General features: G+C 66.3%; 45 protein-coding genes. 31 read left to right on the forward strand and 14 right to left on the reverse strand.

Going from position 1 to position 51,343, the window contains the following annotated elements:
* The 5 genes from FJQ54_RS00120 to glmM form a co-directional block, all read right to left on the reverse strand.
* Positions 1-615, reverse strand: a 615-nt coding sequence (locus FJQ54_RS00120) for a TonB-dependent receptor plug domain-containing protein (RefSeq protein ID WP_181159920.1), incomplete at its 3' end; no start/stop codon positions are given.
* A gap of 582 nt (positions 616-1,197) precedes the next feature.
* Positions 1,198-2,238, reverse strand: coding sequence for a site-specific DNA-methyltransferase (locus FJQ54_RS00125; RefSeq protein WP_140926224.1), 1,041 nt, complete (start codon positions 2,236-2,238; stop codon positions 1,198-1,200).
* Between the two features lie 219 nt (positions 2,239-2,457).
* Positions 2,458-3,060 (reverse strand): ribonuclease HII, encoded by a 603-nt coding sequence (locus FJQ54_RS00130; RefSeq protein WP_140926155.1) that lies wholly within the window; start codon positions 3,058-3,060, stop codon positions 2,458-2,460.
* The gene (gene thiD / locus FJQ54_RS00135) at positions 3,042-4,199 is read right to left on the reverse strand and encodes a bifunctional hydroxymethylpyrimidine kinase/phosphomethylpyrimidine kinase (protein WP_140926158.1); all 1,158 of its coding nucleotides are present in this window, start codon (positions 4,197-4,199) and stop codon (positions 3,042-3,044) included. The genes FJQ54_RS00130 and thiD overlap by 19 nt, the downstream gene beginning before the upstream one ends.
* On the reverse strand, positions 4,196-5,530 hold the full coding sequence (gene glmM, locus FJQ54_RS00140) for a phosphoglucosamine mutase (protein ID WP_140926160.1): 1,335 nt from the start codon (positions 5,528-5,530) through the stop codon (positions 4,196-4,198). The genes thiD and glmM overlap by 4 nt, the downstream gene beginning before the upstream one ends.
* Positions 5,531-5,588: 58 nt before the next feature.
* Here glmM and FJQ54_RS00145 point away from each other — a divergent pair, with 58 nt between their 5' ends.
* Both FJQ54_RS00145 and ilvD read left to right on the forward strand, forming a co-directional pair.
* The gene (locus FJQ54_RS00145) at positions 5,589-6,587 is read left to right on the forward strand and encodes an aldo/keto reductase (RefSeq protein ID WP_140926162.1); all 999 of its coding nucleotides are present in this window, start codon (positions 5,589-5,591) and stop codon (positions 6,585-6,587) included.
* Positions 6,588-6,721: 134 nt separating this feature from the next.
* Complete coding sequence (gene ilvD / locus FJQ54_RS00150; RefSeq protein ID WP_140926165.1) at positions 6,722-8,437, forward strand: dihydroxy-acid dehydratase; 1,716 nt, start codon at positions 6,722-6,724, stop codon at positions 8,435-8,437.
* 209 nt (positions 8,438-8,646) lie between these two features.
* Here ilvD and FJQ54_RS00155 read toward each other — a convergent pair whose 3' ends face one another.
* Both FJQ54_RS00155 and FJQ54_RS00160 read right to left on the reverse strand, forming a co-directional pair.
* Positions 8,647-9,591: an alpha/beta hydrolase family protein gene (locus FJQ54_RS00155; protein WP_140926166.1), complete on the reverse strand. Its 945-nt coding sequence runs from the start codon at positions 9,589-9,591 to the stop codon at positions 8,647-8,649.
* A gap of 38 nt (positions 9,592-9,629) precedes the next feature.
* Positions 9,630-10,088 carry a (2Fe-2S)-binding protein gene (locus FJQ54_RS00160; RefSeq protein ID WP_140926168.1) on the reverse strand — a complete coding sequence of 153 codons (459 nt, stop codon included), beginning with the start codon at positions 10,086-10,088 and terminating at the stop codon, positions 9,630-9,632.
* Positions 10,089-10,279: 191 nt separating this feature from the next.
* Between FJQ54_RS00160 and coxB the strand changes: the two genes are divergently transcribed.
* The 12 genes from coxB (at position 10,280) to FJQ54_RS00215 (ending at position 22,246) form a co-directional block, all read left to right on the forward strand.
* Positions 10,280-11,344: a cytochrome c oxidase subunit II gene (gene coxB, locus FJQ54_RS00165; RefSeq protein ID WP_140926170.1), complete on the forward strand. Its 1,065-nt coding sequence runs from the start codon at positions 10,280-10,282 to the stop codon at positions 11,342-11,344.
* 17 nt (positions 11,345-11,361) lie between these two features.
* Positions 11,362-13,041 (forward strand): cytochrome c oxidase subunit I, encoded by a 1,680-nt coding sequence (ctaD, locus tag FJQ54_RS00170; RefSeq protein WP_140926172.1) that lies wholly within the window; start codon positions 11,362-11,364, stop codon positions 13,039-13,041.
* Positions 13,042-13,049: 8 nt separating this feature from the next.
* Complete coding sequence (locus tag FJQ54_RS00175) at positions 13,050-13,979, forward strand: heme o synthase (RefSeq protein ID WP_140926174.1); 930 nt, start codon at positions 13,050-13,052, stop codon at positions 13,977-13,979.
* On the forward strand, positions 13,976-14,107 hold the full coding sequence (locus tag FJQ54_RS17905) for a hypothetical protein (RefSeq protein WP_268920550.1): 132 nt from the start codon (positions 13,976-13,978) through the stop codon (positions 14,105-14,107). The genes FJQ54_RS00175 and FJQ54_RS17905 overlap by 4 nt, the downstream gene beginning before the upstream one ends.
* The gene (locus FJQ54_RS00180; protein ID WP_140926175.1) at positions 14,104-14,715 is read left to right on the forward strand and encodes a cytochrome c oxidase assembly protein; all 612 of its coding nucleotides are present in this window, start codon (positions 14,104-14,106) and stop codon (positions 14,713-14,715) included. The genes FJQ54_RS17905 and FJQ54_RS00180 overlap by 4 nt, the downstream gene beginning before the upstream one ends.
* Positions 14,716-14,772: 57 nt before the next feature.
* Positions 14,773-15,600 (forward strand): cytochrome c oxidase subunit 3, encoded by an 828-nt coding sequence (locus FJQ54_RS00185; RefSeq protein ID WP_140926177.1) that lies wholly within the window; start codon positions 14,773-14,775, stop codon positions 15,598-15,600.
* A complete protein-coding gene (locus tag FJQ54_RS00190; RefSeq protein ID WP_140926179.1) occupies positions 15,584-16,240 on the forward strand; it encodes an SURF1 family cytochrome oxidase biogenesis protein in 657 nt (218 codons plus the stop codon). The genes FJQ54_RS00185 and FJQ54_RS00190 overlap by 17 nt, the downstream gene beginning before the upstream one ends.
* Positions 16,241-16,252: 12 nt before the next feature.
* Positions 16,253-17,638 (forward strand): threonine synthase, encoded by a 1,386-nt coding sequence (gene thrC / locus FJQ54_RS00195; protein ID WP_140926181.1) that lies wholly within the window; start codon positions 16,253-16,255, stop codon positions 17,636-17,638.
* Entirely contained in the window at positions 17,635-18,867 is a 1,233-nt protein-coding gene (locus FJQ54_RS00200; RefSeq protein WP_140926183.1) for a M16 family metallopeptidase, read from the forward strand. The genes thrC and FJQ54_RS00200 overlap by 4 nt, the downstream gene beginning before the upstream one ends.
* Positions 18,867-19,727: a class I SAM-dependent methyltransferase gene (locus tag FJQ54_RS00205; RefSeq protein ID WP_140926185.1), complete on the forward strand. Its 861-nt coding sequence runs from the start codon at positions 18,867-18,869 to the stop codon at positions 19,725-19,727. Before FJQ54_RS00200 ends, FJQ54_RS00205 begins: the two co-directional genes overlap by 1 nt.
* 243 nt (positions 19,728-19,970) lie before the next feature.
* On the forward strand, positions 19,971-20,906 hold the full coding sequence (locus tag FJQ54_RS00210) for a class I SAM-dependent methyltransferase (protein WP_207790326.1): 936 nt from the start codon (positions 19,971-19,973) through the stop codon (positions 20,904-20,906).
* A 2-nt stretch (positions 20,907-20,908) separates the two neighbouring features.
* Complete coding sequence (locus FJQ54_RS00215) at positions 20,909-22,246, forward strand: APC family permease (protein ID WP_140926187.1); 1,338 nt, start codon at positions 20,909-20,911, stop codon at positions 22,244-22,246.
* 398 nt (positions 22,247-22,644) lie between these two features.
* Here FJQ54_RS00215 and FJQ54_RS00220 read toward each other — a convergent pair whose 3' ends face one another.
* Positions 22,645-24,117, reverse strand: coding sequence for a M23 family metallopeptidase (locus FJQ54_RS00220; RefSeq protein WP_140926188.1), 1,473 nt, complete (start codon positions 24,115-24,117; stop codon positions 22,645-22,647).
* 511 nt (positions 24,118-24,628) lie between these two features.
* Between FJQ54_RS00220 and FJQ54_RS00225 the strand changes: the two genes are divergently transcribed.
* The 3 genes from FJQ54_RS00225 to fdxA all read left to right on the forward strand — a co-directional run bounded on the left by FJQ54_RS00225 (position 24,629) and on the right by fdxA (position 27,965).
* Positions 24,629-27,181 carry a helicase-related protein gene (locus FJQ54_RS00225; RefSeq protein ID WP_140926190.1) on the forward strand — a complete coding sequence of 851 codons (2,553 nt, stop codon included), beginning with the start codon at positions 24,629-24,631 and terminating at the stop codon, positions 27,179-27,181.
* Positions 27,182-27,202: 21 nt separating this feature from the next.
* Positions 27,203-27,523: an RNA-binding S4 domain-containing protein gene (locus FJQ54_RS00230; RefSeq protein ID WP_328592155.1), complete on the forward strand. Its 321-nt coding sequence runs from the start codon at positions 27,203-27,205 to the stop codon at positions 27,521-27,523.
* Between the two features lie 103 nt (positions 27,524-27,626).
* Positions 27,627-27,965, forward strand: coding sequence for a ferredoxin FdxA (fdxA, locus tag FJQ54_RS00235; RefSeq protein ID WP_140926192.1), 339 nt, complete (start codon positions 27,627-27,629; stop codon positions 27,963-27,965).
* 266 nt (positions 27,966-28,231) lie between these two features.
* On the opposite strand, the gene FJQ54_RS00240 is transcribed toward fdxA, so the two are convergent.
* The gene (locus tag FJQ54_RS00240; RefSeq protein WP_140926194.1) at positions 28,232-29,953 is read right to left on the reverse strand and encodes an N-acyl-D-amino-acid deacylase family protein; all 1,722 of its coding nucleotides are present in this window, start codon (positions 29,951-29,953) and stop codon (positions 28,232-28,234) included.
* A 60-nt stretch (positions 29,954-30,013) separates the two neighbouring features.
* Here FJQ54_RS00240 and FJQ54_RS00245 point away from each other — a divergent pair, with 60 nt between their 5' ends.
* Together FJQ54_RS00245 and FJQ54_RS00250 are read left to right on the forward strand one after the other, a co-directional pair.
* A complete protein-coding gene (locus FJQ54_RS00245) occupies positions 30,014-30,688 on the forward strand; it encodes a DsbA family protein (protein ID WP_140926196.1) in 675 nt (224 codons plus the stop codon).
* Positions 30,689-30,745: 57 nt separating this feature from the next.
* Positions 30,746-31,039 (forward strand): putative quinol monooxygenase, encoded by a 294-nt coding sequence (locus FJQ54_RS00250; protein ID WP_140926197.1) that lies wholly within the window; start codon positions 30,746-30,748, stop codon positions 31,037-31,039.
* 30 nt (positions 31,040-31,069) lie between these two features.
* On the opposite strand, the gene FJQ54_RS00255 is transcribed toward FJQ54_RS00250, so the two are convergent.
* Positions 31,070-32,392: an MFS transporter gene (locus FJQ54_RS00255; protein ID WP_140926199.1), complete on the reverse strand. Its 1,323-nt coding sequence runs from the start codon at positions 32,390-32,392 to the stop codon at positions 31,070-31,072.
* Between the two features lie 126 nt (positions 32,393-32,518).
* On the opposite strand from FJQ54_RS00255, the gene cyoA reads away from it, so the two are divergent.
* From cyoA to FJQ54_RS00290, 7 genes are read left to right on the forward strand one after another with little or no spacing between them, the layout of a single operon-like run.
* Positions 32,519-33,679 (forward strand): ubiquinol oxidase subunit II, encoded by a 1,161-nt coding sequence (gene cyoA, locus FJQ54_RS00260; protein WP_140926201.1) that lies wholly within the window; start codon positions 32,519-32,521, stop codon positions 33,677-33,679.
* Between the two features lie 16 nt (positions 33,680-33,695).
* Positions 33,696-35,705 carry a cytochrome o ubiquinol oxidase subunit I gene (gene cyoB / locus FJQ54_RS00265; protein ID WP_140926203.1) on the forward strand — a complete coding sequence of 670 codons (2,010 nt, stop codon included), beginning with the start codon at positions 33,696-33,698 and terminating at the stop codon, positions 35,703-35,705.
* Between the two features lie 3 nt (positions 35,706-35,708).
* Positions 35,709-36,335 carry a cytochrome o ubiquinol oxidase subunit III gene (gene cyoC / locus FJQ54_RS00270; RefSeq protein WP_140926205.1) on the forward strand — a complete coding sequence of 209 codons (627 nt, stop codon included), beginning with the start codon at positions 35,709-35,711 and terminating at the stop codon, positions 36,333-36,335.
* Complete coding sequence (cyoD, locus tag FJQ54_RS00275) at positions 36,332-36,706, forward strand: cytochrome o ubiquinol oxidase subunit IV (protein WP_140926206.1); 375 nt, start codon at positions 36,332-36,334, stop codon at positions 36,704-36,706. The genes cyoC and cyoD overlap by 4 nt, the downstream gene beginning before the upstream one ends.
* Complete coding sequence (locus tag FJQ54_RS00280; RefSeq protein WP_140926207.1) at positions 36,703-37,401, forward strand: SURF1 family protein; 699 nt, start codon at positions 36,703-36,705, stop codon at positions 37,399-37,401. The genes cyoD and FJQ54_RS00280 overlap by 4 nt, the downstream gene beginning before the upstream one ends.
* Complete coding sequence (locus FJQ54_RS00285; protein ID WP_140926208.1) at positions 37,398-38,702, forward strand: ATP-binding protein; 1,305 nt, start codon at positions 37,398-37,400, stop codon at positions 38,700-38,702. The genes FJQ54_RS00280 and FJQ54_RS00285 overlap by 4 nt, the downstream gene beginning before the upstream one ends.
* On the forward strand, positions 38,699-39,229 hold the full coding sequence (locus FJQ54_RS00290; RefSeq protein WP_140926210.1) for a response regulator transcription factor: 531 nt from the start codon (positions 38,699-38,701) through the stop codon (positions 39,227-39,229). The genes FJQ54_RS00285 and FJQ54_RS00290 overlap by 4 nt, the downstream gene beginning before the upstream one ends.
* A 603-nt stretch (positions 39,230-39,832) precedes the next feature.
* Here FJQ54_RS00290 and FJQ54_RS00295 read toward each other — a convergent pair.
* Positions 39,833-42,316, reverse strand: a complete 2,484-nt coding sequence (locus FJQ54_RS00295) for a heavy metal translocating P-type ATPase (RefSeq protein ID WP_140926212.1) — start codon at positions 42,314-42,316, stop codon at positions 39,833-39,835.
* 81 nt (positions 42,317-42,397) lie between these two features.
* Here FJQ54_RS00295 and FJQ54_RS00300 point away from each other — a divergent pair, with 81 nt between their 5' ends.
* From FJQ54_RS00300 to trhO, 4 genes are all read left to right on the forward strand, one after another.
* Positions 42,398-42,808, forward strand: a complete 411-nt coding sequence (locus FJQ54_RS00300) for a MerR family transcriptional regulator (protein WP_140926214.1) — start codon at positions 42,398-42,400, stop codon at positions 42,806-42,808.
* Between the two features lie 97 nt (positions 42,809-42,905).
* A complete protein-coding gene (locus tag FJQ54_RS00305; protein ID WP_140926216.1) occupies positions 42,906-43,784 on the forward strand; it encodes a pirin family protein in 879 nt (292 codons plus the stop codon).
* Positions 43,785-44,004: 220 nt separating this feature from the next.
* Positions 44,005-44,343, forward strand: coding sequence for a hypothetical protein (locus tag FJQ54_RS00310; RefSeq protein WP_140926230.1), 339 nt, complete (start codon positions 44,005-44,007; stop codon positions 44,341-44,343).
* Positions 44,344-44,356: 13 nt separating this feature from the next.
* Positions 44,357-45,343, forward strand: coding sequence for an oxygen-dependent tRNA uridine(34) hydroxylase TrhO (trhO, locus tag FJQ54_RS00315; RefSeq protein WP_235890244.1), 987 nt, complete (start codon positions 44,357-44,359; stop codon positions 45,341-45,343).
* A 264-nt stretch (positions 45,344-45,607) separates the two neighbouring features.
* Here the strand turns inward: trhO and FJQ54_RS17660 are convergent, their stop codons facing one another.
* From FJQ54_RS17660 to FJQ54_RS00330, 3 genes are all read right to left on the reverse strand, one after another.
* Positions 45,608-46,921, reverse strand: coding sequence for a PEPxxWA-CTERM sorting domain-containing protein (locus FJQ54_RS17660; protein WP_140926232.1), 1,314 nt, complete (start codon positions 46,919-46,921; stop codon positions 45,608-45,610).
* A gap of 135 nt (positions 46,922-47,056) precedes the next feature.
* The gene (locus FJQ54_RS00325) at positions 47,057-48,739 is read right to left on the reverse strand and encodes a winged helix-turn-helix domain-containing protein (RefSeq protein WP_140926220.1); all 1,683 of its coding nucleotides are present in this window, start codon (positions 48,737-48,739) and stop codon (positions 47,057-47,059) included.
* Positions 48,740-49,301: 562 nt separating this feature from the next.
* Positions 49,302-50,447 carry an autotransporter outer membrane beta-barrel domain-containing protein gene (locus FJQ54_RS00330; RefSeq protein ID WP_140926222.1) on the reverse strand — a complete coding sequence of 382 codons (1,146 nt, stop codon included), beginning with the start codon at positions 50,445-50,447 and terminating at the stop codon, positions 49,302-49,304.
* Between the two features lie 338 nt (positions 50,448-50,785).
* Here FJQ54_RS00330 and FJQ54_RS00335 point away from each other — a divergent pair.
* Positions 50,786-51,343 (forward strand): IS4/Tn5 family transposase DNA-binding protein (locus FJQ54_RS00335; protein WP_181159922.1); only part of this gene is annotated, 558 nt, incomplete at its 3' end.

The raw sequence follows: 51,343 nt of genomic DNA on the forward strand, positions 1-51,343 counted from the left end.
ATGGGCAACAAGCCCCGTCTTGCCCAGCGGCACGTCGATGGCACCCGCCAGGCTGCGCTCTTTCGCGCCGCTGGCCAGTGTGCCCATGGCATCGATGTGCGCCCATTCGTCCGGGATGTCGCGGGCGATGCGCCGGTCTGTCACGTTCACCACGCCGCCGATCGCGCCCGATCCATAGAGCAGCGCGGCAGGCCCGCGCACCACTTCCACCCGGTCCGCCAGCAGCGGGTTGATGGCGACTGCATGGTCGGCCGAGGTGTTGGAGACGTCGAAGCTGCCGATGCCGTCCGTCAGGATGCGCACCCGCTCGCCATCGAAGCCGCGCAGGATCGGGCGGGAGGCGTTGGGGCCGAAGAAGGTGGCGGACACGCCCGGCTGCTTCGCCAGTGTCTCGCCGATGGAGCCGCGGATGTTGCGGGTGAGCGCCTCGCCTTCCAGCACGCTGACGGCGGTGGGCACGGCAAAGCGATCCCGCGCGAAGGCGGCCGTCACGATGATGTCCGCCCCCACATCGTCATGCACGCCCTGCGGCACCTGCTGCGCCAGCGCCGCGCTGGAAAAGGCAATGGGAACAAGGGCGGACGCAAGCAGAAGGGAGGCAGGGAAAGGGCGCATGGCGACTCCGGCGTTTTGATGACCGGCGAAGTCCTATATGTTACAACATATCAACGCAAGTGCGGCGCGACGAGGCGTTTCAAAGCCGCCGTCGCGGTTATGACATGCGCAAAAAGGGCGATCCGCTTCTTTGCAAACCCCGGGGCCTGTCGGCTTTCACCGGCACATCCCTCCCCCCGCTCAGGCTGAGCTTGTCGAAGCCCATGGAGCATGCCCCCCGGCTCAGCCGTTGCGCTTTCACGGACGGGGCTTCGACAAGCTCAGCCTGAGCGGGTGGAGAGGGGGCGCGAGAGAGGGGTGCGGGAAGGCAGCGGGAGAGAGGGAAGACAGGCGATGCCGGTTTGCAAAAAAAATCGCCGAAAAGACAGCGCCGTTCACCGCCCGGCCACCCTTCGGGTGTGAGGCCCCGGCGGCGAGGCCGGGCGGTGAAACGGCAGGTCGGGCAGCCCGGTGTCGGAAGTCACCGGTGCCGGGGGTTTGGCCCCCGAACGATCGTCGCGGTTGGGGGAGAAGCCCCGCCCGCGCGCCCCTTCAATATGCGACCCTTCCGGTGCGAGACCGGAAAAGTCATAGCGCCCGGGTTCAGCCCGCGGCGCGAATCCTGTAATCCTCCCGCATCTGATCCAGCGGAACCAGCCGGGCGGGCGTTTCGAGATGCCAGAAGGTCCAGCCGTTGCAGCTGGGCAGGCCCTGCACGGCGGCACCCAATTGATGGATGGAGCCGGAGCGGCCCTTCTGTTGCCCGCCTTCCAGCGCCAGCGAGCCATCCGGCCGCACCCGCGCCTTGTGGCGGCGCTGCCGGTCCGTCAGCGTCGCGCCGGGGCTGAGCATGCCGGTTTCCACCAGCGCGCCGAACGGCACGCGCGGCGCGGCGCGGGTTTCGCCGGTGATGATGCGGTCTTCGGCCGCCAGCGGCTCCACAGCCTTGATGCGGGCTTCAGCCACCTTCGCATATTTCTGCTCGCGCTCGATGCCGATCCAGTGCCGCCCCAGCCGCTTCGCCACCGCACCCGTGGTGCCGGAGCCGAAGAACGGGTCCAGCACGACATCGCCTTCATTGCTGGACGCCAACAGGATGCGGTGCAGCAGCGCCTCGGGCTTCTGCGTGGGGTGCGCCTTCACGCCATCCACCTTCACTCGCTCAGACCCGGAACAGATCGGCAGCACCCAGTCGGATCGCATCTGCAAATCTTCGTTCAGCGCCTTCATCGCCTTGTAATTGAAGGTGGGGCGGGCGCGCGGGCTCTTGCTGGCCCAGATCAGCGTTTCATGCGCGTTGGTAAAGCGGGTGCCCTTGAAATTGGGCATCGGGTTCGCCTTGCGCCAGACGATATCGTTCAGCACCCAGAAACCCAGATCCTGCAGGATCGTGCCGACGCGGAAGATGTTGTGATAGGTGCCGATCACCCACAGGCTGCCGTCCGGCTTCATCACCCGGTGCGCGGCAGCGAGCCAGTCGCGGGTGAACCGGTCATAATCCGCGAAGCTGCCGAACTTGTCCCAGCTGTCTGTCACGGCGTCGACATGGCTGCCGTCGGGGCGGGTCAGATCGCCGCCCAGTTGCAGATTATAGGGCGGATCGGCGAAAATCAGATCGACCGAGGCGGCCTCCATCTGCTGCATCTCGGCGATGCTGTCCCCCAGTATGATGCGGTCGAGATCCACCTGTTGCCCCTTTTGATCCTTGAACGCCCCAAGGTTGAATCATCAGAGAATCTCTCGTCAAGTCATGGATTTATGGCAGAGTCCTGAGAAAGGGACTCGCAATCGAGTCGGGCCACTAAGGATTGAGTCTGGTGAACCCCGGCAACCACCAGATGCTGGGGCTGTTGCTGAAAAGACTCAATTTTCGCTTTTTAAATTTTTCAGCGCTTTTGCATTTTTAACAGGCGCGAAGCTCTGGCGGTGGTGTGGCGTGACGCCCAGCGCGCGAAGTCCGGCCAGATGCTGCGCCGTGCCATAGCCCATATTCCGCTCCCAGCCGTAGCCGGGATGCGCGGCCGCCAGATCGCGCATCAGGGCATCGCGCACCTCCTTGGCGATGATGGAGGCCGCCGAAATCGCCGGTTCGCTGGCATCCCCGCCGATCACCGCGCGCGACGGCCAGCCCCAGTCCGGGCAGCGATTGCCATCCACCAGCACCAGTTGCGGTGACAGGCCGGAACTGGCCACCAGCGCCTCCACCGCGCGCCGCATCGCCAGCATGCTGGCCCACAGGATGTTCAGCCGGTCGATTTCCTCGACACTCGCCTGCCCCACCCCCACGGCGCAGCGCGCGCGGATATCGGCGGCCAGCAGCGCCCGCCGCTTCGCAGAAAGCGCCTTGCTGTCGGCCACGCCGGCGATGCCGTCGTCACACAGGATCACAGCAGCCGCCACCACCGGCCCCGCCAGTGGCCCGCGCCCGGCCTCGTCCACGCCGGCGATCAGGATTTGAGCCGCCATTCAGGGAATCGCCGGTTGGTGCCGCCATCGAACAAAATCAGCTTGTTGCCCGCCGGATCGGTCAGCTCCGCCTCACGCCAGCCCCAGCTTTGCGCCACCACCGGCACGCCCAGCGCTGCCGCCCGCGCGTCCAGATCGGCGGCTTCGAAATAGACGGTCGCGCCCGGTGCCTCGCCCGCATGGATGGAGAGCGTCGCGCCGCCGCAGCCCTCGAACCGGGCATAGCGCGGCGGCGCATCGACGATCTGCGTCAGCCCTAGCGCGCGGTAAAACGCCACCGAAGCCGCGTAATCGCGCGTCGTGACGGTGATCTGGTTCAGCCGCCCGGACGTGCCCGCCTGTTCCAGCCCGACATCCAGCCGCACCGCCTGATGCCCCATCGGCCCATGGCCCCGCCCCAGCCCCGGCGCTTCGTGCAGCGCCGTCACCACAAAGCGCCGCGCCCGCTCCACCGCATCCGCCAGCGGCAGGCCCGCCGCCAGTCCACAGGCAATCGCGCTGGCCAGCGTGCAGCCGGTGCCATGGGTGTGCCGCGTTGCTATCCGGGCGCCTTCAAAGCGTTCCTGCCCGTCGCGCGTGACCAGCCAGTCGGTAACGGTGTCGCCGTCCAGATGCCCGCCCTTGGCCAGCACCGAAACCGCGCCGTCTCCGGCCAGTTCCTGCGCCGCCAGCAGCATGTCGGCCTCGTCGGCAATCTCGGTGCCGGTCAGCACCGTCAGCTCGGGCACATTGGGCGTGATCACCGCCGCCTTGGGCAGCAGCCGCGCCAGCAGCGCCCCCACGGCATCTTCCGCCAGCAAGGCCGAACCGCCTTTCGCCACCATCACCGGGTCCAGCACGATGGGCACCGTCACCCCTGCCAGCGCATCCGCCACCGCCTCGATGGTGGCCGCGTCGCCCAGCATGCCGATCTTGATCGCGTCCGCGCCGATATCGTCCAGCACGGCGCGAATCTGCGCCGCCACGATCTCCGGCGGCACCGGATGCACGGCGGAAACCCCCAGCGTGTTCTGCACGGTGATCGCGGTGATCGCCGTGGCGGCATAACCACCCAGCATCGTCACCGTCTTGATATCGGCCTGAATCCCCGCCCCGCCGCCGGAGTCCGATCCAGCAATTATCAGCACTCGAGCAATCATGCGGCCTTCGCCACCGCCTCGCACACGGCCTCCACCGTTTCCGTCACCAGCGCTTCGTCCTGCCCCTCGGCCATGACCCGGATCAGCGGCTCGGTGCCGGATTTGCGCACCAGCAGCCTGCCCCGCCCCTCCAGCGCCTTTTCCGCAGCCGCAATCGCCGCCTTCACCGCATCTGTTTCCAGCACGCGCGGTTCCTGCCGCACATTCTTCAGCAGTTGCGGCCATGGCGTGAAGCAATTCAGCACCTCGCTCGCCCGCCGCCCATCCGCCACCAGAACGGAGAGCAGTTGCAGCCCCGCCAGCAGGCCGTCGCCCGTCGTCGCATGATCGGCAAGGATGATATGGCCGGATTGCTCGCCGCCCAGATTGCAGCCCTTCGCCCGCATCGCCTCCAGCACATGCCGGTCGCCCACCGCCGTGCGGATCATGCCGATGCCCAGCCCTTCCAGAAACTTCTCCAGCCCAATGTTGGACATCACCGTCGTCACCAGCGCGCCGCCTTTCAGCTGGCCCGCCTGATGCAGGTTCCGCGCGATCACCCCCATGATCTGGTCGCCATCGACGATGCGGCCGGTTTCATCCACCACGATCAGCCGGTCGGCGTCGCCATCCAGCGCCAGCCCAATGTGCGCGCCGGTTTCCACCACCTTCGCCGCCAGCATCTGCGGATGGGTGGAACCCACGCCCGCGTTGATGTTCAGCCCGTTCGGCTCCACGCCGATGGAGATCAGCTCCGCCCCCAGTTCCCACAGCGCTTCGGGCGCCACGCGATATGCCGCGCCATGCGCGCAATCCACCACCACCTTCAGCCCGTCCAGCCGCACACCATCCGGCACGGAGGATTTCACCGCATGGATATAGCGCCCGCGCGCATCGTCGATGCGCCTTGCGCGGCCGATGCGATCCCCGCTCACCCGCTCCACCGGGCTGTCGATCAGCGCTTCGATCGCCAGTTCCTGCTCGTCCGTCAGCTTGTAGCCGTCCGGGCCGAACAGCTTGATTCCATTGTCGTCGAACGGGTTGTGGCTGGCCGACAGCATCACCCCCAGATCGGCGCGCATTTCCCGCGTCAGCATGGCAACGGCTGGCGTGGGCATCGGCCCCACCTGCACCACGTCCATCCCCACGCTGGTGAAGCCCGCCGTCAGCGCCTGCTCCAGCATATAGCCGGACAGCCTTGTGTCCTTGCCAATCAGCACGCGGTGCTTGGTCGGCCCGTCAAGGAACAGCGTGCCTGCCGCCTGCCCCACTTTCATCGCCAGCTCCGGGGTCATTTTCGGCCCGTTCGCGGCCCCGCGAATACCGTCCGTCCCGAAATAGCGCTTTGCCATCGGCGTCCTCACTTCCTACTTGGGGGGCATTAGGCGCTCATTTTCCCCGGAGGCAAGCATGGAACGCAGGAAGCTCGGATCGCTCGAAGTCTCAGCCCTCGGGCTTGGCTGCATGGGCATGGCCGGCGTGAACGGCATGGCCGCCATGTATGGCACGGTGGATCGCGCGGAAGCCATCGCCACCCTGCACCGGGCGCTGGAAATCGGCATGGATTTTCTGGACACCGCCGAAGTCTATGGCCCCTACATCAACGAGGAACTGCTGGGCGAAGCGCTGGCAGACCGGCGGGACAAGGCGATCATCGCCACCAAGTTCGGCTTCAACATCGTCGACGGCAAAACGCTGGGCGTGAACAGCCGCCCCGAACATATCCGCGCCGTGTGCGAAGCCAGCCTGAAACGGCTGCGCACGGACTATATCGACCTGTTCTACCAGCACCGGGTCGATCCGAACGTGCCCATCGAGGATGTGGTGGGCACCATGGCAGACCTGAAGCGCGAGGGGAAAATCCGCGCCATCGGCCTGTCTGAAGCGGGCATCGAAACGCTGCGCCGCGCGCATGCCACCCACCCCATCGACGCTCTGCAATCGGAATGGTCGCTGTGGGAACGCACCATCGAACAGGATATCCTGCCCGTGGTGCGCGAACTGGGGATCGGCTTCGTGCCCTACTCCCCGCTGGGCCGGGGCTTCCTTGCGGGCACGGCCGTCCGCGCCGAGGAATTGCCGGATAGCGACTATCGCAAGAATGACCCGCGCTATCAGGGCGGCAATTTCGATGCAAACATGAAGGCGGTGGAAGCGGTGGGCCAAGTCGCCGCCCGCCATGGGGTGACGAAGGCGCAAGTCGCCATCGGCTGGCTGCTGGCGCAGGGGCCAGACGTGGTGCCGATCCCCGGCTGCAAGCGCCGCGCCACGCTGGAAGACACCGCTGCCGCCGCCGCGCTGAAACTCAGCGCCGCCGATCTCACCGAACTGGACGCCGCCGCCCCCATCGGTGCCACCGCCGGCGAGCGGTACGGCAGTGCGGCGATGATGAGAATGGTTCGCCTCTAGCCGCAACATTCAACCGATTTGCAATTTTATTGCGCATGTTTTGTATAGCGCGCAATTTTTTGCCGTTGACGTGTCCGCCCATGGGGGCCTAACCCGCCCGCCAACCAAGCGCGCACCCCCATTCGGAGTCTGAAATGCCGTTCGACAAGTCCAAGCTGCCCAGCCGTCATGTTTCGGTCGGGCCGTCCAAGGCCCCGCACCGCAGCTATTATTATGCGATGGGCCTCACCGAAGAGGATATCGCCAAGCCCTTCGTCGGCATCGCTTCCGCCGGGAATGACAGTGCGCCCTGCAACACCACGCTGGACTTGCAGGCCGATATCGCCCGCGAAGGCGTGGAAGAAGCAGGCGGCATGCCCCGCCGCTTCAACACCATCACCGTGACGGACGGCATCGCCATGGGCCATCAGGGGATGAAGGCCAGCCTCGTCTCCCGCGAGGTGATCGCCGATTCCGTCGAACTCTCCGTGCGCGGCCATTGCTATGACGCGCTGATCGGCTTCGCGGGCTGCGACAAGTCCCTGCCGGGCATGATGATGGCGATGCTGCGGCTGAACGTGCCTTCCGTGTTCGTCTATGGCGGCTCCATCCTGCCCGGCCGCTTCCACGACAAGGACGTGACCGTGGTCGATGTGTTCGAAGCCGTCGGCCAATATGCGGCAGGCGGCTGCCCCTTGCAGGAACTGATCGAGCTGGAAAAGGTCGCCTGCCCCGGCCATGGCGCCTGCGGCGGCCAGTTCACCGCCAACACCATGGCCTGCGTGGCGGAAGCCATCGGCCTGTCGCTGCCGAACAGCAACATGGCCCCCGCCCCTTATGAAAGCCGCGAGGATGTCGCCCGCGACGCCGGGCGCGCGGTGATGGCGCTGCTGGAAAAGAACATCCGCCCGCGCGACATCTGCACCCGCAAAGCGTTCGAAAACGCCGCCCGCGTGGTGGCAGCCACCGGCGGCTCCACCAACGCCGCGCTGCACCTGCCCGCCATGGCGAACGAGGCCGGAATCGAATTCAGCCTGTTCGACGTGGCCGAAATCTTCCGCACCACCCCCTACATCGCCGATCTGAAGCCCGGCGGCCGCTATGTCGCGAAAGACATGCACGCGGCCGGCGGCATCTACATGGTGATGAAAACCCTGCTGGAGGGCGGCTATCTGCACGGCGACTGCCTGACCGTCACCGGCAAGACGCTAGCCGAAAATCTGAACGATATCAAATGGAACCCGGATCAGGATGTGATCCGCCCCATCTCCAACCCCATCACCCCCACCGGCGGCGTGGTCGGCCTGAAAGGCAGCCTCGCGCCCGACGGAGCCATCGTGAAGGTCGCGGGCCTCAAAACCCTCATCTTCGAAGGCCCGGCCCGCGTGTTCGATTGCGAAGAGGATTGCTTCGCCGCCGTCGAGCGCCGCGCGTATGAAAAGGGCGAAGTCCTCGTCATCCGCTACGAAGGCCCCAAGGGCGGCCCCGGCATGCGCGAAATGCTCTCCACCACCGCCGCCCTCTATGGGCAGGGCATGGGCGAGCATGTCGCCCTTATCACCGATGGCCGCTTCTCCGGCGGCACGCGCGGCTTCTGCATCGGCCATGTCGGCCCCGAAGCCGCAGACGGCGGCCCCATCGCCCTCATCGAAAACGGTGACTTGATCCGCATCGACGCCACCACCGGCCAGATCGACCTGCTGCTGGACGAATCCACCCTCAACACCCGCCGCGCCAACTGGACACCCCGCACCAACGATTACCAGTCCGGCGCACTCTACCGCTACAGCCAAACCGTCGGCCCCGCCTCCCAAGGCGCCGTCACCCACCCGGGTGCCAAGGCCGAACGCTTCGTCTTCGCGGATATCTGAGGGCGTGGAGGCAAGGGGCTTTGCCCCCTGCACCCCCAGCAGGAGGGTGACCCTCCTGCACCTCCGAAGTTTTTGAAAAGGCCCCCGCGGCAACCGTTGGCTACGAACCAACGGTTGCCGCGGGGGCCTTTTCAAAAACTTATGGGGTCAAGGGGTTACAAACCCCTTGCGGGGTGCAGGGGCAGAGCCCCTGCCTCCACGCCTCCCGATCACCGCAAAGACAAGCGGTCGCCCGGGGCCAGCAGGGCGCGGGTGGTTGTGAGGTCGGGTTTGCCGGTGCCGCCCAAGTTGGCCTGAAAGAAGGCGGTGGTGGCGGCGCTGAGGACGGCGGTGGCGTGGCGGTTGGGGGTGGCGCCGGCGCGGCCGCCGCCGCCGGAGAGGGCGGCGTGGTCTGCGCCGTCGATCCACAGGCCGATGCTGGCTTGGCCGGTGCGGCTGGGCGGCAGGGCCTCGAACACGGATGCGCGGGCGGCGGTGATCTCGCTCAGGCTTTTGCCCTTGGCGAAGGGGGTGTTGTCTTCGCTGCCGGTGGCGGCGAGGACGGGGATGCGGATGCCGCCGAAGGCCGCCTTGGCGTTGGCGGCGTCGTTGCGCGGGGGCATGGGGGAGAGTGCGGCGATGGCCTTGAAGCGGGGATCGGCAGCACGGGTGCCCAGCGGGCCGAAGCTCTGCCCGGCGATGGCGAGCACGGTGTGCGCGCCGAAGCTGTGCCCGGCCGCGCCCATGCGGGCCGGATCGCCGCGCTTGAGGTCGCAGGCACCGATCTGAAGCCCGGATTCGACAGCGTCTGCCACGCGCTTCATGTCGCCTGCGCGATCCATCAGCTGGCGGCCATTGGCGGCGGTTGTCAGCGCGGCCTTGGGGTTGCCCTTGCCTTTCCATACCTCGGAGTCGGAGCCGGGGTGCTGCACATGGATCACGAGGAACCCGGCCCTGGCCCAGCCTTCCGCCAGCGCTGTGCCGCCGTCCACCGAACCGCCCAACCCGTGCGAGAACAGGATGACCGGCGCGCGTGCGGCGCCGCCTTCGGGCATCCGCACCCGCACCGGGATGCTGCGGTCACGCGCCGGATCGGCGACAACGCCGTCGCACACGGCGGCGGCATGGGCGGGGATTGCGGCCAGCAGGGCCAGTGCGAGAAGGGCTGTTTTCATGAGCGGAGATACGCAGGCGGCGCGCTGCATCCCCCGTTTCAGCCGCCGCGCATCAACTCCGCCGCGCGCAGGATGGCGGTTTCCACGCGCGGATAGGTGCCGCAGCGGCAAATATTGCTGATGGCAGCGCGGATATCGGCGCGGCTGGGGTTGGGGTTGGTTTTCAACAGCGCGGCGGCCGCCATGATCATGCCGGATTGGCAGAATCCACATTGCGGCACCTGTTTTTCCAGCCATGCCACCTGCACCGGATGGTCTCGGTCGTCGGCAAGGCCTTCGATCGTGGTCACATAGGTGCCCTCGATGCTGCCGATGGAAATCTGGCAACTGCGCTGCGCCACGCCGTCCACATGCACGGTGCAGGCCCCGCACAGCCCCGCGCCGCAGCCGAATTTGGTGCCCGTCAGGTTGGAAGCCTCGCGCAACGCCCACAGCAGCGGCGTATCGGCGGCCAGCTGATATTGGGTGGGGTTGCCGTTCACGGTGAAGCGCGTCATGGCATCCAGAATAGCGCGCGGGCCATCGGAAGGGAAGCGCGGCGACGCCGAGGAGCAAGTTGGGGAGCAGTGGCAGACCAAGCGGATTTAACAGCCGCCTGCACGCAATGGCTGCTGCTTCTTGTCGCGCCCCTTCCCCTCCGGTATGGCCCGAAGCTGATAGAAGAATCCCTGAACCAGAGGATGAGGGAATGACAAAGGGGTGGCCGCAGGGCCTGAAGGGTATCGCCGTTGCAACGGCAGTGTTGATCGCCGGCACGGCCGGGGCGCAAGTCGCTGATTCGGCGGCTGTTACCGCGCCGGTTGCACAGGCCGCCACCGCCCATGCGGCGGTGCAGTCGGATGCGCTGGCGGGCTACACAAGGTCCAAGCCGACAGACGGGCTCGGCCAGCCGGTTCCGGGCGGAATCGCACTGCAGGAACAGTTCACGCCCATCGGGCAAGAAGCGAAGTTCATGGTGGAGAAGGTGCTGAACCCGATCATCGCCTTCATCTCGCTGTTCGTGCTGGGTCTGCTGTTGTGGGTGATCGTGCGCTATCGCTCGGCTGCGGTGGAAACCCCCAGCACCACCACACACAACTTCACCATCGAAGTGATCTGGACTCTGGTGCCCGCGATCATCCTGCTCGGCATCGCCTTCCCCAGCTTCCGGCTGCTGGCGAACCAGTATAGCCCGCCCAAGGCGGACATCACCGTGAAGGTGACGGGTTATCAATGGTATTGGGGTTATGAATATCCCGATTATGGCGGAATCAGCTTCGATTCCACGCCGCTTTCCAAGGAAGACGCCGCCAAGGCGGGCGAGCCTTACCTGCTGGACGTGGACAACCGCCTTGTCGTGCCCGCCGGGAAAACGGTGAAGGTGCTGGTGACGGCGGCCGACGTGCTGCACAGCTTCGCCCTCCCCAGCTTCTGGGTGAAGATGGACGCCGTGCCCGGCCGCATCAACGAAACATGGTTCAAGGTGGACCGCCCCGGCGTGTATTACGGCCAGTGCTCCGAACTGTGCGGCACCAAGCATGGCTTCATGCCGATCGCCATCGAAGTGCTCTCCGAGGAGGATTTCAAGCGCTGGGTGCGCATGAAGCAGGCGGCTGACGGCATTGAGCCGACCGGCCCCGGAATCGCGGTGGAAAAGGTCGCCCTTACCCCGGCGCAGGTCGCCGGTGCCGTGCGCGAGGCGATCACCCCGTCCACCGCGCCCCAGATCGTCACCGAAGCTCCGGCAGCAGCGCCCGCTGCGCCCGCCGCCTGAGAGAAGGACCAGCCAAGATGGCCACGCACGCAGACAGTCTCCACCTTCAGGCGCATGGCGATCATGACCATGCGCATGATCATGATCACAAGCCGGGCTTCTTCGCCCGCTGGTTCCTCTCCACCAACCACAAGGATATCGGCACGCTGTACCTGATCTTCGCGATCTTCGCGGGGATCATCGGCGGGGCGCTGTCCGGCTTCATGCGGTGGGAGCTGGCGAACCCCGGCATGCAGGTGCTGCCCTGGTTCACCAAGGGCAACATCGATGCCGCCTATCATCTGTGGAACGTGTTCATCACCGGCCACGGCCTCATCATGGTGTTCTTCATGGTGATGCCCGCCATGATCGGCGGCTTCGGCAACTGGTTCGTCCCCATCATGATCGGCGCGCCCGACATGGCGTTCCCGCGGATGAACAACGTCTCTTACTGGCTGACGACATCCGCCTTCGTGCTGCTGCTGATCTCCATGTTCGTGCCCGGCCCGGCCGGGTTCGACGGCGCGGGCACCGGCTGGACGGTCTATCCCCCGCTTTCCACCTCGGGCCACCCCGGGCCGGCGGTCGATCTCGCGATCTTCTCGCTGCACCTCGCGGGCGCGGGCTCCATTCTGGGGGCGATCAACTTCATCACCACCATCTTCAACATGCGCGCGCCGGGGATGACGCTGCACAAGATGCCGCTGTTCGTCTGGTCGGTGCTGGTCACCGCCTTCCTGCTGCTGTTGTCGCTGCCGGTGCTGGCGGGTGCCATCACCATGCTGCTGACAGACCGCAACTTCGGCACCACCTTCTTCGCGCCTGACGGCGGCGGCGATCCGATCCTTTACCAGCACCTGTTCTGGTTCTTCGGCCACCCCGAAGTCTATATCATGATCCTGCCCGCCTTCGGGATCGTCAGCCAGGTGCTCTCCACCTTCAGCCGCAAGCCCGTGTTCGGCTATCTGGCGATGGCCTATGCCATGGTCGCCATCGGCTTCGTCGGCTTTGTTGTGTGGGCGCACCACATGTTCACCGTGGGCCTTTCGGTGAACACCAAGATGTACTTCACCGCCGCCACGATGATCATCGCGGTGCCCACCGGCATCAAGATCTTCTCGTGGATCGCCACCATGTGGGGCGGCAAGCTCAGCTTCGAAACGCCCATGCTGTGGGCGATCGGCTTCATCTTCATGTTCACCGTGGGCGGGGTGACGGGCGTCGTCCTGTCGAACGGCGGCGTGGATACCTACATGCACGACACTTATTATGTCGTCGCGCACTTCCACTATGTGCTCTCGCTGGGCGCGGTGTTCGGCCTGTTCGCAGGCTTCTATTACTGGTTCGGCAAGATGTCCGGCCGGAACTACAATGAGTTCCTCGGCAAGCTGCACTTCTGGATCTTCTTCATCGGCGTGAACGTGCTGTTCTTCCCGATGCACTTCCTGGGGCAAGACGGCATGCCGCGCCGGATCCCGGATTATCCGGAAGCCTTCCATTACTGGAACCACATCGCCTCGCTCGGCTATGCGATCATGCTGGTGGGCATGGTGGTGTTCTTCGTGAACATCATCTGGTCGCTGCTGGCGGGCAAGAAGGCCGCTGCCAACCCGTGGGGCGAAGGTGCAACGACGCTGGAGTGGACTTTGTCCTCCCCGCCGCCGTTCCACCAGTTCGAAACCCTGCCGGACCTGCGCAACATGAAGGGCGCGCACTGAGGTCCGCCATGGCAGGCAACGGCATCCACATCGCTGAGGGGGGAGCGCCCACGGGCGCTCTCTCCGCGGCTGACTGGCGCGATTACTGGTCGCTGCTGAAGCCGCGCGTGATGACGCTGGTGGTGTTCACCGGCGCCTGCGGCCTGTTCGCGGCACCCGGCCACCTGCCCCCCTTCCTCGCCTTCGTCGCCATCCTGTGCATTGCGGTCGGCGCAGGCGCTGCCGCCGCCTTCAACCAATGGTGGGAAGCCGATATCGACGCGGTGATGAAGCGCACGCAGGCCCGCCCGCTGCCGTCGGGCCGCCTGCATGCGGACAATGCGCTGGCCTTCGCCGTCATCCTCTCGGCGGCCTCGGTGATGACTTTGGGCTTCGCCACCAACTGGGTCGCGGCGGGCTGGCTCGCCTTTTCCATCTTCTTCTACGCGGTGATCTACACCATCTGGCTGAAGCCCCGCACGCCGCAGAATATCGTGATCGGCGGCGCGGCCGGGGCCTTCCCGCCGATCATCGGCTGGGCCGCTGTCACGGGGGATGTCACCACGCTGCCGCTGCTGCTGTTCGCGATCATCTTCGCCTGGACGCCGCCGCACTTCTGGGCGCTGGCGCTGTTCGTCCGCATCGATTACGCCAATGCGGGCATCCCGATGCTGCCCGTCACCCATGGCGTGCGCGAAACCCGCAAGCAGATTCTCATCTATTCCCTCGTGCTGGCTGCCGTCGCCGTGGCCCCATGGGCGCTCGGCCTGCTGGGCGCGATCTATGGCATCGCCGCCGCGCTGCTCAGCCTGATCTTCGTGGCGCTCGCGGTTCGTGTCGCCGCCAGCCGCACCGAAAACGCCGCAGAGATGGCCGCCGAAAAGGCGCTGTTCCGCTATTCGCTGCTCTATCTCGCCGCCATCTTCGCGGCCCTCGTCGTCGATCGGGGTCTCGCATGAGCTGGACTCCGCAAGAGGAACAGGAATTCCTCGCCCGCCGCCGTCGCCGCAACATCATGATCGGGCTGGTGCTGGGCGCGTTCGCGCTGCTGTTCTACGGCATCACCGTGTCGCGGATGGTGCAATGACGGCCGTCGCCGATCCCCGCAACCGCCGCACCGCGCTGATCGCGGGCGCTGTCGCGCTGGCGATGGTGGGCCTCGCCTATGCCTCGGTGCCGCTCTACCGCGTCTTCTGTCAGGTCACCGGCTTCGGCGGCACCACACAAAAGGCAGAGGCCGCACCGGCAGCCGAAAGCCTGAAGGCGCTGCATGGCCGCACCATCAAGGTCCGCTTCGACGGCAATGTGCGCGGTGGTCTCCCTTGGGAGTTCGCCCCGGCGCAAGGCCCGGTGGACGTGAAGATCGGCGAGCAAAATATGATCTTCTATAAGGCCGCCTCGCAATCGGCGGCCAGCACCACCGGCAGCGCCACCTTCAACGTCACGCCGGAAGCCGCCGGGCGCTATTTCGCCAAGATCCAGTGCTTCTGCTTCAACGAGCAGACCCTGAACCCTGGTCAACAAGTTGAAATGCCCGTCGTCTTCTATGTCGATCCGGCCATCCTCGATGATCCGGACGCAAAGGATATCGACGAAATCACCCTTTCCTACAGCTTCTACCCCGTGGCGCAGCCGTCTAAGGCACCCGGCGTCTATGCCACGGGCTCTTCGGAACTGGCCCAAAAGGCCCGCTAACAATCCCGCCCGCGCCAACAGGCACGGGCCAACGAAACGAAAGTTCAGGTGAGAGACATGGCTTCCGCGAAGAACCACGATTTCCACATCCTGCCCCCCAGCCCATGGCCGCTGCTCGGCGCGACGTCGGCGATGGTGATGCTGGGCGGCAGCGTCTTCTGGTGGCACAAGGCCCCGTGGGGCGTGTGGGTCGCGGCGCTGGGCCTCTTGGGCGTGCTCGCCACCTTCTTCTTCTGGTTCTCGGATATCCGCGACGAAGCGAATGCGGGCGATCACACCCCCGTGGTGCAGTTGCACCACCGCTATGGGATGATCCTGTTCATCGCCTCTGAAGTGATGTTCTTCGTCGCATGGTTCTGGGCCTTTTTCGCCGCCGCGCTGTTCCCCTCCCACGCCGAAGCCGTCGGCGGGGTTTGGCCGCCCAAGGGCATCGAGGTGCTGGATCCGTTTGTCTATCCGCTGCTGAACACACTGATCCTGCTGCTGTCGGGCACCACTATCACATGGGCGCACCATGCGCTGATCCATGGGGATCGTCAGGGGTTCAAGCAGGGGCTGTGGCTCACCATCATCCTCGGCGTGCTGTTCTCCTGCCTGCAGGCTTATGAATATAGCCATGCCACCTTCCCGTTCGCGGGCAACATCTATGGCTCCACCTTCTACATGGCGACCGGGTTCCACGGCTTCCACGTGATCGTCGGCACCATCTTCCTCGCCGTCTGCCTTTGGCGCGCCTACCTCGGCGATTTCACGCCGAAGCAGCATTTCGGCTTCGAAGCGGCTGCATGGTATTGGCACTTCGTGGACGTGGTGTGGCTGTTCCTGTTCCTGACGATCTACATCTGGGGCTCGAACTTCGGGGCGGCCGTTGGCGCGGGCCACTGATCCCACGCCAGACCTGAACTCGAAGGCCCCGGCGGGACACCGCCGGGGCTTTCCCGTTCTGCCAACGATGATGGTGGCGCTGGCGCTGCCGATCCTGATCGGGCTGGGGCTGTGGCAGGTTTCCCGGCTGCACTGGAAGCAGCAGGTGATCGCAGAGATGCAGGCGGCGGCCACACTGCCGGTGCTGGCTGTCAGCGGGCCGATCCCACCGAAATCCGCCTTCCGCATGGCCGACATCCGGCTCGATTGCCCGGAACAGCTTCCGCTCGCCGAATCCGCCCGCAATCGGAAGGGCGACAGCGGCTGGTCCACCATCCTCGCCTGCACCGCGCCGGGCGGGGAAAGCGCGCAACTGATGCTGGGCTGGTCACCCGTCAGCGCCGGGCCGTCCACACAGAGCGTCCCCGCTGAACGGCGGCAGGTGCAGGGCGTGCTGGTGCCCGGCGCGCATGTGCAATGGCGCATCTACCCGCCCGTCACCCCGCCGCCGTTGCAGCCGATCCAGCCGCCCACGCCGGATACCATCCCCAACAACCACCGGCTTTACGCCATCCAGTGGTTCGCCTTCGCGGGCATCTTGCTGGTCATCTATGGCCTGTGGCTGCGCCGCTGGGTTGCACAAAGGCCGCCCGCGGCTTAACCGCCAGCGGTCATGCAGTATATCAGCACACGTGGAAGCGCCCCCGTCCTCGATTTCCGGGGGGCCACTCTCGCCGGTCTTGCCACCGATGGCGGCCTCTATCTGCCCGCCGAATGGCCGCAGCTGTCGCCCGAATTGCTCGAATCGCTGGCCACCGCCAGCTATGCGGAAACCGCCTTCACGGTGATGAAACCCTATGTGCAGGGTTCGCTGACAGACGCCGAACTGAAGTCCCTGATCGCAGACGCCTATGGTGATTTCGGCCATGCCGCCGTCACGCCGCTGGTGCAGCTGGATCATCGCCAATGGCTGCTGGAGCTGTTCCACGGCCCCACGCTCGCCTTCAAGGATGTGGCCCTGCAATTCCTCGGCGGGCTGTTCGGCCACTTTCTGGGCGCGAAGGATCGGCTGACCATCGTCGGCGCGACCAGCGGCGATACCGGCTCCGCCGCGATCGAGGCGGTGGCGGGCCGCCCCGGAATCACCATCTTCATGCTCCACCCGGCGGGCCGCGTCTCGGATGTGCAGCGCCGTCAGATGACGACGGTGAATGCCCCCAATGTCCACAATATCGCCGTGGACGGCAGCTTCGACGATTGCCAGAAGCTGGTGAAAACCCTGTTCAACGATGCCGCCTTCCGCACCGAATACCAGCTCTCGGCGGTGAACAGCATCAACTGGGCGCGGCTGCTGGCGCAGATCGTCTATTATGTGCATGCGGGCGTCCGTTTGGGCGCGCCCGGCCGGGCCGCCAGCTGGTCTGTGCCCACCGGCAATTTCGGCGACGTGTTCGCCGGATATTGCGCCCACCGTATGGGGCTGCCCATCCACAAGCTGCTGGTGGCCACCAACGTCAATGATATCCTCGCCCGCGCGCTGTCGGCGGGGGATTATTCGGTCGGCAAGGTCACGCCCACCGCCACGCCGTCGATGGATATCCAGATCAGCTCCAACTTCGAACGGCTGCTGTTCGATCTCTACGGCCGCGACGGCGCAGCGCTGGCCGCCGCGATGCAGGGCTTCGAACAGACCGGCACGCTGAAACTGTCAGACGCGCAACGCGCCGAAGCCGCGAAAATCTTCCTCGCCTCGCGCGTGAACGAAGCGGGCATGATGCAGGCGCTGGCATGGGCCAACAGCGAATGCGGCCAGCTGATCGATCCGCACACCGGCGTCGGCCTCGCCGCCGCCCGCGCCCGTGCAGAGGATTGCGAAGGCCCCATCGTCACCCTCGCCACCGCGCACCCGGCGAAATTCCCGGATGCGGTGGAGCGCGCCACCGGCATCCGCCCCGGCCTGCCGCGCCGCGTCGGCCATCTGTTCGACCGGGAGGAGCGGTACGAGCATCTCCCGGCCAGCGAAGCCGCGCTGAAGGCGCACATCCGCGCCCGCGCATGAACGCCGAAACCACCATCCTCGAAAACGGCCTCACCGTTGCCACGCTCCACATGCCGGGGCTGGAAACGGCAGCGGTCGCGCTGAACGCCGATGTGGGTGCCCGCAACGAAACGGCGGGCGAAAACGGCCTCGCGCATTTGTTCGAGCATATGGTGTTCAAGGGCACCGCCAGCCGCCCGGCCCGCACCATCGCCGAACAGATTGAGGATGTGGGCGGCGCGCTGAACGCATGGACTTCGCGTGACACCACCTGCTTCCACGCCCGCGTGCTGGCCGCCGACGTGCCGCTGGCGGTGGAGCTGATTTCCGACCTCGTCACCAGCCCACTGTTCGCCGATGCCGATCTGGCGCTGGAACGCGAAGTTGTGCTGTCTGAAATCGGCGAGGCGCTGGATACGCCGGATGATCTGGTTTTCGATCATCTGCAGGCCACCGCCTTCACCGCGCAGAGCCTCGGCCGCCCCATCCTCGGCACGGCGGACAGCCTTGCCGCGCTAAGCAGCGCCACGCTGCGGCACTGGCAGCAGGCGCATTATCGCGGCCATGGCCTTGTGCTGGCAGCCGCCGGCAAGGTGGATCATGCGCAACTGGTCGATCTCGCCCGGCGGCATCTGGGCGGCATCCCCGCCGGCCGCCCCGGCCCCATCGAACCCGCCCGCTGGACGGGCGGCGCGCGGACAGACGCCCAGCGCAACGAGCAACTGCATCTGGCGCTGGGCTTTCGGGGCTTCGCCCCGCGCGCGCCGGAAATCGACGCCGCGCGACTGTTCGCCATGGCGCTGGGCGGCGGCATGTCCTCCCGCCTGTTCCAGCAACTGCGCGAGGAACGCGGGCTGGCCTATTCCGTCAGCGCCTCGCACGGCGTGCATGCGGATGCCGGGATGCTGAACATCTACACCGCCTCGCGCCCCGGCGATGCCGCGAAGGCCCGCGATCTGGCGCTGGAAATCGCCCACGCCACCGCGCGCGATCTCTCGCCCGCCGAACTGGATCGCGCCCGCGCGCAGAGCAAGGCCGGGATGCTGATGGCGCTGGAAACACCGGGCGGCATCGCCGACTGGCTGGGCGGCAGCATCCTCACATGGGGCCGGGTGCTGACGGCCGCCGAACTGATCGCCCAGCTGGACGCCGTCACGCTGGAGCAGGCGCGCGCCGCCGGGGCCGCGATGCTGGCCAGCCCGGTCGCGCTCGCCGCCGTCGGCCCGAAGGCCGACAAGCTGGCCGCCTGATGGCCGCACTCGAAACCCTGATCGCCGAACCCTCGCCCGATTTCGCGCTGATCGATTCGGGCTATGGCCGCAAGCTGGAACGCTGCGGCCCGTTCCGCTTCATCCGCCCTGAACCGCAGGCGATGTGGGCACCCGCCCAAACAGACTGGCAGGCGGACGGCGAATTCGTCGGCGGCTCCGATGAAGAGGGCGGCGGCCGCTGGCGGCTCGACGCGAACGTGCCGCCCGCATGGCCCATCGAACAGGCGGGCGTGAAGCTGCACGCGCAATGCACCCCCTTCCGCCACCTCGGCTTCTTCCCGGATATGGCCCCGCACTGGGCGCGGCTGTCTGAACTGCCGCCCGGCGCATCGGTGCTGAACCTGTTCGGCTATACCGGAGTCGCCAGCATGGTCGCGGCGAAGGCGGGCGCAGAGGTGGTGCATGTCGATGCCTCGAAAAAGGCAATCGAACAGGCGCGCGCCAACGCCCGGCTTTCGGGCCTGTCCGACAAGCCCATCCGCTGGATCACCGAGGATGCGCGCAAATTCGTCGCCCGCGAAGTACGGCGCGGCCGCCGCTATGACGCGATCCTGCTGGATCCGCCCAAGTTCGGGCGTGGGCCGGATGGCGAAGTGTGGGATCTCACCACCGATTTGCCCGGGCTGCTGGCGGATTGCGTGAAGCTGCTGGACGCGAACAGCCGCTTCCTCATCCTCACCACCTATGCCGTCCGCCTTTCCGCACTGGCGCTTGAAGGGCTGCTTGCGCCGCTGGCCGCGCATCTGCCCGGCCATGTGCAGCCCGGCGAAATGGCCATCCGCGAAGAAACGCGCGGCACCCTGCTGCCCACCGCCATCTTCGCCCGCTGGAGCCGCTGACCCATTTTCTTGGGTATCCTGTTGCTTACAAACCCGTCGGCCTTCGGGCCTTTTCCTCTCTCCTCCCCCGCTCAGGCTGAGCCTGTTTGCAAAGATTCGATCGCCTTTCATTGTGGCCTGCGGGACACGCTCCGGCCATGTTATGGCCCAAGTGCCACGGCCCGTCGCACTTCACAGGTTACAGGCTCGCAACATCAAAACCGCCATGGCAGAACAGGGCTCATGCAGTGCCGGAGCCTCTCGATGCGCAGCCTTTCGCCGTTTTCTGCCGCCGCAGCCCTTGTGCTTCTTGCCGGAACGGCCGCCCTGCTTTCTGCTGCCCCTGCCGCAGCGCAGGTGAAGATGCTGGGCACCACGCCAGACGTGCATGATCCGCTGGCCCCGCCGCCCGCGCTGGAGCCGATCTTCGAATCCGCCCCGCTGCAATTGTCGCTGATGCAGTCCTCCACCGCGAAAGAGGGCGACGACGCCTATCAACCCGAAGTCGGGCAGGCCGGGAAAGACGTGATCTGGGTGCCCACGCCAGACAGTCTGGTGAAGGCGATGCTCACCACGGCCGACGTAAAGCCCACTGATTATGTTGTCGATCTCGGCTCGGGCGACGGCAAGATCGCTATCGCCGCCGCGCGCGATTTCGGCGCGCGTTCGCTGGGGGTGGAATATAATCCGGAGATGGTGGCGCTCGCCCGCCGCAACGCCCAGCGCGCGGGCGTCGCGGGCAAGGCGAACTTCATCCATGGCGACATTTTCGAAACCGATTTCTCCAGCGCCACCGTCGTCACCATGTATTTGCTGCCCAGCCTGAACCTGAAGCTGCGCGACACGCTGCTGAAGATGAAGCCGGGCACGCGCATCGTCTCCCACGCCTTCACCATGGGCGAATGGGAACCCGAACGCACCATCAGCACGGATGACGCGACCGGCTATTTCTGGATCGTCCCAGCACAAGTCGCGGGCCGCTGGGCCTTCGAAGTCGGCGCGGACCGTTTCGCCGCCGAACTGGGGCAGGAATTCCAGAAACTCTCCGCCGCGCGCGGCGGCCCCATCCGCGACGGCGCGGTGAAAGGCACAACCGTGCATCTCACCCGCGCCAACGGGCAGGAACTGGTGGGCGAAGTCAACGGCAACCAGATCGTCGGACGCGGCTGGGTCGCCACCCGGATCAAGCCCGCCGGCTGATCTTGGCATCCGAGCTTCAGCCAAGGCGACGCCTCTCCGCCACAGACGTCGCGCTGATGATCGTCGGCATCGTCATCGGCGCGGGCATCTTCCGCGTGCCCGCCGATGTCGCTGCCGCCGTTTCGGCAGACTGGCAGGCGCTGGCCTTGTGGGCGCTTGGCGGTCTTGCGGCCCTTACGGGCGCGCTCACCTACGCCGAACTCGCCACCCGCCACCCGTCGGTCGGCGGCGAATTCCACTTCCTCCGCCTCGCATGGGGACCACGCCTCGCCGCCCTGTTCGTCTGGGCGCGAATCTCCGTGATGCAGACGGGCGCGATCGCCACCGTCGCCTTCGTCGCGGGCGATTATGCCGCCGGGCTGTGGCCGGGCGGGCCGCACCCCGCGCTCTGGGCAGGGGCCTCCGTCGCCGCCGTCACGATTGCCAATATGATCAGTCTGGAAGCCGGGCGGCGCGGCCAGCAGCTGTTTGTCGCGGTAGAGGTCGGCGCACTCGCCGCCGTGCTGCTTGCCGCGCTGTGGCTGGCAGGCACCGGCACCCCCGCGCCGCAACCGCCCGCCGGAAGCACCCCCGCAGGCACCGGGCTGGGCCTGGCGATGGTGTTCATCATGCTGGCCTATGGCGGCTGGAACGAGGCCGCCTACCTCTCCGCCGAAACGCGGGACAGTTCGCGCGGCCTTGTCCGCGCCCTCGTGCTCGGGCTGGGCGGCGTAACCCTGCTCTATGTGCTGATCAACGCCGCCTTCCTCGCCACGCTGGGACGGGAAACGCTGGCCGCCACCCCCGCGCCTGCCACGCTGCTGCTGGAAACCGCCTTCGGCCCGCTCGCCGCCGCAGCCGTCGCCACGGCCGTCGTCATCGCCTCTCTCTCCACCATGAACGCCACCGTCATCACCGGTGCGCGCGCCATGTGCGCAGCCGGGCGGCACGTGCCGCTGCTCGCCCCGCTGGGCAGCTGGGATCAGGCCCGCTCCGTCCCCCGCCCGGCGCTGCTGCTGCAAGGGCTGATCGCGCTGGCCCTCACCGCCTATGGTGCCACCGCGCGGGACGGCTTTATCGCGATGGTCGCGTTCGGCGCGCCCGTGTTCTGGCTGTTCCTCGCCCTTACCGCAGCCGCGCTGTTCCGCCTGCGCCGCACCCACCCGAACGCGCCCGGCTTCCGCGTGCCGCTTTACCCGATCATCCCGCTGATCTTCCTCGCCGTCTGCCTCGCCATGCTCTGGTCGTCGTTGGATTACGCCCGCTTCATGCTCACCAGCAGCGAAGCGGGCCGCCATGCGGGCGTGCTGGGCATCGCCCTGCTGGCGCTGGGCGTGCCGCTGGTGTGGCGCGCGCGGTGAGGGTGTTTGAAGGGTTTCCACCCCTTCACCCTGGCAGGGGCGTGACGCCGCTCGCACCCCCGACGTTTTTAGCCCCTCCTCCTCTAGGGGAGGGGTTGGGGTGGGGGCCATCCGCTTGGCGCGAGGTTGGGGGTTTATGGCCTGCAGCGCTTCTGTTTTGCGTGTTGTGATGTCTGTGGATCAGGCCCGGCGGTAACACCCCCTCTCCATCTCCCCCCCTTGCAGGGGGAGAGAGCCGCGGTGCGCCGCAGGCAATCGAATCTGATCGCTCTCACCAAGCTGGAGTGGGGCCGCAACGCCAATTTTGAGGGTGCAGGGAAATCATTTCCCTGCCGGGTTCCAAGGGCAGAGCCCTTGGCCGCCGGAGGCAAAACCCCTCAACCGCCCCCCGCGCAACCTCAATCCGAAGCCCGGATCGCCTTCAGCCGCGCCATTTCGCCTTTGAAGCGCCCGAGGTCTGCGCCGCCCAGTTGCTGGGTGCCGGAGAAGAATTTCACCGAGCGCGGATCGACGGCGGTTCCGTTTTGCCACACTTCATAGTGCAGGTGCGGCCCGGTGGAGAGGCCGGTGGTGCCGACCTGCCCGATGGATTGCCCTTGCGCGATCTGCTGGCCGTTCTTCACGCCGATGCGGTGCATGTGCGCATATCGGGTGCGGATGCCTTTTCCGTGATCGATCACCACGACATTGCCATATCCGCCGCCCCAGCCCGCGAACACCACTTTGCCGCCTGCGGATGCAAGGATGGGGGTGCCGGTGGCCGCGCCGAAATCCACGCCCTTGTGCATGCGGCTATAGCCCAGCACCGGGTGGAAGCGCATGCCGAAGCCGGATGTCAGCCGCGCGCCGGCGATCGGGGTGCGCATCAGCCCTTTGCGCACGGCCTCGCCCGTCTGCCAGAAGAAGTCCCCCTTATCCCCCCAGCGCATGAGCGAGACGTTGGAGCGTCCGTTCATCAGCCCGGCGTAGAGCAGGCGGCCCATTTCGGTTTCGCCGGTTTCCGCGCGGCGGTGCGCCACGATGATTTCGAACTTGTCGCGGCGGTTCACGTCGCGCTGCACGTCCAGCGCATAACCCAGCTGGCGCAGATATTCCTGCACCACCGAGGCCGGCAGCCCGGCGGCCCGGGCGGAGCGTTCCAGCGAAGCGCCGACGGTGCCGGTGATGCGAAGCGGGGTGTTGTCGATCTTGACGGCGACTGGCTTCACCACCAGTTGACCGTCTGCGCCGCGCCGCGCTTCCACCTTGGTTTCGAAGTTGGCGCGGAAGGCCAGATATTCCAGCGGCCGCGCCACCGCCTTGCTTTCGCGTCGGCCCAGCACAAGGTTCAGGCTGGTGCCCGGCTTCACGCCGCCGGGGCTTGCCACCCCGCGCAATTCGCTGAACAGCCGGTCCAGATCGTCTCGGCCGACGCCCGCGCGGCGCAGCGCCGCTTCCAGCCCGCCGGAACCGACATTGGCGGAGAGTTCCACGCGCGGCCGTTCCGGGGCTTCGGCCAGCCGCCGGGCCAGTGGCGTGGGCGCGGCGCGCGGGGCGGAACGGCTGCCCTGCGCCAGCGGCCCGATGCCGATGGCGCGGCTTTCGGCCTGCAGCGCTTCGGGCTGTTTCCCGGGCACGGGGCCGGGCAGCAGCGGCACATTGCTGCCCAGCGCCAGCGCGGCAGCGGCCAGCGCACCAAGGGTGGCGAAACCGCGCCACCAGTGGCCGGAGCCGATGGAATCGCCCAGATCGACAACGATGTCGGCGTCGGCCAGTTGCAGGGCAGAGCGGCGCAGCAGCGCGCCCGCATCCATGCGCGGCAGGCGGCGGAGATCGATGCGCGGCGCAACGATGCGCCCCGCACCAAGGGCGTTTTCAGCGAGCGTCGCCAAAGCGATCCCCTGCCGGAGCAAATTGTGCGGAACGGGTGTGATAATCCTGCATCACTGACCCTGAACGACCCCTCATAACGGGGCTTCATGCCCCGAACCCGAACCAGTTTCAGCGAGGGGGCGGCCCCAACACTGCCCGACCTGTTCCGGCCGGTTGCGATAAGTTGTTGGATGCGAACCCTGAATCTTCCTGCCCGCCGGGTCAACCTGTGCCCGTTCAGGCTTCCCCGCCGCTGCGACGAACCGCCCCGGCAAGCCGATGAACCGAATCTGAATCCGGGCGGCACGCGCAGAAAGCCAGATCGGCAATCCAGCCTGTCAAAAAACCATCTCTTGCGTGCCGCATCGCAACATGCCACCATATCTGGGTAGGATTTGGTGGGAGAGCGAACATTCGCACTCAGGCTTCCCATCCGGCCGGTTCACCCGCAAAGGGGGCCGGGTCGCCCGGATCGGATCACCGGCTGGCAGCTTCCCGTTCCGGTTGCGGAACGCTTCCCGGGCTGCCTGCGTGACGAGGCTCGGGGCCGAACTCACCGCCGTCCTCGGCCCCACCAACACGGGGAAAACCCACCTCGCCGTCGAACGCATGTGCGCCCATACCGGCGGCATGATGGGCTTCCCGCTGCGGCTGCTGGCGCGCGAAGTCTATGATCGCGTCGTCGCGCTGAAGGGCGCGCCACAAGTCGCGCTCGTCACCGGCGAAGAACGCATCATCCCGCCCGGCGCGCGCTATTTCCTCTGCACCGCCGAATCCATGGTGACGGATCGCGCCTTCCCCTTCGTCGCCATCGATGAAGGGCAGATGGGCGCGGACCCGGAACGCGGCCATGTGTTCACCAACGCCATGCTGCACCTGCGCGGCACCGCCGAAACCATGATCCTCGGCGCGGAAACCCTGCGCCCGGTGCTGCGCCGCCTGCTGCCGGATGCGCAGATCGTGAACCGCCCGCGCTTTTCGAAGCTGGAATGGGCGGAGCCGAAGAAACTCTCCCGCCTGCCGCCGCGCTCGGCCATCGTCGCCTTCACGGCAGAGGATGTCTATGCGCTGGCGGAAATGCTCCGCCGCCATAAGGGCGGGGCCGCGGTGGTGATGGGCGGCCTCAGCCCCCGCACCCGCAACGCGCAGGTCGCGCTCTATCAATCGGGCGAGGTGGATTATCTGGTGGCGACAGACGCCATCGGCATGGGGCTGAACATGGATATCGCCCATGTCGCCTTCGCCTCGCTCTCCAAGTTTGATGGCCGCCGCCACCGCCGCCTGCGCCCCGCCGAAATGGCGCAGATCGCCGGCCGCGCCGGCCGCCACCAGCGCGACGGCAGCTTTGGCACGGTGCAACTGGGCCGCGCAGATGAAGGCGGCAGCCCCGCCTTCACCGAAGCCGAGATCGAAGCCATTCAGGCCCATGAATTCGCCCCGCTGCAAGGGCTGGTGTGGCGCAACGCCCGGCTGGATTTCGCCTCGCTGCACCGGCTGATGATGAGCCTTGAGGCCACCCCCAGCTCCACCGACCTCTGGCGCGGGGACGACGCCATCGATCTGCAGGTGCTGAAAATCCTCTCCGGCGAACCCTGGCTGATGGAGCGCGCGCAAGGCCGCCCTGCCTTGCAACGCATCTGGGCCGCCTGTGGCCTGCCCGATTACCGCCGCACCGGGGCAGAGGCGCACGCCCGCCTCGTCGGCCGCATGGTCCGCCACCTGACGGAAGGCCATGGCCATCTACCGCCGGAATGGATCCGCTCTGAACTCGCCGTGCTGGACAATGTAGCGGGCGACATCGCCACCCTGTCAGACCGGATCGCCGCCGCCCGCACATGGACCTATGTGTCACACCGGGCAGACTGGCTGGAGGATTCGCAGGGCTGGGCGGAAAAGGCCCGGCAGGTGGAAGACAAATTGTCAGACGCGCTGCACCAGCGCCTGACCCAGCGCTTCGTCGATCGCCGCACCGCCGTGCTGCTGCGCGACCTGAAGCTGCGCGATCCCGATCTGGGCGTGGAAGTCGATCCGGACGGCTCCGTGCTGGTGGATGGCGCGATCATCGGCACGCTGAACGGCTTCGCCTTCCTGCCCGATCCCTCCGCCCGCGCGGGCGAGAAAAAGCTGCTGCTGGCATCCGCCGAACGCCGCCTCGCTTCGGAACTGATCGCCCGCGCCAAGGCGCTGGCCGCCGCGCCGGACGGCGAATTCGCCCTCTCATTCGAAGGCGGCATGCCGCCCCGGCTGATCTGGCGCGGGGCCCGCGTCGCCGCGCTGCGCAAGGGTCGCGACACGCTGAACCCCCGCATCGAGCTGGACCGCAGCCTCGACAGCCTGCCCGCAGACGCCCGCGCCCGCGTGCTCGCCCGCCTGACGGCGTGGACGAATCAGGCCAAGGGCCGCCACCTGCAGGCGCTCACCCGGCTGGAGGCGCTGAAGCCCGGCCTCTCCCCGCCCGCGCGCGGGCTGGTGGTGCAGCTGACGGAAACGATGGGCAGCCTGCCGCGCGCCGCCGTCGCCTCGCTCATCGCCAGCCTCACGCGGGAGGATCGCGCCGCGCTCGCCCGCGCGGGTGTGCGGCTGGGCGTCACCCATGTGTTCGCCGCGCAGGCGCTGCGCCCCGAAGCCACCCGCTGGCGGCTGGCGCTGTGGGGCGTCGCCAATGGCGTGGGGCATATGCCGCAGCCGCCGCGCCCCGGCCTCACCTCGCTCCGCACCGACCCAGCCGCCCCGCCCGGCTTCTACGCGGTGGCGGGCTTCTGGGCCTTTCAGGATTTCGCCGTCCGCGTGGACATGGCAGACCGCGTCGCGCAGAAACTGCACGCCCAGCGCCTCGCCAGCAAGGCAGGCGGCACCGGCTTCCAGCCGGACCCGGAGCTGGTCTCCTCGCTGGGCCTGCGGCCGCGCGATTTCGAAATCCTGATGGCGGCGCTCGGCTTCCGTACCGGCAAGGGCGGCTTCGCCTTCGCCCCCGAACGCAAGGCCCGGCAGCACCGCAAGCCCGGCGCGGCCGCCAGCAATCCCGCCAATCCATTCGCCAACCTGAGCGCCCTGCTCACCAGATCCGGGGAGACGCGCTCTTGATCAAGAGGAGACTGCCGCTTGGTGTATGAACGGGGCATGCGCATCGACAAATGGCTGTGGTTTTCAAGGCTCTCCGCCTCCCGCAGCGAAGCCCAGAAACTCTGCGAAAGCCGGCGTCTCCGGCTGGACGGACGGGTGATAGACCGAAGCTGTTCCACCGTCCGCCCCGGCGCCGTCCTCTCCTTCCCCAACGGCGATCATGTCATCGCCGTGCGCGTGGAAGCCCTCACCGAACGGCGCGGCCCCTCCACCGAAGCGCGGATGCTCTACACTCCGCTGCTCCCCGCGCCCACGGCCCACCTCGCCCGCCACCCGGGTTTCGCGGAGCTGCAACCGGCGTGAAAGCCACAGTTGTTCGGGCAAAATACATCAGCCGGTTGACGCGCCCGCCGCCGCCAAGCTAGCGCTGCGTGCAATCAGAAACAGTTCCAAAGGGGGCAGACCCATGGCCTATGTCGTCACCGACAATTGCATCCGCTGCAAATATATGGACTGCGTGGAAGTCTGCCCGGTCGATTGCTTCTACGAAGGCGAGAATATGCTCGTCATCAACCCGAATGAGTGCATCGATTGCGGCGTCTGCGAACCGGAATGCCCGGCCGAAGCCATCGTGCCGGATACGGAACCCGGCCTTGAAAAATGGGTCGAGCTGAACGCCAAATACAGCGCCGAATGGCCCAACATCACCGTCAAAGGCGACTCCCCCGCAGACGCCGACGAGTGGAAGGGCAAGCCCAACAAGCTGGACAGCGAGTTTTCCGAAAACCCCGGTTCGGGGAACTGAGTTCGGGGGCGCGCTGGCGGACAGAGTAGCGGCCTCCGGCGGGCAGGACTTCGCCTCCGGCGGGCAGGACTTCGCCTCCGGCGGGCAGGGAAATGATTTCCCTGCACCCTCAAAATTGGCGGAGCGGCCCAACGCCAACCTCCCCACGACCTCAACGTCACCCCGGACTTGATCCGGGGTCCAACTGGCCTTCGACAACGCTGGAGTAGAAAGCGGGGCCCCGGATCAAGTCCGGGGCGACGTGTGGAGAGGGCCGGGCAAAGTCCCTACCCCCGCAACAACCGACCCGGCAGTTCCCCCGTCGGCTCGCCATATTCGAAGGTGACCACCCCCGCGCACAGCGTCATCAGGATTCCGCGCGGCCGTTGCAGCAGCCGCCCGCCACCCGCGGGCAGATCATGCACCATGCGCGGCGGCGGCACGGACAGCTCGTCCAGGTCGATCAGGTTCAGGTCCGCGCGGGTGCCGGGCGCAACAACGCCCCGGTCCAGCCAGCCAACATGGCGAGCGTTGCGTTGCGTCAGCCCATGCACCAGCTGTTCCAGCGGGATGCTGGCCCCCGCCTTGTTGCCCTTCCACCAGATGCCGATGGTGCTCACCGGGAAGCTGGCGTCGCAGATGGTGCCGCAATGCGCCCCGCCGTCAGACAGGCCATAGAGCGTGTTGGGGGCCGAAAGCATGTCGAACACGTCGCCCAGATCGCCGCGCGCATAGTTGATCAGTGGCATGTAGAGCAGCCGGTGCCCGGCGTCCTCGCACAACAGGTCCAGCATATAGTCAGCGGCCGGAATCCCCGCCCGCGCGGCTTCGGCCGCCACGGACCGCTCCGCCGCAGGCTCGTAATCGACGGGATCCGACATGCGGAACATCCGGCTGAACCCGTGCGCGATCAGCGCGCCGAAGCCGTCCGGGCGGATCTCCGCATGCTGCGCCAGCAGCCGGGCGCGGACATCGGGCTTGCCCAGTTCGGCCACCTTCTCCGCCAGCGGCAGCGCGCCGATCCGTCGCCATTCCGGGGTGAACAGGAAGGGGTTCAGCGTCGCTTCCAGCCCCTGCACCACGCCGATGGGGCGCGGCGCGATCTGGCATTTCACGTCCAGCCCGTCCGCCACCATCTGCGCCACCCGGTCGAAAATCTGCCGGAAGCGGTCCGGCGCGTCGTCCGTCTGCTGCACCGTGAAGGAAAGGGGTCGGCCGCTGGTGCGGGCCATCGCCTCGATCAGGTCCAGCTCGCGCGCGGCGAATTCGTCATCGGCCGTCAGATAGGCATCTGAAATCAGCTGGATCACCCCCTTGCCCGCGCGCCGCATGGCAGCCGCGATCCCCAGCAGTTCGGCCTCGCCCGCCTCCAGGGTGCCGATATTCTCGCCGGAACGGCTGCGGTGGACCATGGTGCGACTGGTGGTGAAGCCCAGCGCGCCCGCCGCCAGCGCCTCCTCCGTCAGCCGGGCCATTTCGGCGATTTCGGCCGCTGTCGGGTGCGCCTGATGGTCCGCGCCGCGATCCCCCATCACATAGGTGCGCAGCGCCGCGTGCGGCAGGTGCGCGGCCACGTCCAGCGCGAAGCGGCGGCGGCCAAGGGCATCCAGATAGTCGGGAAAACTCTCCCAATCCCAGGTCAGCCCTTCGGCGAGCGCGGTGCCCGGAATATCCTCCACCCCTTCCAGCAGGGCGATCAGCCAGTCGTGTCGGTCTGGCCGGGCCGGGGCGAAGCCCACCCCGCAATTGCCCATCGCGAGCGATGTCACCCCGTTCAGGCTGGTGGGCGCGAGCAGCGGATCCCAGCTCGCCTGCCCGTCATAATGGGTGTGGATATCGACGAATCCGGGCGTGACGAGCAGCCCTTGCGCGTCGATGCTGCGCGAGGCGGGCTTGTCGATCTCGCCCACTTCGGCGATCAGCCCGTCTTTCACGGCGACGTCTGCCCGGCGCGGTGGCGCGCCCGTGCCATCGACGAGCGTCGCATTGCGGATCAATATGTCGAACATGTCTGTCTCTCCCCGCCTGTATCCTCGCCCGATCCGCGCGCCCGTCAAGCTGGCGAAGCGATGAGCCCAGTCTCCCGCCCCGATGTCTCCCGCCGCGATGCGCTGGTGCTGGCGGGCCTGCTGGGCGCAGGTGGCGCAGCGCTGCTGACGTTGCGCGCCACCCGGCCCGTGGGGGAGCCGATCCCGCTCTCCCCCACGCTGGAGGCCGTGCAGGCGGAACAGCGCCCCGGCTGGGGACCGGCGGGCGCAGACCTGCACCTGCTTCTGTTCACCGATTATAACTGCGGTGCCTGCCGCCGCGCCCACCCGGAAATGACAGCGGCTGTGGTGGCAGATGGTGGCGTGGCGATTCGCAGCTTCGACTGGCCGATCTTCGGCGACGACAGCCGGGCAGCGGCGCGCGGCGCGCTCGCGGCGGATGCGCAGGGGCTGTATCGACCGGTGCATGAGGCGCTGATGCCCGGCGGCCGGGCCGATGGCGCGGCGGCCGAAGCGGCGCTGACGGCGGCAGGCGGATCGGTGGCGCGGCTGCGCGAGACTCTGGCGACAGAAGGCGAACGGATCGACGGGATGCTGGCGCGCAATGCCTTCCACGCCTTCTCGCTGGGGCTGGGCGGAACACCCGGCCATGTGATCGGCCGCCTGTTGCTGCGCGGCGCGGTTTCGGAACGCGAGTTCCGCCGCGCCTTCGACCGCGCGCGAAAGCTGACGGAATCTGGCACCCTGAAAGGATAGGATGGCCCGGCCCGGCGTTCCGGCTATCCGGGGCGCGAGGCAATGAGGGAGAGAGATATGGGCATCGCTGTGATCGCAACCATCCGGGTGAAGCCGGGAACGGCCGCGGAGTTCGAAGCGACCTTCACCGCGCTGGCACAGGCGGTGCGGGCGAATGAGCCGGGCAACCTCGTCTATCAGCTGACGCGCAGCCGCACCGAGGCGGATACCTACAAGGTGCTGGAAGTCTATGCCGATGAAGCCGCCATCGCCGCCCACCGGGACTCCGCGCATTTCCGTGGCGCAGGCCCGGCGCTGGGCGCGGTTCTGGCAGGCGCACCGGAGCTGGAACTGCTGGACACGGTGGGCTGAAGGGCGGCGGGCGAAGCGCCCGCCTATCCCCTATTCGATGGTGCGCGCGAGGTTGCGGTTCAGCCAGAGCGCAATCAACGTGCCCACCGCGCCCGACAGCAGATACGCCCCCGACGAGATCAGCCCGAACTCGGAGGAGAGCAGCAGCGCCGCCAGCGGCGCAAACCCTGCGCCGAACATCCACGCAAGGTCAGACGTCAGCGCCGAGCCGGTGTAGCGATAGCGGATCGGGAAGCTGGACGAAATCGCGCCCGAGGATTGCCCGAACGACAGGCCCAGCAGCACGAAGCCCGTCAGCATGAAGGCGATTTCCCCGCCCTGCCCTGCCCCCAGCAACTGTGGCGCGAAGCCGGAGAAGGCGGCAATGGCGGCGGCCGAAACCCCCAGCACGGTGCGGCGGCCGAAACGGTCCGCCAGCAGGCCGGAGGCGATGATGGCGGCGATCCCGAACAGCGCGGCAATCGCCTCGATCATCAGGAAGCGCACCGGCGGTTCGGTGGTGAACAGAAACACCCATGAAAGGGGAAACACAGTCACCATGTGGAACATGGCGAAGCTGGCGAGCGGGGCGAACGCCCCGGCCGCGATCACCCGCCATTGCGCGCGCACGGTTTCCACCACGGGCGAAGGCTCCAGCTCGCGGCCTTCGAACAAATGGGTGTACTCCGGCGTCACCACGATCCTGAGGCGCGCAAACAGCGCCACCACGTTGATCGCGAACGCCACGAAGAAAGGATAGCGCCAGCCCCAATCGAGGAAATCCTGCGCCGGAAGCGAATGGATCAGGAAGGCGAACAACAGGCTGGCGATGATCAGGCCGATGGGCGCGCCCAGTTGCGGCAGCATGGCATACCAGCCGCGCTTGCCCGCCGGCGCGTTCAGCGCCAGCAGAGAGGCAAGCCCGTCCCATGAGCCGCCCAGCGCCACGCCCTGCCCGGCGCGGAACAGCACCAGCAGCACGGCAGAGGCGATGCCGATCCGTTCATAGCCCGGCAGAAAGGCGATGGCCGCCGTCGCCCCGCCCAGCAGGAACAGCGCCGCCGTCAGCTTGGTGCCGCGCCCGTAACGACGATCGACGGCGGTAAAGAAGAAGGTGCCCACGGGCCGCGCCACGAAGGCGACCGCGAACACCGCGAACGACACCAGCGTGCCCGTCAGCGGATCGAGGAAGGGAAACACCACCTTCGGGAACACCAGCACAGAGGCGATGGCGTAAACGAAGAAATCGAAGAATTCCGAGGCGCGGCCGATCACCACGCCCACAGCGATTTCGCCCGGCTCCACCCGGTGGCCGCCGCCATGGGCGGCATCGTTGATTTCGCGCGCGTCGCGTTCTGCTGCTGTCGCCGTCATGAAAATACCCTGCAGGCCCACACAAGGGGCGGCACAAGTGGCCCCCTTTGTCTTTGCCGCGTCATAAGGGGATTGGGCAAAATGTCCTATGTGCTGCATTGCAGCACGAGGTTAGGCGCGCCGCCTATGAGTCACTCTTCCCGTCTTGCGCGGCGCATTACGCCTGTGCTGTTGCTCACGCCGCTGCTGTCGGCTTGCGACATGATCGTGCTGAACCCGGCGGGAGACGTCGCACAGCAGCAGGGCGATCTGGTGGTGATTTCCACCCTGCTGATGCTGCTGATCATCGTGCCGGTGATGGCGCTGACCATCTTCTTCGCGTGGAAATACCGCGCCGACAACAAAGAAGCCCGCTACGAGCCGGAGTGGAGCCACTCCACCCAGCTGGAACTGGCGATCTGGGGCGCGCCGCTGCTGATTATCATCTGTCTGGGCGCGCTGACATGGGTGGGCACCCACCTGCTCGATCCCTATCGCCCGCTGGCGCGCACCGCGCCGGGCCAGCCGGTGGCGGCCGATGTGCGGCCGCTGGAAGTGCAGGTGGTCGCGCTGGATTGGAAATGGCTGTTCATCTACCCCGAACAGGGCATCGCCACCGTGAACGAGCTGGTCGCCCCGGTGGATCGGCCGATCCGCTTCCGCATCTCCTCCTCGTCGGTGATGAACAGCTTCTATGTGCCCGCGCTTGCCGGGCAGATTTACGCGATGCCGGCGATGGAAACCAAGCTGCATGCGGTGTTCAACCGCCCCGGCAATTTCCGTGGCTTTTCCGCCAATTACAGCGGCGCGGGCTTCTCCGGCATGCGCTTCGACGCGCGCGGCCTGAGCAATGCCGATTTCGACAGCTGGGTGGAAACGGTGCGCGGCACCGCCGTCACGCTGGACCGCGCGGCCTATCTGAAGCTGGAACAGCCCAGCGAGAATGTGCCGGTGACGCACTTCGGGCAGGTGGAGCGCGGGCTGTTCGACGCCGTGGTGAACCTGTGCGTGGAACCGGGCAAGATGTGCCAGCACGACATGATGGCGATTGACGCCAAGGGCGGCCTCGGCCTCGCGGGCGCCTATAATGTCGCGCAGCTGTCGCACGACAAGTTCGCCGCGCGCGGCACCGATGGGGCGCGGCCTGCGCGCTTCATGGTCGCCGCCATGTGCGACACGCGGCCGGTGCCGTCGCACGAGTTCGAACTGCCAGATCCGGTGAATCTCGCGCCGCTGATCGGGGCCGGTCTGGCCCTGCGCGCTGGTGCAGTCTCGGCTGCGCTCTCCCCCATTCCCTCCCGTTTCTAAAAAGGCCGTGACCGCAATGTCCGCCCCCGAACCCACTGCCATCAGCCCGATCTTCGGGCGGCTCACGCTGGACGTGCTGCCGCTGCACGAGCCGATCGTCGTCGCCACCTTCATCGCCGTGGTGATCGGCGGCGCTGCCGTGCTGGCGCTTATCACCAAGTTCAAGCTGTGGGGCATGCTGTGGAACGACTGGTTCACCAGCGTGGACCATAAGAAAATCGGCATCATGTATATGGTGCTGGGGCTGGTGATGTTCCTGCGCGGCTTCGCGGACGCCATCATGATGCGGCTGCAACAGGTGATGGGCTTCAACGGCTCAGAAGGCTATCTGAACGCCCACCATTATGATCAGATCTTCACCGCGCACGGGGTGATCATGATCTTCTTCGTGGCGATGCCGTTCGTCACGGGGCTGATGAACTATCTGGTGCCGCTGCAGATCGGCGCGCGGGATGTGTCTTTCCCGTTCCTCAACAATTTCAGCTTCTGGATGACGACGGCTGGCGCGGTGCTGGTGATGATGTCGCTGTTCGTCGGCGAATTCGCGCAGACCGGCTGGCTTGCCTATCCGCCGCTGTCCGGCATCGCCTACAGCCCGGCGTCCGGCGTGGATTATTACATCTGGGCGCTGCAGATCGCGGGCGTGGGCACCACCCTTTCCGGCATCAACCTGATCGTCACGATCATCAAGCTGCGCGCGCCGGGGATGAGCCTGATGCGCATGCCGGTGTTCACCTGGACGTCGCTTTGCACCAACGTGCTGATCGTCGCCTCCTTCCCGGTGCTGACGGGCGTGCTGCTGCTGCTCAGCCTTGATCGCTATGTGGGGACGAACTTCTTCACCAATGATTTCGGCGGCAGCCCGATGATGTATGTGAACCTGATCTGGATCTGGGGCCACCCGGAAGTCTACATCCTGATCCTGCCGCTGTTCGGGGTGTTTTCCGAAATCACCGCCACCTTCTCGGGCAAGCGGCTGTTCGGCTATACCTCCATGGTCTACGCCACCGTTGTTATCACCATCCTCTCCTACGTCGTCTGGCTGCACCATTTCTTCACCATGGGCTCGGGCGCGTCGGTGAACAGCTTCTTCGGCATCACGACGATGGTGATTTCGATCCCCACCGGGGCCAAGCTGTTCAACTGGCTGTTCACCATGTATCGCGGCCGCATTCGCTTCGATCTGCCGATGATGTGGACTGTCGCCTTCATGCTGACCTTCGTTGTCGGCGGGATGACGGGCGTGCTGCTGGCGGTGCCCCCGGCCGACTTCGTGCTGCACAACTCCTTGTTCCTGATCGCCCACTTCCACAATGTGATCATCGGCGGCGTGCTGTTCGGCCTGTTCGCGGCGATCAACTTCTGGTGGCCCAAGGCCTTCGGCTTCAAGCTGGATATGTTCTGGGGCAAGATCAGCTTCTGGTGCTGGGTTGTCGGCTTCTGGCTGGCGTTCATGCCGCTCTATGTGCTGGGCCTGATGGGCGTCACGCGGCGGATGCGGGTGTTCGATGATCCGTCCTTGCAAATCTGGTTCATCATCGCCGGGATCGGCGCGGTGATCATTGCCGCCGGGATCGGGGCGATGCTGGTGCAGTTCGCGGTTTCCATCTGGAAGCGGAACGAACTGCGCGACGAAACCGGGGACCCGTGGAACGGCCGCACGCTGGAATGGGCCACATCTTCCCCGCCGCCGGATTACAACTTCGCCTTCACGCCGGTGGTGCATGGGCTGGATGCCTGGCACGAGATGAAGCAGGCTGGCGTGAAGCGCCCGCTGGACGGCTTCCGCGCCATCCACATGCCGAAGAACACCGGCACGGGCGTGGTGCTGGCGGCGCTCAGCCTCGTCTGCGGCTTCGCGCTGATCTGGTATATGTGGTGGCTGGCGATCCTCAGCTTTGTGGGGCTGGTGGGCTATGCCATCTACCACACGTTCAACTACAAGCGGGACTTCCACATCCCGGTTGAAACCGTGGCCGAAACCGAAGCCGCGCGCACGCGCCAGCTCGCAACCGTGGGGGCCTGAACCATGAGCAGCACAAGCACCCCCGCCGAACTGACGGCGCATTATTACGATCTGCACGAGCATGATCATCCCGAAGGCGGCAGCACCATGCTGGGCTTCTGGATTTACCTGATGAGCGACTGCCTGATCTTCGCCATCCTGTTCGCGGCCTATGCCGTGCTGGGCGGCAATCTGGCGGCCGGGCCGGGGCCGCAGGATCTGTTCGATCTGCCGCTGGTGGCGCTGAACACGGCGATGCTGCTGTTCTCCTCCATCACCTATGGCTTTGCGATGCTGGCGATGGTGCGGGGCGATAAGCAGAAGGTGCTGCTGTGGCTGGCCATCACCGGCCTGTTCGGCCTCGCCTTCCTCTCGATCGAATTGTACGAGTTCCACCACCTGATCCATGTGGGGGCGACGCCGCAACGCTCGGCGTTCCTCTCCGCCTTCTTCACGCTGGTGGGCACGCACGGGCTGCACGTGACGTTCGGCCTGATCTGGCTCGTCACGCTGATGGTGCAGGTGAACCGCTTCGGCCTGAAGCCTGCGAACCAGCGGCGGCTGATGTGCCTCAGCCTGTTCTGGCACTTTCTGGACGTCATCTGGATCGGCGTCTTCACATTCGTCTATCTGATGGGGATGCTGCGGTGAGCGACAATCACGACCATGGTGCCCACCACGGGCATGACGAAGGCACCGCCCACGGCTCCTTACGCGATTATGTGATCGGCTTTGTCCTGTCCGTGATCCTCACCGCCATTCCCTTCTGGCTGGTGATGGCGCGGCCGCTGGCGAACGATGTGACGGCGGTTCTGGTGATGGCATTCGCTGCCGTGCAGATCGTGGTGCACATGGTCTACTTCCTGCACATGAACGGCAAATCCGAAGGCGGCTGGACTTTGACGGCGCTTGTCTTCACCATCATCGTCGTCGTCATCATGCTGAGCGGTTCGCTGTGGGTTATGTACCATCTGAACACGAACATGATGCCCTCCATGGAAGAGATGCGGCAAATCCCGTGAGTTCCACGGCCCGCGCAGGCGGGCGGCGGTGGCCGGTGGCGGCCCTGCTGTTGCTGGCAGGGCTGTTCGTCGCGCTGGGCGTCTGGCAGCTGGAGCGCCGCGAGTGGAAGCATGAGCTGATCGCCGCAGTGGATGCCCGCGCCCATGCCGCGCCGGTGCAGGCCCCCGGCCCCGCGCAGTGGCCACGCATCACCGCTGACAGCCACGCCTATCTGAACGTCCGCGCGGCAGGCCGCTACCTGCCAGGGCAAGACAGTTTCGTTCAGGCCGTCACCGCGCTTGGCGGCGGCTATTGGCTGCTCACCCCGCTGCAAACGGCGGATGGCGTCATCCTCATCAACCGGGGCTTCGTGCCAAAGCGCGCCGCGCCCGCCGTGCCGACAGGCGAGGTGTCGGTCAGCGGCCTGCTCAGGCTCACCGAGCCGAATGGCGGCTTCCTGCGCCGCAACGATCCCGCCACCGGGCGCTGGTATTCCCGTGACGTCGCCGCCATTGCCGCCGCGCATGGCCTTTCGAACGTCGCGCCTTATTTCATCGACGCTGCTCGCGATCCCGCAGCCGCGCCCGGCGATCCCGTCGGCGGCCTCACGGTGATCCGCTTTTCCGACAACCATATGTCCTACGCGCTCACATGGTTCGCAATGGCGCTGATGTCGCTGGGCGGGGCGTTTCTGGTCTGGCGGCGGCGGATATGAAGCGCTGGCCCATCCGCGCCATCACCTCGGCGGACGCAGACGCCGGGCGGCGCAACATGCGGCTGCTGCTCCAGCTGCGCTGGCTGGCGGTGGCGGGGCAGTTGCTGACGATCCTGCTCGTCGAGCGGGTGATGGGCATCGAATTGCCGGTGGGCGCGCTGCTGCTGGCCCCCATCGGCCTTGCCGCCATCAACATCGGCACGCTGCCGGTGCTCTACCGGCGGCAGGATGTCTCCAACACCGAGCTGACCGTGGCGCTGCTGGTCGATGTCGCCGCGCTCGCATGGCAGCTGCACCTGACGGGCGGGATGACCAATCCCTTTGTTTACCTGTTCCTGCTGCAGGTGGTGCTGGCCGCCGTGCTGCTGAAGCCCGCCACGGCATGGGGCATCACGGCCGCCGCGCTGCTGGCGCTGCTGCTGCTGGCGCTCACCACCGAACCGCTGGCGCTGCCGCCGCGCTGGGCGCCGCAGCCGATGGAGCTGTATCTGCTGGGCAGCCTCGTCTGTTTCGCCATGGTGGCGCTGCTGCTGGTGGCCTTCGTCACCCGCGTCAGCCGCAACCTGTCGGATCGCGACGCCGCGCTCGCCGCCAGCCGCCAGCGCGCGGCAGAGGAAGATCATATCGTCCGCATGGCGCTGCTGGCGTCGGGCGCGGCGCATGAACTGGGCACCCCGCTCTCCTCGATGGCGGTGCTCGTGGGGGACTGGAAGAAGCTGCCGCTCCTCTCCGGCAACCACGAGATGCAGGAGGATCTGGCCGACATGACGGCCGCCATCGCCCGCTGCAAGGCCATCGTCAGCGGCATCCTCGCCTCGGCCGGGGAAGCGCGCGGAATCGCCCCGCAGCCCACCAGCGCGCGGCAGTTCATGGTGGCCATCGTCAATGAATGGCGGGCAGACCGGCGCTATGGCTCCATCGCCTGGACAGACCGGCTGGGCGACGACGCGCCGATGCTGGCAGACCCGGCCTTGCGGCAGGTGATCGGAAACGCCATCGACAATGCGCTGGACGTCTCGCCCGATTGGGTGGGCATCCACGCCATGATCGAAGGGGAGATGCTGGTGCTGGAGATATCGGATCGCGGCCCGGGCTTCACGCCGGAGATGCTGAGCGCCTTCGGCCGCCCCTATCACTCCACCAAGGGCAAACCCGGCGGCGGGCTGGGGCTGTTCCTGCTGGTGAACGTGATCCGCAAGCTGGGCGGGGCCGTGACAGGGGCCAACCGCGCGGAAGGCGGCGCGCTGGTCAGGATCAGCCTGCCGCTGGCCGGGCTGGCGGGCCGGGAGGTTCCAGCATGACCCAGCCGCTGCTGCTGATCGTGGAGGATGACGACGCCTTCGCCCGCACCCTGCAACGCTCGTTCGAACGGCGCGGCTACCGGGTGCTGCACGCCTCGGGCCTCGCAGATGTGGAGCTGCTGCTGCGCAGCCACCGCCCCGGCTTCGCCGTGGTGGACCTGAAGCTGGGCGGCAGCTCCGGCCTCGTCTGCGTGCAACAACTGCGCGCGCACGATGCCGCGATGAAAATCGTCGTCCTCACCGGCTTCGCCAGCATCGCCACCGCCGTGGAAGCGATCAAGCTGGGGGCAGACCATTATCTCGCCAAACCCTCCAACAGCGACGACATCGAAGCCGCCTTCGCCCGCGACGGCGGAGACCCGGACGCCCCCGTGGACGGGCGGCAATCCTCCATCAAAACGCTGGAATGGGAACATATCCACCAGACACTGGTGGAAACCGATTTCAACATCTCAGAAGCGGCGCGGCGGCTGGGCATGCACCGGCGGACACTGGCGCGGAAGCTGGAGAAGCGGCAGGTTCGGTAAGCGGAGTGTCGCGGGGAGCGCAGTTGGCCTCCGGCGGCCCGGGCGCTGCCCGGGACCCGGCAGGGGCGTGACGCCCCTGCACCCCCGAACTTTTTTGTAGCCCCTCCCCTTCAGGGGAGGGGTTGGGGTGGGGGCCATCCGCTTGGCGTGAGGATGGAGTTTATTGCCGGCGGCGCTTTGGGGCGTGTTCCACCCACCTCCCCACACGTCACCCCGGACTTGATCCGGGGTCCAGCTGGTCTTCGGCAACGTTGCGGGTGGAAAGCTGGACCCCGGATCAGGTCCGGGGTGACGGTTGTGGTTGTGGAGAGGGTGGTGGGTTTTCTCAGGGGCCTTCGACAGGCTCAGGCTGAGCGGGTGGGGAGGTTGGGGAGGGGTGTAGAGGTTGATGGATCAGGCCCAGCGTTGCTCCCCTCTCTCCAACTCTCTCCCCAGCGGGGAGAGAGAGTCTGCGTAGCGCCGCAGGCAATCGAATCTGATCACCCGCATGGCGCTGGAGTTGGGGACGCAACGCTAATATTGAGGGTGCAGGGAAATCATTTCCCTGCCGGGTTCCAAGGGCGGAGCCCTTGGCCGCGCGGCGCGCAAAAACCCCTCCGCCCCTCACACCCTCCGCTCTTTCCACCCCAGCAGCCGCAGCGCGTTCAGCACCACCAGCAGGGTGGAGCCTTCGTGCAGCGCCACCGCCGGGCCGATTCCCAGCCCCATTATGGTGGCGGGTACCAGCAGGGCGACCACGCCGAGGCTGACGAACAGGTTCTGCCGGATGATGCTGCGGGTGTGGCGGCTGAGGCCGACGGCGAATGGCAGGTGGGAGAGGTCGTCTGCCATCAGCGCGACGTCGGCGGTTTCCAGCGCCACGTCGGATCCGGCCGCGCCCATGGCGATGCCGACGCTGGCGTTGGCCATGGCGGGGGCATCGTTCACGCCGTCTCCCACCATCGCCACCAGCCCCTCGCCGCGCAGCTTGCGGATGGCGTCCACCTTATCCTCGGGCATCAGGTCGCCCCAGGCTTCGTCCAGCCCGACATCCTTCGCGATGCTTTCGGCGACTCTCTGATGATCGCCGGAGATCATGATCATGCGGCGGATGCCGATCTTGCGCAGCCGTTCCAGCGCGGCGCGGGCTTCGGGGCGCGGCGTGTCCATCAGGCCGATCGCGCCCAGATCGCGGGTGCCATGGCGCACCACCATGCTGGTCTGCCCGGCCTCGCGCAGCGTGGCGATGGCCTGTTGCATTTCGAGCGAGAGCGGCGGGATGTCGCCCGCGCCGAACATCTCAGCCTTGCCGATCAGCACCGGCTCGCCCGCCACCTCGGCGGAGACGCCCTGCCCGGTGAGGCTGCGCAGATTGGCGGCGGCGGGGATCGCCGCGCCCGCCAGCCGCGCCCGCCCGTCCGCCGCGATGGCGCGGGCGAGCGGATGGTCCGACAATTGCTCGACGGCGACGGCGACGGCCAGCAGCTGCTCCTCGGCGACGCCGGGGGCGGGCAGCACGGAGCGGATATGCGGTTCGCCCACTGTCAGCGTGCCGGTCTTGTCGAAGGCGATGGCGTCCAGCGCGCCAAGCAATTCCAGCGGCGCGCCGCCTTTCACCAGCACGCCGCCGCGCGCCGCCCGCGCCACACCGGAGAGCACGGCGCTGGGCGTGGCGATGGCCAGCGCGCAGGGGCTGGCGGCCACCAGCACCGCCATCGCCCGGTAGAAGCTGTCGCGGAAAGGCTCATCCACCACCACCCATGCGAACAGCAGCAGCACCGCCAGCGCCAGCACGGCGGGCACGAAGATGCGCTCAAACCGGTCCGTGAAGCGCTGCGTGGGGGAGCGGCGGGTTTCCGCCTCTGCCACCAGCCGCACCACGCGGGCGAGGGTGGATTCGCTGGCCTTGCGGGAGACTTCGATTTCCAGCGCGCCGCTGCCGTTGATGGTGCCCGCGAACACCCGGCTTTGGCCGGCCACCAGATCGGGCTTCGCGCGCGCCAGCGCGGCGTCTTCCACCGGCCGCTTGTCCACGGGGATGCTTTCGCCCGTGACCGGGGCCTGATTCACGGCGGAGTGCCCGTTCACCACGAAGCCGTCGGCGGCCAGCCGCTCGTCCGGCCGGACGACGATGATGTCGCCCACCTCCAGCTCCGCCACGGGCAGTTCCAGCAGCTCCGTGCCGCGCTTCACCATCGCCGTTTCCGGGGCCAGCTTTGCCAGCGCCTCGATGGCGGTGCGGGCCTTGCCCATCGCATAATGTTCCAGTGCATGGCCAAGGCTGAACAGGAACAGCAGCAGCGCCCCTTCCGCCCATGCCCCCAGCGCGGCAGCCCCGGCGGCGGCCACCAGCATTAGCGTGTCGATCTCGAACCGCTTCAGCCTGAGATTATCGAGCGCCTCTCGCAGGGTGAAGAAGCCGCCGAACAGGTAAGCGCCGATATAGCAGGCGATGGGCAGCCAGCCGGGTGCTGCGGGCAGCAGCTTTTCGATCATGAAGCCCGCGATCAGCAGCGCCCCGCAAGCCAGCGCGAAGATCAGTTCGCCGGCGGAACCGAAGATGCCGCCATGATCGTGGCTGTGGCCATGGTCGCCACCCTTATGCTCGGCATGGCCGTGCGGGCCATGATCATGCCCTTCATGCCCGTCCGCCGGGGCGATCTCTGCCACGTCGTGCACGTCCAGCCGGGCCAGTTCGTCGCGGATCACCGGCTCAGAGGTGATGCGGCGGTCATATTCGATGCTCAGCGCACCCGCGCCATTGGCGTTGGCTTCCAAAATGCCGGGGCGCTCGCGCAAGCTGTCGGCGATGGTGCGGGCGCGGCGCGGGTGCAGCGGGCCTTTCATCTGCCACAGCAGATGGCCCACCCGGTGCGTCACCTCCGCGCCTGCCGCCTCCGCCAGTTCGCGGATGCGCGACAGGCCGATGCCGTCCGGATCATAATGGATGCACAGCAGCGCCCCGCCGCCGGGGGCGGTCGCCACATGCACATCCTCCACACCGCGATGGCCTTTCAGCTCCGCGATCAGCCGGCCCACGCAGGCGTCCGCCGCGTCGGACACCTCTGGCAGCAGCACGGGAATGTCGATCTTCAGTCTGTCCGTCATGGCCTGTTCCTGTTGCCGCCATAGGGGCGACTCGTTATGGCCGCCGCTATGGACCCTGTAGCCACTACAGGGTCAAGCGGCATGAAGGCAGGTGCCATAAAGATCGGCGAACTCGCCCGCGCGACGGGCACGAAGGTGGAAACCATCCGCTTTTACGAGAAGATCGGCCTGCTGGCCGAGCCTTCGCGCACGGAAGGCAATTACCGCGCCTATGGCCCCGCGCATCTGGGTCGGCTGTCGTTCATCCGCCGCTCGCGCGATCTTGGCTTTTCGCTGGATCAGGTGCGGGCGCTGCTGTCGCTGTCCGATGATCGCAACCAGCCCTGCGACGCCATCGACCTGATCGCGCGCGAACATCTGCGCGCGGTGGATGCGAAGATCGCCGACCTGATGGCGCTGAAGCAGGAACTGCAATCCATCGTCGGGCAAAGCCACAGCGGATCGGTTTCCACCTGTCGCATCGTCGAAGCGCTGGAGCCGCTGCCGCACTGACGGGCGCGGCGCTGAGCCTTTTGCACGGGCCATCGCAACCCTATCTGGGAACCCAAGCGGCGGCCTCGTTCACGAAGGCCGCCTTCGGAGACCTGATATGAGCAAGAAAATTCTCGGCCGTTACGGCAACAATCGCGGCCATTGGGTGGGCGATGGGTTCCCGGTCCGCTCGCTCTTTTCCTACAACAGCCTTGGGCTGCGCATCAGCCCGTTCCTGCTGCTGGATTATGGCGGCCCGCATTATTTCGAACCCACCAGCGAACGGCGCGGCGTGGGCCAGCATCCGCACCGGGGCTTCGAAACCGTGACCATCGTTTATGATGGCATGGTGGAGCATAAGGATTCCGCCGGAAACGGCGGCATCATCGGCCCCGGCGATGTCCAGTGGATGACGGCGGGCGGCGGCATCCTGCACGAGGAATATCATGCCCCGGCCTTCGCCAGAACCGGCGGGCCGTTCCGCATGGTGCAGCTGTGGGTGAACCTGCCCGCGAAGGACAAGATGGCCCCCGGCGGCTATCAGGGCATCACCTCCGCCGACATTCCGGTGGCGGACCTGCCCGGCAGCGCGGGCACGGCGCGGATCATTGCGGGTGAGCTGAACGGCACCAAAGGCCCGGCGAAGACCTTCACGCCGATCAACGTCTGGGATCTGCGGCTCACGCCGGATTCGGATCTGCGGCTGGAGCTGCCCGAGGGGCATAATGCGATGCTTGTCGTGCTGTCCGGGCATATCTCCGTGTCCGGCGCGGATGGCGCGCGGGCGGAAGCGGGAGAGGCGGAAGTGCTGCTGCTGAGCCGCGAAGGCGCAGGCATCGACATCCACGCCAACGGCGACACCACCCTGCTGGTACTGACCGGCGAGCCGATCGACGAGCCCATCGTCGGCTATGGCCCGTTCGCGATGAACAGCGAGGCGGAAATCCGCCAGGCCGTGGATGACTTCAACAGCGGTAAGTTCGCCGCCGCTGCCTAACAGAACGGCCCGGCCCCCGCACACCCACGGGGGCCGGGCTTTTCGCGTTGGTCGGGGCCGGTCAGGCCTCTGGGCCGCCCCGTTCAAGCCCGAAGCGGGGCTGTTGAAGTGACCGGCAGCGTCTGAACACAAGGCAGCTTCCGGTCTTTCAATCACCGTTGGCGTCCACACGGTTCGTGTCGCTATAAGCCGACCGAAACCAAGTCAGATGAAGCGACACATGGCCCGCAAGCGTTCGAAACACGATCCCTATGATCATCTGCCGCCCGAAGACGAGGCGGCGGCAGCGCCCCTGCTCTGCTGGCTTTGCGGCCGGCCGACCGGCAAGACCATTGTCTGGCACCATCCCGTGCCCAAAAGTCGCGGGGGTCGCGATGTCGTGCCGATGCACGGCATCTGCCAGCAGACGCTGATCAGCAATTTCACCAATTCCGAACTGCAGCGCCACGGGATGGATGTGGCGGGCCTGCTGGACAATCCGAACGTGCGCAAATTCGTGGATTGGGTGGCGAACAAGGATCCGGACTTCACCGCGACCATTGCGAAGAAGCAGCGCTGAAGGCCCTGCTTTCGTGACTGGCTCACCTCCCTCCATTCGCGTCGCCGCGCTGTATAAATTCGCCCGGCTGAACGATTGCGACGCGGTTCGCCGCAAACTGGCGCGCGTGTGCGACGCCGGGGGCGTGCGGGGTACGCTGCTGCTCGCGGGCGAGGGGATCAACGGCACGATCGCCGGATCGGAGCATGGAATCGAAAACGTCCTTGCCTTCATCCGCGGCCTGCCGGGGTTCGGCGACCTGGAGGTCAAATACGCAGCCGCTGAGACGATGCCATTCCATCGCATGAAGGTTCGGCTGAAGCGCGAGATCGTGACGATGGGCCAGCCTGGGATCGATCCGCTGACGGGGGCTGGGCATTATGTGTCGCCGCAGAACTGGAACGCCCTCATCAGCGAGCCGGGGACGATCGTGATCGACACGCGCAACGATTATGAAGTCGCGGTCGGCAGCTTTGCCGGTGCGATCGACCCGAAGACAGCCAGCTTCCGCGATTTTCCCGCATGGTTCCGCGCCGAACGCGAGCGGCTGCTGGGATCGGGCCGTCCGCCGAAAATCGCGATGTTCTGCACCGGCGGCATCCGCTGCGAGAAATCGACGGCCTTCCTGAAGGCCGAGGGCATCGAGGAGGTTTATCACCTGCAGGGCGGAATCCTGAAATATCTGGAGACCGTCCCTGCCGAACAGAGCCTGTGGGAAGGGGAATGCTTCGTGTTCGACCAGCGCGTCGCGGTCGGCCATGGGCTGGAAGCCGGGACGCATGTGCTCTGTCACGCTTGTCGTCGGCCGGTGAGCAGCGCGGATCAGGCATCGCCGCTCTACGTCTCCGGCGTCAGCTGCCCGGCCTGCCATGCGGTGCGCACGGAAGCCCAGCGCGCAGGCTATGCCGAACGCGACCGGCAGGAACAACTCGCCAAAGCGCGCGGCACGGCGCATATCGGTGCCCGCGCGGAAGGGCTGGCAACACGCCAGACAGCAAATCGCAAGCTCGTTTCGCAGTGACGCTCGCTGCAAATAATCGACTGCTCTTGTTGTGAAAGCCGAAGGTCGGCTCTGCCGCCGACTTGCACGCCTGCAACGCCGCACCGGGCGGCGGCACTGGGCGGCAGAACCCGGCTTCGGGCGATGATGGAAACCTGCGCTTCGCTGTTCCGGCTGGAGGAGATCGGGGACGCCAGCCGCCTGACGACGGCTGGTGCCCCCAGGCGAACGATCGCTCTCAATCTCCGATAGCGAGCTGCACATTTCGCAGCGATGGTCTGGCCCTCAGTTCATGGTGGATATTGCCAGTCGTCGCCGACGCGTCACGAGACCGATGGCACCGAAGCCGATGACGAGCATCGCCCAACTGGCCGGCTCGGGAACGGCGTTGAAGGCCGCGCCATCCAGTGCCCACTGGCCGACTGCTTTGCCGGTTGCGAGGCCCGCCTCATTGTCGAAGCGATAGTGGATACCGCCCCACAGCCGGCTGTCCGCGGCGTCCTGCGCGGCGTCCGCAAGGCTGTCGAAGCTGCGGGTATAGGCACCAATCGTGAAGGTGAACGGCTGGTCGTCTCCGAACAGGCTGGCAAGCACGGTGGCAGCTGCACCCGACTGGGTCGAGTGGGTGGAGATATAGCTCGGGTGGTTCGGCGCCGGGAATAGCGAGTTCCACGACGGGTCGGCTTCGGTCAGCGCGTTGCCGTCGATGTCGGCCATTCGGATCGCGGTCACGGGGCGCCAGAGATCATATTCGTATTTTGCGTCGAAGCCGGCGATGAGCGCATCGGCAATGCTGGTGGAAAGAAGTGCGAAGGCGCGGGCGTAGCCAAGCGTGGTGAGCCCTTCGTCCTCCGCAACGATAAGGCCGACGCGCATCCAGGGGGTGGCGTTGGACGAACTCCAGAACCAGGCGCTGTCGGTCTGGTCAGCGGTGCGCGTCAGGCTGCCTAACGAGCCGATCTCCTTCACCTCGTTGAAGGCGGCGGCATATTCGGCGCTGTCGAGCGCCGGAGGGGGACCGGCACGAAACTGATCGCCCGAGGTGAGGTTGAAGGGATCGACGTCGCCCCAGTGCGGAAGCGCCGCCGGAAGATTGCCGGGCGGGGTCGGCTGCCAGTCGCCCGGGTCGCTTCCCGGAACCCACGGCGCACCGGGTGCGGAACCGTCCCCCACACGTTTTGCAAGGATCGCGCTGGCATGTGCGCTTCCGTTGGCGATGCCGGCAGCCTTGGCCGGGCCGTCAGGTATGAGCGCAAGGCTGCTGGCCAGCGCCGCTGCATAGGTTGGCGCGTTGGCGGGATTCAACGCCACCAGCACATCATGCGCGGCCTGCGAGGCGGCAGCGCGCGGATCGCCGCCACTGCCGGACACGCCCGACAGGTAGGACTTGTTCTTGTAGCCGCTGGCGGCGTTGACCGCATCGTGCATGGCAATGTTGGCAATGGCATAGATGCGCGCCTGCACCGGTGCTCCGCCGGGCACATGGGTGATCATCAGATCGTTCCAATACAGAACGGGATCATCGTCGATGGTGATTTCCGCGAGCGCCGGCGTCGCGAGGGTGGCCAGAAGAATTGCGGTCGAAAGGCGGGTGAGCATCGGATCACTCCTGTGCCGGCAGCCGGCCCCCAGTGGCGGCTGCCAGATGGCCAAGAGGCACGAACGGCCCTGTAAACCCCATTTGCGGGACTGATTTTGTGCTGATTAAAGGCTGATTTCCCCTGTGGTCGGCACTCAGCGCGTCAGCGAGATGTCCGGTCGGGTGCCTGTTTCCCGCCAATAGTCGTCAAGCCCGATGCGGCGGATCAGGGCCTGATGCCGGGGGTCTCGTCGAAGCAGCGCAGCCTTTTCGGAAAAGAAGATCGACGTCTTGCGGCGGTCATAGCTGCCCGGCGGCGGCCAGCCCCGGCCGCCAAAGAAGAAGCTTTCGAGGATGGCAAAGCACGGATCGACAGCACCGAAAACACAAAGATAGGCGATAGCGGAAATGTAGCTGATGTTTGGCGCATCCACGATGGCCTGAACGAGGCCGGTGCGGTCAGCCGCCGGATCTTCGACGGCCTTCGCGATCCGGCTGAGGAAGGCATAGTCCGGCGGCGGCTGGTCCGGAAACAGCGCCGGACGCGCGCTTGTATCTTCGACGAGTGCGACCGCCTCCGCCGACCGGCCGGTGGTCAGCAGAAAATCGAAGCGGGTCTGCCATGATGGAAAGCTCTTCGGCCACAGGCGCAGCGCGTCGTCGAGCCGCGTGTCCGCCTCAACCAGCTCACCTGCACCCCACAGCCCCCAGGCCAGCATCATCTGGTTTGCGGGGTGATAGGGCTCGATCGCCAGCGCGCGCCGGAAATGGACGATTGCCTCGCGCCAGCGGCCGGTGTCGCACAGCAGCCAGCCGAGCGCACTTTCATATTCACCCGAAGCTGCGGGGGCCTTCAGCGCCAACAGCGCCCGTTCGTTTGCAGCCCAGTTGCGGAAGTTCGGGCGGATGGTGGCAAGCGCAAGGCGCGCGTTGAAATTGGCCGGATCGATCTGCAAGGCCCGTCGGGCGGCACTTTCGGCCCATGCTGCGACGGAAACAATCTGGTGCTGCTCCACGGAATCGAGTGTTTTCTGGCGCGCCAGGGCCAGCGCGCCCCAGGCTTCGGCGGAACCGGGATCGACCTCGGTCGCGCGCACAAGATAGGCGATCGACTGGCCTGAGGATTCGGGAAGCCCGGTAAGTTCCGCTTCATGGGCCTTGACGATCAACTGTTCGGCTTCGCTCAAATGCGCGTCAGGGGGATTGCCAAGGCGCCATATGGCGGCACCGCCAATCGCCGCGATCGCAAAGGCTCCAGCACCGACGAGAAAGCCGCGGCGATCCTTTTCCTGTGCAGGGTCGGGCGGAGGCGCAGGTTGGGGAACAGGTTCGCTGCCCTCGGAATATGTGTCTTCGGCACCCTCCGCCTTCAACAGGTAACCAACCTTGGTGACGGTATGCACCTCGAACCCGCCGAGGTTTGCGGACAGTGCGCGGATACGCGAAATAACGCGCTGGATGGCGTTATCGGCAACAATGCGACCGTCCCAGCAGCGTTCCACCAGATCGTCTCGACTGACAACACAGCCGTCTGCCTCTGCGAGCGCGACAAGCACCATCATGACGCGCGATTCGACCTGACGCGTTACCTTCCCGCGCCTGATGGTCAGCCGCGAGGGATCAAAAAACACATCCCCCAGCGAGAAGGCCGGCTCGTCGGCGAGTGAAATCCGCTCGTTCGATATCAGCCGGCGCAGCATCGACAGGCCTCCCGATTGGGACTTCCATAGCGCAGTTCGGGGCCCTGCGGAAAGCTTGTTGTACCCGGCCGTCAAGCGATTTCGGAGCGTTGAGGGTGCAGGGAGAAACCCATCGCTCTTGAAGTTGGTGCCGGGCATTCCGGTTTCGGCTGCCGCCTATCAGGCCGTAAACTCATAAATTGCCTCCCTCGTGATGGCCCGGAGAGGTCGGGGTTTGGCAGCCCGGTGGCGCGCTCAGTTCGCTTGCCAACTATCGTCAGATAGCTGGTCTCAGCTCCCGTACGGCCCGGTTCTCATCTTCGTCCGCTTCGGCCGCCAGCAGCCGAAATCGATGGATTCAGCTGTGGGGGCATGGCCTCCCAGTGCATGTTGTGTGGCTGATGGTCCACGCAGCATGAAAGGTTATGCGCAGGGTGCGGGCGCTATGCTGGGCCAACATCAGGCCTATGCTGAACCGCAAGCGCCGATCCGTCTTTAGCGCTTTCCTCCAAGAGCCCGTTTGAGAACTGTCCGGGTCGGTCCTGCGGGTCTTTTCCGCGCCTGCCACGTCGCGGGAACGTGCCACGATGCCCCGGCATCGCGGTATTCCCCGCTCCTTGCAGGCACGAAAAACCCAGCGCAGGCCCTCAACCGCCCAATTCCCAAACGGGCTCTAACTCAACTCCATCCGCATCTGGTTAAGACATAGTGATTTTGTAGATTAGTAGATGGCGATACTGACGGATACCCGCGCCGAATAGTTCACGTCGCTGTTGCGTGTCTTGTCTGCGCCGATACCGACCTTCCACGAATAATCCCAGCTGCCGCCCTTCACCCGGGCTTCTCCCAGCCAGCTGCTATCCAGACCGTCCGGATTGATGGTGAAGGTCTCGCCATCTTCAAAATTGGCCCGCGTGCTGCCCAGCCCGCCGGCCAGCACGCTGCGCCGCCCGCCTTCCAGCTCGAACGCCAGACCATGATAATCCTTGCGCGGCGGTCCGATAACGTAAGACAGGGCAAGGGTCGTCGAAGCGCTGAGGGCGCTGCTGTTGCGCCTGCCGACCGTCAGGTCGATCGCTTCTCCGCCGCCGGATTCGGTGTATCCGGTTTCACTCAGGCGGAACCATTCCAGCCCCAGTTTCGGGCGGATGGTAAAGCGTTCCGACGGCTCGATATCATAGGATGCGCCTCCCATGCCGGAGACCAGCCAGCCCTTCCATTTGCCGGAGGTGGAGTAGCTGAAATCGCTGTCGTCGGCGGTGCCGTCTACCGTGCGCGAGCCGGAGAAGGAGCCGTGGGCCGCACCCAGCCTGGCATAGGCATAGAAGGGGCCTTCGCGGCCCGTCCGCCAAAATGCGCCAATATCATGCTGCGAAGCATTGATTTTCCCCGTGCCGCCATTGTTGTTGATGCTGCTGGCCAGGAAGGCATAGGAGCCGCCGATGTAGCCGATATCGGTCACCCACTCGAACCCGCCGGACAGCCCCCAGCCGCTCGACTTGTAGCTGTTGGTTCCCGTCGCATGGCGATTGCTGCGCCAGTAGACAGGCTCCAGCCAAAAGCCCATGTCGCCCGTCTCGGTCGTGGAAAATTCCGAGTCACGGTCCATCACATGCCGTGAAACAAGCCGCGTGCCGCGCGTGACAGCGTCGAATACGGCACCGCTATGGTCTGGCAACATTTGTGCGATGAGCGTTTGCAGCGTGTCCCCATCCATGATGTCGAGGAAGCTCTGCGAAATGACGTCGTCGGTCAGCGCCGCGGTCAGAATGGCGTCATATCCGCTTGCGGCCGCGCTTGTCAGCCCGACCTCGCTCGAGGTCTTGCGGCGGATCACAAGCGTCAGGTCGGTTTCGGTCGCGGTCACCGAACCCGCGAACACATATGGAAGCTGGGTGGCGGCTTCATCGAACTCCGGATTCCCGTCGATGTTGGCCGCGCTCAGGATAACATAGCTGCCTTCGGCGCCCTGCAGCGAGTTGATCTTTGCCGAGATGGTGGCGCCGCTATCGAACGAGGCGATGCCCGCATAGATGTGGGAACTGGTGCCCGTCTGGCCATCGATATAGGCGGTAAGCGTGCCGTCTGCCTTTCAATTACCCACAAGTGGTCGCGAGCGTGATTCCGTTGGCCGCATGAGCATTGCCCGTCTGGAATCAAGCATGATTCATTCCCTGGCACCTGAATCGGTTGGCGGGGTGCAACGTGGAGACGTCCGTTTTCGATGCGGCAGGATGGGCTGACGGGGAAGTCGATCCCGCCGCCTTTCGTGATAAGCGACTGGGCGAACGGCTTCGAACGATGCTTAAGCAGATGGCAGGAGCGATTGGCGCACCGATACCGATGGCGTGTCAAGACTGGGCCAATACAAAGGCGGCCTACCGTTTTTTGTCTAATGGCTCGGTGAACGAGGGAGACATACTTGCCGGGCATTTTCAGGCGACACGGACACGCGCGGCGGCGCTTGAGGGGTTCATCCTGGTTTTACAGGACACCACCGAATTCTCCTATCAAAGGCGCAATCCTGAAACGATTGGCGCCATCGGGCTTGCGCCGAGCCGGCGTGATGAGAATGGTCGGCTTCGGCTTCATACGGTCTGCGGCCTGCTCATGCACTCCAGCCTTGCGATCACGACTGAGGGATTGCCACTGGGTCTGACAGCGGCGAAATTCTGGACCCGCACCAAGTTCAAGGGCGCCAACGCGTTGAAGCGGCGGATCAATCCCACGCGCGTGCCGATCCAGGAGAAGGAGAGCTACCGC

This window comes from Sandaracinobacter neustonicus (assembly GCF_006385875.1).
Classification (GTDB): domain Bacteria; phylum Pseudomonadota; class Alphaproteobacteria; order Sphingomonadales; family Sphingomonadaceae; genus Sandaracinobacteroides; species Sandaracinobacteroides neustonicus.

Excerpts from the sequence above, each read along its gene's own strand:
- FJQ54_RS00305 (WP_140926216.1), top strand. The coding sequence starts at position 42,906 with ATGAGCAAGAAAATTCTCGGCCGTTACGGCAACAATCGCGGCCATTGG.
- FJQ54_RS00240 (WP_140926194.1), bottom strand. The coding sequence starts at position 29,953 with ATGTTCGACATATTGATCCGCAATGCGACGCTCGTCGATGGCACGGGC.
- FJQ54_RS00325 (WP_140926220.1), bottom strand. The coding sequence starts at position 48,739 with ATGCCCGGCACCAACTTCAAGAGCGATGGGTTTCTCCCTGCACCCTCA.
- FJQ54_RS00245 (WP_140926196.1), top strand. The coding sequence starts at position 30,014 with ATGAGCCCAGTCTCCCGCCCCGATGTCTCCCGCCGCGATGCGCTGGTG.
- FJQ54_RS00290 (WP_140926210.1), top strand. The coding sequence starts at position 38,699 with ATGACCCAGCCGCTGCTGCTGATCGTGGAGGATGACGACGCCTTCGCC.
- cyoC (WP_140926205.1), top strand. The coding sequence starts at position 35,709 with ATGAGCAGCACAAGCACCCCCGCCGAACTGACGGCGCATTATTACGAT.
- FJQ54_RS00250 (WP_140926197.1), top strand. The coding sequence starts at position 30,746 with ATGGGCATCGCTGTGATCGCAACCATCCGGGTGAAGCCGGGAACGGCC.
- glmM (WP_140926160.1), bottom strand. The coding sequence starts at position 5,530 with ATGGCAAAGCGCTATTTCGGGACGGACGGTATTCGCGGGGCCGCGAAC.
- FJQ54_RS00200 (WP_140926183.1), top strand. The coding sequence starts at position 17,635 with ATGAACGCCGAAACCACCATCCTCGAAAACGGCCTCACCGTTGCCACG.
- FJQ54_RS00255 (WP_140926199.1), bottom strand. The coding sequence starts at position 32,392 with ATGACGGCGACAGCAGCAGAACGCGACGCGCGCGAAATCAACGATGCC.
- FJQ54_RS00175 (WP_140926174.1), top strand. The coding sequence starts at position 13,050 with ATGGCAGGCAACGGCATCCACATCGCTGAGGGGGGAGCGCCCACGGGC.
- FJQ54_RS17905 (WP_268920550.1), top strand. The coding sequence starts at position 13,976 with ATGAGCTGGACTCCGCAAGAGGAACAGGAATTCCTCGCCCGCCGCCGT.
- thiD (WP_140926158.1), bottom strand. The coding sequence starts at position 4,199 with ATGATTGCTCGAGTGCTGATAATTGCTGGATCGGACTCCGGCGGCGGG.
- FJQ54_RS00180 (WP_140926175.1), top strand. The coding sequence starts at position 14,104 with ATGACGGCCGTCGCCGATCCCCGCAACCGCCGCACCGCGCTGATCGCG.
- FJQ54_RS00210 (WP_207790326.1), top strand. The coding sequence starts at position 19,971 with ATGCGCAGCCTTTCGCCGTTTTCTGCCGCCGCAGCCCTTGTGCTTCTT.
- ctaD (WP_140926172.1), top strand. The coding sequence starts at position 11,362 with ATGGCCACGCACGCAGACAGTCTCCACCTTCAGGCGCATGGCGATCAT.
- FJQ54_RS00160 (WP_140926168.1), bottom strand. The coding sequence starts at position 10,088 with ATGACGCGCTTCACCGTGAACGGCAACCCCACCCAATATCAGCTGGCC.
- coxB (WP_140926170.1), top strand. The coding sequence starts at position 10,280 with ATGACAAAGGGGTGGCCGCAGGGCCTGAAGGGTATCGCCGTTGCAACG.
- ilvD (WP_140926165.1), top strand. The coding sequence starts at position 6,722 with ATGCCGTTCGACAAGTCCAAGCTGCCCAGCCGTCATGTTTCGGTCGGG.
- FJQ54_RS00300 (WP_140926214.1), top strand. The coding sequence starts at position 42,398 with ATGAAGGCAGGTGCCATAAAGATCGGCGAACTCGCCCGCGCGACGGGC.
- cyoA (WP_140926201.1), top strand. The coding sequence starts at position 32,519 with ATGAGTCACTCTTCCCGTCTTGCGCGGCGCATTACGCCTGTGCTGTTG.
- fdxA (WP_140926192.1), top strand. The coding sequence starts at position 27,627 with ATGGCCTATGTCGTCACCGACAATTGCATCCGCTGCAAATATATGGAC.
- FJQ54_RS00205 (WP_140926185.1), top strand. The coding sequence starts at position 18,867 with ATGGCCGCACTCGAAACCCTGATCGCCGAACCCTCGCCCGATTTCGCG.
- FJQ54_RS00145 (WP_140926162.1), top strand. The coding sequence starts at position 5,589 with ATGGAACGCAGGAAGCTCGGATCGCTCGAAGTCTCAGCCCTCGGGCTT.
- FJQ54_RS17660 (WP_140926232.1), bottom strand. The coding sequence starts at position 46,921 with ATGCTCACCCGCCTTTCGACCGCAATTCTTCTGGCCACCCTCGCGACG.
- FJQ54_RS00185 (WP_140926177.1), top strand. The coding sequence starts at position 14,773 with ATGGCTTCCGCGAAGAACCACGATTTCCACATCCTGCCCCCCAGCCCA.
- thrC (WP_140926181.1), top strand. The coding sequence starts at position 16,253 with ATGCAGTATATCAGCACACGTGGAAGCGCCCCCGTCCTCGATTTCCGG.
- FJQ54_RS00155 (WP_140926166.1), bottom strand. The coding sequence starts at position 9,591 with ATGAAAACAGCCCTTCTCGCACTGGCCCTGCTGGCCGCAATCCCCGCC.
- FJQ54_RS00125 (WP_140926224.1), bottom strand. The coding sequence starts at position 2,238 with ATGCAGCAGATGGAGGCCGCCTCGGTCGATCTGATTTTCGCCGATCCG.
- cyoB (WP_140926203.1), top strand. The coding sequence starts at position 33,696 with ATGTCCGCCCCCGAACCCACTGCCATCAGCCCGATCTTCGGGCGGCTC.
- FJQ54_RS00285 (WP_140926208.1), top strand. The coding sequence starts at position 37,398 with ATGAAGCGCTGGCCCATCCGCGCCATCACCTCGGCGGACGCAGACGCC.
- FJQ54_RS00130 (WP_140926155.1), bottom strand. The coding sequence starts at position 3,060 with ATGGCGGCTCAAATCCTGATCGCCGGCGTGGACGAGGCCGGGCGCGGG.
- FJQ54_RS00310 (WP_140926230.1), top strand. The coding sequence starts at position 44,005 with ATGGCCCGCAAGCGTTCGAAACACGATCCCTATGATCATCTGCCGCCC.
- FJQ54_RS00295 (WP_140926212.1), bottom strand. The coding sequence starts at position 42,316 with ATGACGGACAGACTGAAGATCGACATTCCCGTGCTGCTGCCAGAGGTG.